The 57,671-nt window shown below is 47.3% G+C and carries 48 protein-coding genes (2 of these 48 cut by a window edge); 27 read left to right on the plus strand and 21 right to left on the minus strand.

Features of this window, described 5'->3' with window-relative positions; genetic code table 11:
• On the plus strand, positions 1-1,246 hold the 3' portion of the coding sequence (locus tag J0M30_15370) for a 1-deoxy-D-xylulose-5-phosphate synthase (GenBank protein ID MBN8668875.1). Its footprint begins 677 nt before the window's first position; only the last 1,246 of its 1,923 coding nucleotides appear in the window; its start codon lies beyond the left edge, outside the window; the stop codon is at positions 1,244-1,246.
• A 159-nt stretch (positions 1,247-1,405) separates the two neighbouring features.
• On the opposite strand, the gene J0M30_15375 is transcribed toward J0M30_15370, so the two are convergent.
• The 6 genes from J0M30_15375 to J0M30_15400 form a co-directional block, all read right to left on the minus strand.
• Positions 1,406-1,816 (minus strand): OsmC family protein, encoded by a 411-nt coding sequence (locus J0M30_15375; GenBank protein ID MBN8668876.1) that lies wholly within the window; start codon positions 1,814-1,816, stop codon positions 1,406-1,408.
• Between the two features lie 28 nt (positions 1,817-1,844).
• A complete protein-coding gene (locus J0M30_15380; GenBank protein MBN8668877.1) occupies positions 1,845-2,648 on the minus strand; it encodes a segregation/condensation protein A in 804 nt (267 codons plus the stop codon).
• Between the two features lie 73 nt (positions 2,649-2,721).
• On the minus strand, positions 2,722-3,663 hold the full coding sequence (locus tag J0M30_15385) for a DUF3078 domain-containing protein (protein MBN8668878.1): 942 nt from the start codon (positions 3,661-3,663) through the stop codon (positions 2,722-2,724).
• A gap of 121 nt (positions 3,664-3,784) precedes the next feature.
• Positions 3,785-4,684, minus strand: a complete 900-nt coding sequence (locus J0M30_15390; protein MBN8668879.1) for a DUF3078 domain-containing protein — start codon at positions 4,682-4,684, stop codon at positions 3,785-3,787.
• 27 nt (positions 4,685-4,711) lie between these two features.
• Complete coding sequence (gene mscL, locus J0M30_15395; GenBank protein MBN8668880.1) at positions 4,712-5,080, minus strand: large conductance mechanosensitive channel protein MscL; 369 nt, start codon at positions 5,078-5,080, stop codon at positions 4,712-4,714.
• Positions 5,081-5,161: 81 nt separating this feature from the next.
• Positions 5,162-5,905 carry a polyphosphate kinase gene (locus J0M30_15400; GenBank protein ID MBN8668881.1) on the minus strand — a complete coding sequence of 248 codons (744 nt, stop codon included), beginning with the start codon at positions 5,903-5,905 and terminating at the stop codon, positions 5,162-5,164.
• Between the two features lie 70 nt (positions 5,906-5,975).
• Between J0M30_15400 and J0M30_15405 the strand changes: the two genes are divergently transcribed.
• The gene (locus tag J0M30_15405) at positions 5,976-6,848 is read left to right on the plus strand and encodes a DMT family transporter (protein ID MBN8668882.1); all 873 of its coding nucleotides are present in this window, start codon (positions 5,976-5,978) and stop codon (positions 6,846-6,848) included.
• Between the two features lie 8 nt (positions 6,849-6,856).
• On the opposite strand, the gene frr is transcribed toward J0M30_15405, so the two are convergent.
• The gene (frr, locus tag J0M30_15410; GenBank protein MBN8668883.1) at positions 6,857-7,420 is read right to left on the minus strand and encodes a ribosome recycling factor; all 564 of its coding nucleotides are present in this window, start codon (positions 7,418-7,420) and stop codon (positions 6,857-6,859) included.
• Between the two features lie 166 nt (positions 7,421-7,586).
• Entirely contained in the window at positions 7,587-8,744 is a 1,158-nt protein-coding gene (locus J0M30_15415; protein MBN8668884.1) for an undecaprenyl/decaprenyl-phosphate alpha-N-acetylglucosaminyl 1-phosphate transferase, read from the minus strand.
• 307 nt (positions 8,745-9,051) lie between these two features.
• On the opposite strand from J0M30_15415, the gene J0M30_15420 reads away from it, so the two are divergent.
• Positions 9,052-9,888, plus strand: a complete 837-nt coding sequence (locus J0M30_15420; protein MBN8668885.1) for a transketolase — start codon at positions 9,052-9,054, stop codon at positions 9,886-9,888.
• Positions 9,889-9,967: 79 nt separating this feature from the next.
• On the opposite strand, the gene J0M30_15425 is transcribed toward J0M30_15420, so the two are convergent.
• Both J0M30_15425 and rbfA read right to left on the minus strand, forming a co-directional pair.
• On the minus strand, positions 9,968-11,188 hold the full coding sequence (locus J0M30_15425; GenBank protein MBN8668886.1) for an ABC transporter permease: 1,221 nt from the start codon (positions 11,186-11,188) through the stop codon (positions 9,968-9,970).
• Positions 11,189-11,199: 11 nt separating this feature from the next.
• Positions 11,200-11,574 (minus strand): 30S ribosome-binding factor RbfA, encoded by a 375-nt coding sequence (rbfA, locus tag J0M30_15430; protein MBN8668887.1) that lies wholly within the window; start codon positions 11,572-11,574, stop codon positions 11,200-11,202.
• 43 nt (positions 11,575-11,617) lie between these two features.
• Here rbfA and J0M30_15435 point away from each other — a divergent pair, with 43 nt between their 5' ends.
• Complete coding sequence (locus J0M30_15435; protein ID MBN8668888.1) at positions 11,618-13,444, plus strand: ABC transporter ATP-binding protein; 1,827 nt, start codon at positions 11,618-11,620, stop codon at positions 13,442-13,444.
• 267 nt (positions 13,445-13,711) lie between these two features.
• Positions 13,712-15,811: a S9 family peptidase gene (locus J0M30_15440; protein MBN8668889.1), complete on the plus strand. Its 2,100-nt coding sequence runs from the start codon at positions 13,712-13,714 to the stop codon at positions 15,809-15,811.
• A 160-nt stretch (positions 15,812-15,971) separates the two neighbouring features.
• Here J0M30_15440 and J0M30_15445 read toward each other — a convergent pair whose 3' ends face one another.
• The 8 genes from J0M30_15445 to J0M30_15480 all read right to left on the minus strand — a co-directional run bounded on the left by J0M30_15445 (position 15,972) and on the right by J0M30_15480 (position 23,265).
• Complete coding sequence (locus J0M30_15445) at positions 15,972-16,616, minus strand: response regulator transcription factor (protein ID MBN8668890.1); 645 nt, start codon at positions 16,614-16,616, stop codon at positions 15,972-15,974.
• A 3-nt stretch (positions 16,617-16,619) separates the two neighbouring features.
• Positions 16,620-17,405, minus strand: a complete 786-nt coding sequence (locus J0M30_15450) for a hypothetical protein (protein MBN8668891.1) — start codon at positions 17,403-17,405, stop codon at positions 16,620-16,622.
• Complete coding sequence (locus J0M30_15455; protein ID MBN8668892.1) at positions 17,378-18,055, minus strand: hypothetical protein; 678 nt, start codon at positions 18,053-18,055, stop codon at positions 17,378-17,380. The genes J0M30_15450 and J0M30_15455 overlap by 28 nt, the downstream gene beginning before the upstream one ends.
• An 18-nt stretch (positions 18,056-18,073) precedes the next feature.
• Positions 18,074-18,745 carry a hypothetical protein gene (locus tag J0M30_15460; GenBank protein ID MBN8668893.1) on the minus strand — a complete coding sequence of 224 codons (672 nt, stop codon included), beginning with the start codon at positions 18,743-18,745 and terminating at the stop codon, positions 18,074-18,076.
• Positions 18,746-18,864: 119 nt separating this feature from the next.
• Complete coding sequence (locus tag J0M30_15465) at positions 18,865-20,004, minus strand: acyl-CoA dehydrogenase family protein (protein MBN8668894.1); 1,140 nt, start codon at positions 20,002-20,004, stop codon at positions 18,865-18,867.
• Between the two features lie 65 nt (positions 20,005-20,069).
• Positions 20,070-20,846 (minus strand): MBL fold metallo-hydrolase, encoded by a 777-nt coding sequence (locus J0M30_15470; GenBank protein MBN8668895.1) that lies wholly within the window; start codon positions 20,844-20,846, stop codon positions 20,070-20,072.
• Between the two features lie 233 nt (positions 20,847-21,079).
• Positions 21,080-21,349: a hypothetical protein gene (locus J0M30_15475; GenBank protein ID MBN8668896.1), complete on the minus strand. Its 270-nt coding sequence runs from the start codon at positions 21,347-21,349 to the stop codon at positions 21,080-21,082.
• Positions 21,350-21,708: 359 nt separating this feature from the next.
• Positions 21,709-23,265, minus strand: coding sequence for a response regulator (locus J0M30_15480; protein ID MBN8668897.1), 1,557 nt, complete (start codon positions 23,263-23,265; stop codon positions 21,709-21,711).
• A 198-nt stretch (positions 23,266-23,463) separates the two neighbouring features.
• Between J0M30_15480 and J0M30_15485 the strand changes: the two genes are divergently transcribed.
• The 6 genes from J0M30_15485 (at position 23,464) to J0M30_15510 (ending at position 30,672) form a co-directional block, all read left to right on the plus strand.
• Complete coding sequence (locus J0M30_15485; protein ID MBN8668898.1) at positions 23,464-24,678, plus strand: HD domain-containing protein; 1,215 nt, start codon at positions 23,464-23,466, stop codon at positions 24,676-24,678.
• An 11-nt stretch (positions 24,679-24,689) separates the two neighbouring features.
• Complete coding sequence (gene lpxD, locus J0M30_15490; GenBank protein ID MBN8668899.1) at positions 24,690-25,739, plus strand: UDP-3-O-(3-hydroxymyristoyl)glucosamine N-acyltransferase; 1,050 nt, start codon at positions 24,690-24,692, stop codon at positions 25,737-25,739.
• A 9-nt stretch (positions 25,740-25,748) separates the two neighbouring features.
• The gene (locus J0M30_15495) at positions 25,749-26,621 is read left to right on the plus strand and encodes a glycosyltransferase family 2 protein (protein MBN8668900.1); all 873 of its coding nucleotides are present in this window, start codon (positions 25,749-25,751) and stop codon (positions 26,619-26,621) included.
• Between the two features lie 248 nt (positions 26,622-26,869).
• Positions 26,870-28,273 carry a bifunctional UDP-3-O-[3-hydroxymyristoyl] N-acetylglucosamine deacetylase/3-hydroxyacyl-ACP dehydratase gene (locus J0M30_15500; GenBank protein ID MBN8668901.1) on the plus strand — a complete coding sequence of 468 codons (1,404 nt, stop codon included), beginning with the start codon at positions 26,870-26,872 and terminating at the stop codon, positions 28,271-28,273.
• Positions 28,274-28,452: 179 nt separating this feature from the next.
• Entirely contained in the window at positions 28,453-30,432 is a 1,980-nt protein-coding gene (gyrB, locus tag J0M30_15505; GenBank protein ID MBN8668902.1) for a DNA topoisomerase (ATP-hydrolyzing) subunit B, read from the plus strand.
• A gap of 36 nt (positions 30,433-30,468) precedes the next feature.
• Complete coding sequence (locus tag J0M30_15510) at positions 30,469-30,672, plus strand: hypothetical protein (GenBank protein MBN8668903.1); 204 nt, start codon at positions 30,469-30,471, stop codon at positions 30,670-30,672.
• An 85-nt stretch (positions 30,673-30,757) separates the two neighbouring features.
• On the opposite strand, the gene J0M30_15515 is transcribed toward J0M30_15510, so the two are convergent.
• The 3 genes from J0M30_15515 to J0M30_15525 all read right to left on the minus strand — a co-directional run bounded on the left by J0M30_15515 (position 30,758) and on the right by J0M30_15525 (position 40,167).
• The gene (locus J0M30_15515) at positions 30,758-36,136 is read right to left on the minus strand and encodes a S8 family serine peptidase (protein ID MBN8668904.1); all 5,379 of its coding nucleotides are present in this window, start codon (positions 36,134-36,136) and stop codon (positions 30,758-30,760) included.
• 63 nt (positions 36,137-36,199) lie between these two features.
• Entirely contained in the window at positions 36,200-39,598 is a 3,399-nt protein-coding gene (mfd, locus tag J0M30_15520) for a transcription-repair coupling factor (protein ID MBN8668905.1), read from the minus strand.
• A 131-nt stretch (positions 39,599-39,729) separates the two neighbouring features.
• Complete coding sequence (locus tag J0M30_15525) at positions 39,730-40,167, minus strand: carboxypeptidase regulatory-like domain-containing protein (GenBank protein MBN8668906.1); 438 nt, start codon at positions 40,165-40,167, stop codon at positions 39,730-39,732.
• Positions 40,168-40,275: 108 nt separating this feature from the next.
• Here J0M30_15525 and J0M30_15530 point away from each other — a divergent pair, with 108 nt between their 5' ends.
• From J0M30_15530 to J0M30_15605, 16 genes are all read left to right on the plus strand, one after another.
• Positions 40,276-44,058 carry a S8 family serine peptidase gene (locus J0M30_15530; protein MBN8668907.1) on the plus strand — a complete coding sequence of 1,261 codons (3,783 nt, stop codon included), beginning with the start codon at positions 40,276-40,278 and terminating at the stop codon, positions 44,056-44,058.
• Positions 44,059-44,195: 137 nt separating this feature from the next.
• Entirely contained in the window at positions 44,196-44,915 is a 720-nt protein-coding gene (locus J0M30_15535; GenBank protein ID MBN8668908.1) for an FAD-dependent oxidoreductase, read from the plus strand.
• Positions 44,916-45,043: 128 nt separating this feature from the next.
• Entirely contained in the window at positions 45,044-45,394 is a 351-nt protein-coding gene (locus J0M30_15540; GenBank protein MBN8668909.1) for an NADH-quinone oxidoreductase subunit A, read from the plus strand.
• On the plus strand, positions 45,385-45,936 hold the full coding sequence (gene nuoB / locus J0M30_15545; GenBank protein ID MBN8668910.1) for an NADH-quinone oxidoreductase subunit NuoB: 552 nt from the start codon (positions 45,385-45,387) through the stop codon (positions 45,934-45,936). The genes J0M30_15540 and nuoB overlap by 10 nt, the downstream gene beginning before the upstream one ends.
• 102 nt (positions 45,937-46,038) lie before the next feature.
• Complete coding sequence (locus tag J0M30_15550; protein MBN8668911.1) at positions 46,039-46,497, plus strand: NADH-quinone oxidoreductase subunit C; 459 nt, start codon at positions 46,039-46,041, stop codon at positions 46,495-46,497.
• A gap of 55 nt (positions 46,498-46,552) precedes the next feature.
• Positions 46,553-47,686 (plus strand): NADH-quinone oxidoreductase subunit D, encoded by a 1,134-nt coding sequence (locus J0M30_15555; GenBank protein MBN8668912.1) that lies wholly within the window; start codon positions 46,553-46,555, stop codon positions 47,684-47,686.
• Positions 47,687-47,756: 70 nt separating this feature from the next.
• Positions 47,757-48,833 carry an NADH-quinone oxidoreductase subunit NuoH gene (gene nuoH / locus J0M30_15560; GenBank protein MBN8668913.1) on the plus strand — a complete coding sequence of 359 codons (1,077 nt, stop codon included), beginning with the start codon at positions 47,757-47,759 and terminating at the stop codon, positions 48,831-48,833.
• Positions 48,821-49,303 (plus strand): 4Fe-4S binding protein, encoded by a 483-nt coding sequence (locus tag J0M30_15565; protein MBN8668914.1) that lies wholly within the window; start codon positions 48,821-48,823, stop codon positions 49,301-49,303. The genes nuoH and J0M30_15565 overlap by 13 nt, the downstream gene beginning before the upstream one ends.
• A gap of 159 nt (positions 49,304-49,462) precedes the next feature.
• Complete coding sequence (locus J0M30_15570; protein ID MBN8668915.1) at positions 49,463-49,978, plus strand: NADH-quinone oxidoreductase subunit J; 516 nt, start codon at positions 49,463-49,465, stop codon at positions 49,976-49,978.
• Positions 49,975-50,289 carry an NADH-quinone oxidoreductase subunit NuoK gene (gene nuoK, locus J0M30_15575; protein ID MBN8668916.1) on the plus strand — a complete coding sequence of 105 codons (315 nt, stop codon included), beginning with the start codon at positions 49,975-49,977 and terminating at the stop codon, positions 50,287-50,289. The genes J0M30_15570 and nuoK overlap by 4 nt, the downstream gene beginning before the upstream one ends.
• 1 nt (position 50,290) lies before the next feature.
• Positions 50,291-52,213 (plus strand): NADH-quinone oxidoreductase subunit L, encoded by a 1,923-nt coding sequence (nuoL, locus tag J0M30_15580; protein MBN8668917.1) that lies wholly within the window; start codon positions 50,291-50,293, stop codon positions 52,211-52,213.
• Positions 52,214-52,230: 17 nt separating this feature from the next.
• Positions 52,231-53,724: an NADH-quinone oxidoreductase subunit M gene (locus J0M30_15585; protein MBN8668918.1), complete on the plus strand. Its 1,494-nt coding sequence runs from the start codon at positions 52,231-52,233 to the stop codon at positions 53,722-53,724.
• A gap of 12 nt (positions 53,725-53,736) precedes the next feature.
• Positions 53,737-55,143: an NADH-quinone oxidoreductase subunit N gene (locus J0M30_15590; GenBank protein MBN8668919.1), complete on the plus strand. Its 1,407-nt coding sequence runs from the start codon at positions 53,737-53,739 to the stop codon at positions 55,141-55,143.
• 6 nt (positions 55,144-55,149) lie between these two features.
• A complete protein-coding gene (locus J0M30_15595) occupies positions 55,150-55,548 on the plus strand; it encodes a hypothetical protein (GenBank protein ID MBN8668920.1) in 399 nt (132 codons plus the stop codon).
• A 50-nt stretch (positions 55,549-55,598) separates the two neighbouring features.
• Complete coding sequence (locus J0M30_15600) at positions 55,599-56,045, plus strand: DUF1569 domain-containing protein (protein ID MBN8668921.1); 447 nt, start codon at positions 55,599-55,601, stop codon at positions 56,043-56,045.
• A gap of 261 nt (positions 56,046-56,306) precedes the next feature.
• Positions 56,307-57,671 carry the 5' portion of a tryptophanase gene (locus J0M30_15605; GenBank protein MBN8668922.1) on the plus strand. Its footprint extends 27 nt past the window's final position, so only the first 1,365 of its 1,392 coding nucleotides appear in the window; its start codon is at positions 56,307-56,309; its stop codon lies off the right edge, out of view.

Consider the following 57,671-nt stretch of genomic DNA (forward strand, 5'->3'; position numbering starts at 1 on the left):
GGAAATGGCCAGCAAGCTCGAAGCCAGTGTAAAAGGAATGGTAAACAAGAGCAGTAACCTCTTTGAATCGCTCAACCTGCGTTATTTCGGGCCGATTGACGGCCATAATATCGCCAAACTGGTGGATACCCTGAAAGACCTCAGGAATATTCCGGGTCCAAAGCTGCTCCATGTGGTGACCGTTAAAGGAAAAGGTTATGCCCTGGCGGAAAAAGACCAGACCAAGTGGCATGCACCCGGTCTGTTTGACAAGATCACCGGTGAGATCCAGAAAAAAACATTTGATCTTCCCCAACCTCCCAAATACCAGGATGTATTTGGGCATACCATGGTGGAACTGGCCGAGAAGAATGACAAAGTGTTTGGTATTACGCCGGCCATGCCTTCGGGCTGCTCGCTAAAGATCATGATGGAGAAAATGCCTGATCGGGCATTTGACGTAGGTATTGCCGAGCAACATGCGGTGACCGTAAGTGCGGGAATGGCTACCCAGGGCCTCCGGGTCTTTTGCAATATTTATTCTTCCTTTATGCAAAGGGCCTATGATATGGTGGTGCATGATGTAGCCATCCAGAAACTGCCGGTTGTGTTCTGTCTCGACAGGGCCGGGCTGGTTGGAGAAGATGGACCCACCCACCATGGAGCCTATGATATAGCCTATATGCGTTGCATCCCCAACCTGGTGATCAGCGCCCCCATGAATGAAAGTGAATTGCGGAACCTGATGTTTACCGCCCAGCTGGAATCCACCCAATTGCCAATGGTGATCCGTTATCCCAGAGGAGAAGGGGTAATGCCGGAGTGGAGAACAGAAATGAAAGAGATAACCATCGGAAAAGGCCGGACATTACGGGAAGGTACCGGTATCGCGATCCTGAGCCTGGGTCACCCGGGCAACTTCGCTGTTAATGCGATCCGTGAATTACGCAATGACGGGCTCAACCCCGGTCATTTTGATATGCGCTTTGTAAAACCCCTTGACGAAGCATTACTCCATCATATATGCCAACACTATCCCAAACTGGTAACCGTGGAAGACGGAACTGTGACCGGAGGTTTTGGCTCTGCCATTCTGGAATTCATGGCTGAAAATGGATACAAAAATGAGGTCCGCATCCTGGGTATCCCCGACCGGATCGTAGAACATGGTACACTTAAGGAACTTTACAGAGAGTGTGGGTATGATGCACTGGCTATCGTAGAGGCCGTGCGCGAAATGATGGGGGAGAAAGTTACCGTGAAATAAACACCTCGCTTTAAATAAAACCACAGAGACACAGAGTTTATAAGTTTCTCGCTGCGTACGCTAAGAGGCAACGATCGCAACGAATGTTTCAACTTTGCGCGCGCCGCGAGAAATAATAAAACGATGTGTCTCTGTGGTTAATCAATAAATCTTGACCTACTACACCAGTCCTGCTTCCATCGTGATCTCCGTCTTCAGCAACAAACTGATCGGGCAATTGGCTTTGGCTTCGGCTGCACACTCCGCAAATTTAGCCGCATCGATCCCGGGCACCGAAGCTTTCACTTCAAGATGACTATTGGTGATGGAGCCACTTTCGAGGGTGATGGTGCATTTCGTATCGATACTGGCGGGTGTAAATCCGGCCGCACCAAGTACAAAACTCAATTTCATGGAGAAACATCCGGCGTGGGCGGCGGCTACCAATTCTTCGGGATTGGTAAATGTGCCATCCTCAAAACGGCTGCGGAAATCATACGATGTATTTTCCAATACTTTGGACTTGGAGGTCAGCGTACCGCTGCCTTCTTTTCCGGATCCTTGCCAGTTGGCGCTTGCGTAACTCTTCATTGGTTATTATATTTTAAAAATGAGGTAATCAGGATTGTGTGGGCCCTTCGGGTAGTCTTTCTGCTTCCAGTTCAGCTATCCGGTTTTCAGGCTCGTTGTATTCAATGATAAAATTATTCATTCCTTCCCCGATCATGATCTTAAGGAATTTCTGCTGCACCAATTCCAGCATCGCCAGGAAGGTGAAGATCGCATGTACGCGATTCTCGCAGTTTGAAAATATTTTTTCAAACGCCATGGTACGTTGCTCTCTGGCCTGCTCGAGCATGTAATCACGGCTTCCTTCCATGGTATAATTGTACCGGGTAACAGTGTGTACCGGTTTATTGTTCCGGTCGTGGAGCTTCTGCATCACCCGCTCAAACACTTTCATCAGCTTGTACAAGGTCACGGTTTGAATCTCCGTTCCCTCTCCTTCTTCTTCCCCGATACCCGTCAATTCGCGGTGGATATTTCCGCGTTTCACCATCAGCATACGAATGGCCTCCATTTCAGCCATCTCAGCGGCAGCTTCTTTGTATTTCTTGTATTCCAGGATTTTGTTTACCAACTCCTGGCGCGGGTCGATCTCATTGCCCTGGTCGTCAATCTCCTTACGGGGCAGGAGCATTTTAGCCTTGATCCGCATCAGGGTGGAGATAAAGAGAATGAACTCACTGGATAATTCGATGTTCAGTTGCTCCTGGCCATGTATATAATCCAGAAACTCATTTGTGATCCGTGTAATGGGAATATTGTAAATATCCAGCTCATCCCTTTCAATAAAGAAAAGGAGCAGGTCAAATGGTCCTTCGAACTGGGGAAGTTTGATCTGGTACGTTTCGTTGTTCACACTGCTCGGTTTGGCATTAAAAATAATATCCCGTTGTTAAGACGGGATATTACGAAGGTATGTAAAGATTTTCTTACAACTTCACGCCTACTCCCACACCCAGCATGGAATGTAACTGAGCAGCGGGTTTATTGCGCAGGGCGCCAAATTGCTTCTGGTCGTCGTCATAGATCATGTCAAAGCTATAGGTTACCATCAGCCAGTTGTTGACTTTCATGGTTACCAGGCTGTTCAGGAAAACATCCATGTTCCAGGGCTCTCTGTCGATATAATCAGAGAATACATCGAGGCGGGCGCGGAAACCAACGTTTTTGAACAATTCTTTTTTAGCATAGGCTGCAGAAACCATGGCACCAATTTCGCCATCTACTTTGCGCTCAGGGTCTACTCCATATTTATCGGCAAGGGAGCGTTCAGTCGATCCATCGGGTTTCAAACCACCCTGATAGTTATAACTATAGGGACGGTTGGTGGTTACTACCAAACGGGCCATGGCCGGAGTAAAGAAGATGGAGAGATCACCCGTTTTGCATGGTTTCCACTCAAAACCGGGGGCAGCCGTGATATAACCTGGCGCCATGATACCGGAGATCCTTCTTTTGGGTGTTTCGGTGTAGTCAAAACCATCGCTGAACTGGGTACGGAGGTTGAACCAACCAGCCAGGTTTACTTTTTTGCTGATGGAATAACCATATTTGGAAACGATATCTATCTTATCCTGTGATTTTCGGACACCAGTTGTAGTAGTATTTTGCATACCGTATGCCAGGTCGGTGTAAGTATCCCAGGCATGACGTCCGTCTTTGAATTCGGACAGAACAAAAACACGGGCGGAACCCTGGAAAGAAAAACGTTCGGCACCCGGAGACCAGTTGCGACTACCACCCTGACCAAAGGCCAAAGAGAGATAGCCACTATGCTTCCAATGTTCATTTTTCTTTTTAGTTGTCTTCGTCTGAGCCAGTAATGAAAAGGAAATAAATAGTACAGAGAACGTAAAAATTAATTTTCTCATACAGTTAGTTGTTTTTGATACGCCGGCTTTCTCAGGCCGAAGCCAAAGATAATGGTTTAATCGTTTCGGTGAATGAAATGCCGAATTTTTCAGAAAGGTATCATTTTCAGCGAGTTATCCGTCACAAACTCAAGGTCAACCCGACCCCTAAAATCTGCTTCAACTGAGTCTTCTGAATCACATCATCATCGTAGATAATATCCACGCTGATATTGGTAGCAAGTGCCTTGCTAAACTTCAGGGTGAGCAGGTTGGTCATCAGCAGGTCCACATTCTGGGGGTTACGCCGGTAATTGCTAAACAAATCCACCCGGCCAGTATATGTAGCCCATTTGGCAAGTGGTGTTGAATAGCGCGCTGTTGCAAACGCACCTAATTCCAAATATGATTTTTCTCCGGCAGCCACTCCAAACAGATCCTGATTCAGAAAATCAGGATCTGTTTTTAATAAGAGACGTGCCGTAGCCGGAGAAATAAAAATGGAAAATTTATCACTGGGCTGGTAGTTGAAGCCAGGCGACAGGAGGATCTTTCCGGGGGAAAACAGATTCGAAATCTTTACTTCCGGAGTTTGATTGTAATTATAACCAGGTATGGCCTGGGTAAACAGATTGGCTAAAAGGCCGTATGACCATTTTCCCTCTCCTATCTTCCGGCCGTATTTACTGGTGATATCGATACGGTCATCGATCTTGCGAAATCTATTAAAGCTGGTGGCATTTTGAAACCCAAGGGCGATCTCAAAAAAATTGTCCCAGGTATATCGATCCGCTTTGTACTGTACGGCATAACTCAATAAACCATTTATGCCAAACGTATTTTGCTCTCCACCCGCGGCCCAGTTGCTCAGGGAGCCCTGGTTGAGGTTTATCAACAGGGTTCCGCCCTTTTTCCAGCCCATGCTGTCCAGGCTTTTTACCTCTTTATTACTGGCTGACTGAAGTTCTTTGACGGTTCCGTCTTGAGCGGTAAGGGTAAACGAACTAATGATAAGGAATAAATAAAGTAGTGTCTTTTTCATATTTTCTGATAATATAAATCGAACGAATTACTTTTTCAATGCATCCCGGATCTCCCGAAGCAAAGTAATTTCTTCCGGAGTTGGAGCCGGAGCTGCCTCTTCCTTTTTCTTCATACTGTTCATGGCTTTCACCACCAGGAAGAGAATAAAGGCGATCACTACAAACTTGATGATAGCGGCCAGAAACTTACCATACTTGACAGCCCCCCAGGTGAGTTGGTCAATGTCTTTCGCATCAAGTTTTTCCAGCGCTGGAGTAAGAAGAAGCGGCGTGATCACATCGTCTACAAGCGAGGAGATGATGGCCCCAAAGGCACCACCGATGATAACGGCAATCGCCAGGTCGAGCATATTGCCTTTTACAGCAAACTCTTTGAATTCTTTAAGCATTCCCATAATGGTTGGTTTTTAAATGTTTGAAATATTAAATAAAGTTAGCATAAGTAGTTTATGAACCATAAAAGGTTGCATGCCCTTTTATTTTTTTAATCCGGGGTATTTCATCTCCAATCCCTGTAAAAGATTGTACAAATGTGAGGCGATCACAAATTCCTTGTACCAGTTCTGGTCAGCCGGTACGATCACCCAGGGTGGCTGATTGCAGTGGGTGAAGCAATCATTGTAAACCTTCATGTAGTCATCCCATTTTTTGGCTTCTTCGAGGTCCCTTTCATTGTATTTCCACATTTTGGCCGGGTCATGAAGTCTTTCCTGTAAGCGTTCATTCTGTTCCTCGGGTGAAACATGGAGGTAGAATTTGAGGATATGAGTTTGATTGTGTTCCTGAAGCTGTTGTTCAAAATCATTGATCGCCTTCATCCTTTTTTTAGCGGTCGTATCATCACACCATCCATGGACACGGGTAACAAGGATATCTTCATAATGAGAGCGATTGAATATCTGTATCATGCCTTTGGGCGGAACATGGCGATGGATACGCCATAGAAAATCGTGGGATAACTCTTCCGGGGTAGGCACTTTAAAGGATTGTACCCGAACGCCCTGAGGGTTCATTTGTCCAAATACATTCCGGATCACTCCGTCTTTTCCACTGGCATCCATGCCCTGAAGGATGATCAATACCGAATGTTTGCCTTCGGCAAAAAGAAGGTTCTGCAGGTCATCCAGCTTATCTAATATCTCCCGGGTCTTTTTCTTGGTATTCTCTTTATCAAAATCCTTTGGAGCGCGTGTGGATAAGGAAGTAAGTTGTTTTGCCATGCCAGGTGTTTATGACCGAAAATAAAAAAGTTTCGTCGCTTTGAGTCTGATTGGTGAATTTTGTCGGCTTATGAATTCCAGCAAAGGGTTTGCCAATTGGGCGATTTTTATCCTGCTCTGTATAATTTGGGGTAGTTCTTTTATCCTGATGAAGTGGAGCCGGGAGGGGTTAAATGCCACCCAGATCGCATCGGTCAGGATCTTTGCTGCGGGATTGGTCTTTCTTCCATTTGGGATACTTTACTTCCGACAGATCCCTCGCAATAAACTTCATCTCGTTCTTCTTTCCGCTCTTTTTGGCAATCTGTTTCCCGCTTACCTTTTTGCCGCGGCCATTGCCAAAAAGGTTGATAGTTCCCTGGCGGGTATCCTCAATTCACTCACCCCCTTGTTTGTCGTAGTGATCGGAGTGCTGGTCTTTCGTACCACGGTGAAGCGCCAACAAATTCTGGGCATCCTGGTTGGATTTGCCGGACTTTGCCTGTTGACCTTGTCACGTGGTGGCATCCGGTTGGATAACCTGGAATATGCGGCCTGGATCGTTTTGGCAACCGCTTTGTATGGCACCAACGTCAATATTGTCAGTAAATATCTGCGGGAAGTGGACCCGGTAAAACTGGCTACTGTTTCGCTCTCTTTTATGGTCATTCCTACTGCCCTTGTACTCTGGCAACAGGATATTCTTTATTTACCATTCGGGGATAAGACCGTGCAGTATTCACTGATTGCCTCGGCCGTTTTGGGAATTGTAGGGAGTGCCATTGCCACCGCCCTGTTCTATGTGTTGGTGAAGAATGCAGGGGCGTTATTTGCCTCCCTGGTCACTTATGGAATACCTTTTATTTCCATCTTCTGGGGACTCCTGGATGGAGAATTGGTGACTTCCATTCAGATCGCCTGTCTGATGGTTATTTTGGCCGGGGTTTATCTGGCCAGAAAATAAAGGTTGTCTTAAACGGCCATTATCTCTTTCTCCTTAGAAGCCAGGTGTTTATCAACAAAGGCGATATACTTGTCAGTCACTTGCTGGACACGCTCTTCGGCGTCTTTGCAGGCATCTTCTGAGAGACCGTTCTTCTGAAGTTTCTTGATGCCTTCGATGGAATCGCGGCGGATATTCCGGATGGCCACTTTGGAGTGTTCTCCTTCGCCATGACAACGTTTAACCAGTTCCTTTCTTCTTTCCTCGGTCAATGGGGGCAGAAAAAGGCGGATCACTGCGCCATCATTTTGGGGGGTGACACCGATATTGGCAGCGATGATCGAGCGTTCGATAGGCTGCAGCATATTCTTTTCCCAGGGTTGGATACTCAGGGTCCTGGCATCCAATACACTGATATTGGCTACCTGATTGAGTGCCGTGGGTGAACCGTAATAATCAACTACCAAACCATCCAACATCTGGGGATTGGCCTTTCCGGCGCGTATTTTAGTGAGTTCTGATTCTAGGTGGGCGATCGCTTTCTTCATGGAGTCTTCGGTAGACTCAATAATGCTGGAAATATCTTCTGCCATAACTGTGGAATTTGGGAAGGCGAATTTAGGGAAAATAGTTGGATGACGGAGAGCAGATGACGGATGACGGATGACAGATGTCGGAGGTTGGATGTCGGAGGTTTGGAGTAGAAAAGCCAGAACCCCGGACAACCGTCATCGGTCATCGGTCATCTGTCATCCAATATCAACTATTAACCGGAATTTTCTCCACCTGATAAGAATAAGAGTCCTTGGTGATCTTCGGAATCGCTCTTTCGGCTTTTTGACGGGCTTTTTGTTTGCGGGCGCCGAGGATATAGAGCCATTGGAAAACCAGGAACAGGGCTACCACATACCCAAGCACACCAATGGAAGCGGCGGCTGTCCAGGCAATGGTATCGGTCATCAGAAGAACGGCGATCGGGAAAGAAAGAAGGCTGGTACCGATCAGTACATAAGCTACCTGACGGTCTTTCAACCCGAGATAGGCCAGGTGGTGTGTAATATGGTCTTTCCCGCCAACAAAGGGGGATTGTTTTTTCATGAGCCGGCGGATGGTTACCGTGGTGGTATCGATCAGGGGAACAATAAAGAACAGGGCAGGAATTACGAAAGGTTTGATCTGGAATACACCCTGATTGCCATCGTTGAACTGCCAGAAGTAAAGAATGCTGGTAGAGGCCAGGAATACCCCCAGGAACTGGCTACCGGTATCTCCCATATAGATACGGGAGGGACTCCAGTTGAAATACAGGAAACCAATGATGGATCCCAGTACACCGACCAGAAGATAGAGATAAAGATTTCCGGATACATTACCTGAAACAAGGGCCACAGTAATAAGTCCGCCGATGATCAGCGAAGAAATGGAACCCGTGATGGCATCCATATTATCCAGCATATTGATCGAATTCATCAGTCCCACAACCCAGGTAATGGTAAAGAGGATGTTGATGATTTCAATATTGGAGATATTGGTCTTGATACCGCAGGCCAACAGTATAACGGCACAGGACACCTGCATCAGGAATTTGATCAGGGGGTTTGTGTTATAGGCATCATCGGCCAGTCCCATAAGAAAACCAAGCGTGGATGCAGCCATGATCCCGACCATCTGCTTATCCATGACAAAATTCTGTGCCTTGGGGATGAGTCCGATGATAGCGATAGAGATCAGGAAAACGATAAAAAAGGAAATACCTCCTACCGAAGGTTTAACGTGAGAAGACCAACGTACCTGCTTAAAAGCGATGTTGTTTCGGGAACCGAGATTGAAGGAAAATTTGAGCAATAGATAGTTGATCAGAAACGATACTGAAGCCGCAATAATAAAATAAAACAGCAGTAAAGTTGTCGTAGTCATAAAGTCCTTTCGTTTGGTCCGTTATTTGGCCGATAGTAGCCGGTGGTTTTTGGATAATTGGATGGTGGCTACAATCAAGAAATAACCGGAATTGGTTGCAAAAATAGGCTTCAACCGCCAAGATCAGGAATCACTGATGAACTTTTTTAATGCACATATGTGATTATCATGCGGATATTGGCAATTTTGACCGGAATTTACTTAGGGCAAATGCGTGGTTCTTTCAAAAAAGTCAGACATTTGCACCGTTTCCAAAAACGATCATTTGAATTGATTTATTATAAAAAGTTTAAAATCTCCCCAAAAAATGGCAGCACTTACTGAAATCTCGTCGCAAATCAGAAGAGATATTGTTAGAATGGTTCATGGATGCGCCAGTGGTCACCCGGGTGGTTCCCTCGGCTGTACAGACTACTTTACCGCACTCTTCTTTCGGGTGATGAAACATGACCCCTCCTTCCATATGGATGGCAAAGGAGAAGACCTGTTTTTCCTCTCCAATGGCCATATTTCCCCTGTGTATTACAGCACATTGGCCCGTTCCGGATATTTTGATATTAAAGAATTGGCCACCTTCCGTAAACTCAATTCCCGGCTGCAGGGACACCCGGCTACGCATGAACATTTGCCCGGTATTCGTATCGCTTCAGGCTCGCTCGGACAAGGAATGAGCGTGGCCATCGGCGCCGCTCTGACCAAAAGATTAAATGGTGAAAATACGACCGTATTTTCCCTGCATGGTGATGGAGAACTGCAGGAAGGACAGAATTGGGAGGCTATTATGTTCGCAGCACACCATAAATTGGACAATCTGGTCTCCACGGTTGACTGGAACGGTCAGCAAATTGACGGTCCAACCAAAAAAGTAATGAATTTGGGGGATCTCGGTGCCAAATTCGAAGCTTTTGGCTGGCAGGTGCTCCACCTCGAAAACGGAAATGACCCCGAAGCCGTTGCTGCAAAACTGGAAGAAGCAAAGACATTTCGTGGAAAAGGTAAGCCCATTGTCATACTCATGAAGACTCAAATGGGAAGCGGTGTTGACTTTATGCAAGGCACCCACGAATGGCATGGCATTGCCCCTAATGATGAGCAACTGGCTAAAGCCCTGGCGCAGTTGCCAGAGACATTGGGAGACTATTAACTACCAGGATAAAAGGATTTATAAGATTGATTAGTCGATAATCAATCTTATAAATCCTTTTATCTTTTAATCCAGGTATTTAGTACCTCAACTCCCCGTCCGTCTCCCCTGCTTTTCTTGCCGGGATCCAGGCGGCTAACAAAGAGATCAGGAAAACCGTAGCACCAACCAGAAGAAAATCGGCCAGGTGTAATTCCACAGGAAAATAGCTGATGAGGAAGGATCCTCCGCCAAGACTCAGCCAGTGAAAATGTTGTTGCCCCAGGGCGATGATGATGGCCAATATCATTCCCAGCCCACCACCTATCAGGGCCAGCAAAAGCCCTTCGGTGATGAATATCCGCTGAATGAATCCAGGTGTGGCCCCAAGTGCATGCAAGACCAATGTATCCTTTCGCTTTTCCAAAACCAGCATAGTCAATGCCCCGATCATATTGAAGGCTGCTACAACCAGTATCAGGCTCAACACAGCATAGATCACCCATTTCTCAGCACGCATTACGGAATACAACCCCTTGTTTTGTTCATACCGGGTCATCACCTTAAAATTATTCCCCAGCAGCGCCTGGATCTGGTCGCGCAATGCATTGGCCTGTCCGGGATCGGTGATTGCGATCTCCAATCCACCGGATTGGTCTTCACGCAAACCCGTCATCTGTCGCAGAAAATCCAGGTTGGTGATCGCATATTTATTATCAAAATCCTTCTGGATTGCAAATACGCCTGAAGCGAGGGCTGTTTGCGAACGAACTGAACGCATGAGATCGGTGGATAACCCCGCCTGTTTATCCGGCAGATAAACCACCAGAGGCAGTAGGGTACGATCGGCCATTACATTTAGCGCATTTTCCACCCCTGACCCGAGTACCAGCGAAGGGTTCTCGGCATTTCCCAGGGTGAATTCGCCCCGCACTACATTACGAGCCACGCCCGACACCCGTGGATACTGGGCATCCACTCCTTTGATAGTTACCATCGATTGGTAGTCACCATTCTGAACAAGGGCCTTTTCCTCCAGTACAAAGGACCAGGCATTGACGCCACTCACTCCTTTGATCTGGTCCAATTGAGATTGGGACAGGGTCAGCACCTTTCCTTCGGCGGGAAATACCTTAAGATCCGTATAAAAAGAAGAGTAAAGGGATTTGACCAATCCCTCAAAGCCATTGAAAACACTTAAAACAAGGATAAGCGCCGCCGTCCCAATCAACATAGCCAGGATACTGATCCAGGCAATGATATTGATGGCATTTGTGGTCTTTTTGGCCTTGAAATAGCGCCAGGCAAATAGAAAATGCAAGGTATTCGCGGTTATTGTTGTTTGTTCCCTTCTTCTTCGTCACGGATCTTCTTAAAGAGGTCTTCCATCTTGAATACATGGTCGAGGGTATCATCGGCAAAATACTTGATCTCAGGTATGCGCCGCAATTGGAGTTTGATACGGTTGGCCAACTCCTTCTTGATCTCCCAGCCCCTGTCTTCGATCCGCTTCAAGGCAGCTGCAGGATCCTCGATCTTGAAAAAACTCAAATAGATCCGGGCCTCCAACAGATCGGGCGTGATCCGAACCGCCGAAACCGATACCATACCCCCATCGATCATGGACAAACCAAGTCGCTGAAGAATATCATTTATCTCCTTATTGATCAGGCTGCCAACCTGTTTCTGTCTTTTACCTTCCTTCATATACACACATTTATTCGTGGTAAAATTAGTTACTTTGCCCCGAATGAAGCAGTACTCCCGGATTTTCAGGTATCTGTCGCCCTACACAGGGAAGATCACCCTCTATTTTCTGTTCATCCTCCTGAGCATCGTGTTCTCCATCGTGTCCATCGGGATGTTGATGCCCTTCTTTGACCTGATCTTCATGAACCCCAAACCGGAATGTGCAGATTGCAGTACCATCACCCAAACTTCCTCCAATCCCCTGATCCAATGGGTCAAGACCTTTCTGCTTGATTCTATTGGGAAAAAAGGAAAGATCCCAACACTGGGGATGATCTGTATCCTGATGGTGATTTTTATCTTCCTCAAAAACCTGACCCTTTATTTATCCTACTATATCCTCAACCCGTTAAAGAACCGGGTAGTGAATAAGTTACGGGAGGACCTGTATGACAAGATCCTTCGGCTACCCATTGGTTTTTTTAATGAAAAAAGAAAAGGCGACCTGATGAGCCGGATGACCACTGATGTGGCCGAAGTGGAAACATCTGTTGTCGGGACCCTCGAAGGCTGGATCCGTGATCCGCTGACCATACTCATTACACTGGGGGTATTGTTTTTTATCAGTCCCCAGCTCACTTCTTTTATCATTGTGCTCCTACCTGTCCTGGGACTCGTGATCGGCCGCATTACCCGGTCACTAAAAAAACACTCCCAACGCGTGGCGGATAAATTTGGTGAAACCCTCTCCACACTCGATGAAACCCTGGGTGGGTTAAGGGTGATCAAGGCATTTAATATTGAAAAGCTGCTGCGAAATAAATTCTTCCGCACCAATGAAGAATTATTGCACTCCAAAAACCAGATCAGTTATCGTCGTGATTTAGCCTCTCCCTTGTCAGAGGTCATGGGGGTGGCTCTGTTTTGCGGAGTTCTTTATTTTGGCGGACGATTGGTATTGAACAAAGAGATCGCCCTGGAAGCTTCTGCTTTCATCGGCTACCTCGGTATTTTTTATAACCTGATCAACCCGGCCAAAACCCTTTCCACCTCCTTTAGCAATATGCGCAAAGGCACGGCTGCCATTGGTCGTATTGAAGAGATATTGGATACACCCGTAACGGTAGATGACAACCCGAATGGAAAGATCATTGATACATTCAAAGACAGGATCGAATTCAGGGGTGTGCGTTTTGCCTATGATGATGCGGTGATCCTGGACGATATCAACCTCGTGATCGAAAAAGGAAAGACGGTTGCCCTGGTAGGTTCTTCCGGTGCAGGTAAATCCACGCTGGCCGATCTGGTTCCCCGTTTTCATGATGTGACCGCCGGAGAAGTACTGATAGACGGAATCAATATTCGGGATTATTCGCTTCATTCGGTCAGACAACTAATGAGTATCGTAACTCAGGAACCGATCCTGTTCAATGACACCATCGCCCATAATATCAAACTGGGTATGTCGGATGCCAGTCAGCAGGAAGTGGAACAGGCGGCGAAAGTGGCCAATGCCCACGACTTTATCATGCAAAAAGAAGCGGGCTACGAAACGAATATCGGAGACAGGGGGAGTAAATTAAGTGGCGGCGAAAGACAACGCATGACGATTGCCCGTGCCGTACTCAAGAACCCTCCTATCCTGATCCTGGATGAAGCCACTTCCTCACTCGATACTGAAAGCGAAAGACTGGTGCAGGATGCCATCAACAATATGATGCAAAACAGAACAAGTATCGTGATCGCCCACCGGCTTTCCACGATCCGGCATGCTGATGAGATCATTGTGCTGCAAAAAGGCCGTATCGTTGAGCGAGGAAATCACGATCAGTTGATGACACTGAATGGATTTTACAGGCGATTGGTGGATATGCAGGAAGTGAGGTGAGGGCGGAGAGGCGGGAGGCGTGAGACGTGAGACGTGAGACGTGAGAGGTGAGAGGTGAGGCGTGAGGCGTGAGGGGTGAATAGTGAATAGTGAATGAAAAGAGTATTATGCTCACGATTCACCATTCACTATTCACCATTCACCATTCACTATTCACTATTCACCCCTCACGTCTCACGTCTCACGATTCACGATTCACTATTCACCATTCACGTCTCACCATTCACGCCTCACGTCTCACAAAACAATCAAAAAACACCCCAAAATATGAAACGACTTCTAACACTTGCCTTCTTCGCTCTATCTCTGGCAGTAATTGGCCAGACGAAAGAAGTAAGTTACCAACAGGCATTTGAGAACGCCCCGATCAAGCTGAGCAAACCATTGCCCCAGGTTAGGGATTGGGTAGATGACAATCATTATATTGAAAACCGCAAGGATGAGGCGGATGGAAAAATGAAATTGTTTTCCGTGGATGTAAAAACCGGAAAAGCAGTTCCGTATGTAACCGCTTCCACCAATATGGCGCAAAAGGATATGGCCTCTCCCAAGGAGGCTAAAAACCTGACCCTCTCCCCGGATGGTAAATGGGCGGCCTATACGCTGAACAATGACCTGTATGTAATGGATGTGGCCACTGAACAATCCACCCGCCTGACCACCGATGGCAGTGAGACCATTAAAAATGGCTATGCTTCATGGGTTTATTTTGAAGAGATACTGGGCCGTCGTTCGAGATACAAAGCTTTTTGGTGGAGCCCCGATAGCAAGAGCATCTGCTTTATGCGTTTTGATGACAGCAAGGTTCCAACCTTTCCGATCTATGTGATCAAAGACCAGCATGGTTTTCTTGAAAATGAAAGATATCCCAAAGCAGGTGACCCCAACCCCGAAGTACGGATGGGGGTAGCAGATATTGCCACCTCCAAAATAACCTGGGCGGATTTCAATGAAAAAGACGACCAGTATTTTGGTACGCCCAGCTGGACACCTGATAACAAACTCTGGGTATCCTGGATGAACCGTGGTCAAGACCATTTGAAGATTTATGATATCGCCCTGAACACCGGCGCAAAATCCCTGGTGTATGAAGAAGAACAGAAAACCTGGATCGATCTGGATCAGGAAGACCGTTTTGAATTTCTTCCTTCCGGAAATGGATTTATTCTTAAAAGCGATAAAAGCGGATGGGCACAACTTTACCTGCATGACAAACAGGGTAAAGAGATCAGCCGTATCACCAATGGTGAATTCACCGTTGGGGCCATTTATCGTATCGATGAAAAAAAGAAAACGGTTTATTTCAGCGCCCGCAAAGAGAATTCAGCACGATTTGATCTTTATTCGGCATCCTTTGATGGCAAGAAACTTATCCGCCACTCCTTTGGTGAATATAGTTTCACCAACATGAACCTATCTCCGAACAACAAATATTTTATCACGACTTATTCCAACCTGACCACACCCAATACCATGGTGCTGATGGATATGAAAGGGAAGGTGATACGTGAATTGGGTAATGCTATTGGCGAGGAATATGGAGATTTTGCCAAGCCCCGGACCGAGATCGTACGGGTAAAGTCGGCAGATGGATTATTTGACCTGCCGGTCAAGATCACCTACCCGCTCAATTTCGATCCCTCTAAAAAATATCCTGTCCTGACCAGCATTTACGGTGGACCCAATGCAGGTACCGTATATGATCAATGGCGTACTTCGGCCCAGGAACTTTGGTGGGCCAAGGAAGGATTGATCCAGGTAGCTTTTGATAACCGCAGCAGTGGTCATTTTGGAAAGAAAGGCCAGGATTTCATCCATCGCCAATTGGGGAAATATGAGATCGAGGATTATATGCAATGTGCCAAATGGCTCCGTGGCCAATCCTTTGTGGACAGTAACCGGATCGGTATTACCGGTGGAAGTTTTGGTGGATATATGACCTGTATGGCGCTGACCTATGGGGCAGATGTGTTTACCCATGGTGTGGCCAATGCCTCGGTAACCGATTGGCAATTTTATGACACCCACTATACCGAACGTTTCATGGATACACCACAGGAGAACCCTGAAGGCTATAAACTTACTTCGGTAATGACCTATGCCGATAAACTCAAAGGCACCTTACGCATCATTCATGGCACATCGGATGACAATGTGCATATGCAAAACAGTCTTGTCCTGATCGATAAATTACAAGACCTGAAGAAGAGGTTTGAGTTCATGGTATATCCCGGACAGCGGCATGGGATCGGCGGACAGAAGGGTATTCACAACCGGACCGAGACTTATACCTTCTTTTATAAATACCTGTTGCAACGCGAGGTGCCGGAGTTTTTTTGGAAAAGCTCGGGGCAGCGGCCGTTTTAGAGGTGGGGGTTGGTGGTTGGATGATGGATGTTGGATGTTGGATGTTGGATGTTGGATGACAAAGGCGGAAAAGGCCGGACTTCGAACTTCTTCCCGATTCTTCGGGACCCGTACCCATCATCCAACATCCAACATCCAACCTCCCCTATTACCAAAAATCTCAAAGCTTGTGCAACCCGATCTTCACTGCATACAAAGCCAGTGCCACCCGGGTTTTAACTCCTAGTTTTTCAAATAAGGTATCCCGGTAGCTTTCGACGGTGCGGGGGCTGCAATACATTTTTTCAGCGATCTCCTTATAGGTAAGCTCGGTACAGGCGTATTGAAGAAATTCTTTTTCCCGGTTACTGAGTTGATTGGTCACCGTATTTTCTTCGTTGGGCGAAAGGCTTTGAAAAATACGGCTGGCGGCCCAATCGGAGTAGTAGAACCCACGGGTGGTGAGTGATTCAAGCGCCTTTTCAAGTTCGGCGGGGTGAATATTTTTTTGAATAAACCCGCGGGCCCCGCATTTGATCATGCGGAGCAGGGTCTGGTCATCCCCTTGCATGGTCAGGGTCATGACCTGTACACCCGGATGATTTTTATAGATCCATTCGGCAGTTTCGAATCCATCCATTTCGGGCATGGAAACATCGAGCAGGACAATATCCGGCACCTGTCCAGTTTGAAGAAATCGTTCCTGGAGGACCCTTCCATTTTCGCATTCGTATAAAACGCGGTATTGAGAAAATTGATCAATGATCGAACTGATGGCTTTCGCGATCAGGATATGATCATCGACAATGACAATGGTTTTTTCCATCGGTTATTCATCAGAAGCGAGGTTCTTACCCGGTATCTTGATCTCAAGATGAGTACCCTTGCCTGGTTCACTCCGCAAATTAAAGAATCCCCCGATGAGATGGACACGGCGTTTCATATTTCCGAGTCCGATCCCACGCGACTGCACATTATCGCTATCAAATCCGATCCCATTATCCGCTGCAGAGAGCAGCAGCCCGTCCGGCATCTCCCGGAGCTGCAGGGTGATCAAATCGCCCTGGGAATGTTTGAGACTGTTTTGAATGAATTCCTGGACGATCCGTAACAGAAAACTTTTGACCAATACACTTACCCTACCCTGGTAATCCGAATGAACGGTCGCCCGGCATACACCTGTATCATTCACACGGCCACATTCAAAGGAAAGCAGCTCGGACAAGGAGGCGTCCTGCATACGATTATCCGTTAGGGTACGAGACAGGTCACGCAACTCTTCCAGCGAATCATTGAGCACGCTACTCACCTTTTTTAGTCGCTCGGTAAGCACCGGGAACTGGTTCTCATACTCCATTTTCTGGGTATAGATCGTGGCTAGGGTCAGTTTCTGGGCCACACTATCGTGAATCTCCCGGCCGATGAACTGCATCGTTTGCTCCTGGGCATTTAACTGGGTATGGAGTATTTCCAGTTTATGCTGTTCTTCCACCAGCAATTTCTCTTTTTCGTACAATACCTTCCTTCGCCGGTATTGAAAAATAAACACCAGGATCCCGACCACAAGGATCAGCATCACAATATTGATCAGTATGAGGAAGAGGGTTGTTTCCATTTTCCCATAATAAATGATAAGGCAAAGAAAGTGTACATCAGGCAGTTCAACACCATTTGCAGGATCCAATAATGGCTAAAGAATTTTATATACTTGGTGGCCAGGGTATTCCATAATCCAAAAAAAGGCAGGGTCATCAGGTAAAAGACCAGTAAACCAAGACAGACCCAGAACATCGGCTCCTGTCGGTAATTCAATATCCGGTCACTGCTTATAAACCCGACAAAGAATTGTAGGATCAATAAAAGCAGGATGATATTTCCCATGGTATAGGAAAAGGACTGAAACGCTAACCGGGTCTGCTGAAGGAAAAGGAATTCGGTCCACCAGGCCAGAATATAGACGCCGGCCCCGATATAGGACCAGCGTCTTTGTTTTTGTTCCGCGTATGACCTGGAGAAAAGCCAGAAAAAAAAAAGAAACTGAAAGGGGATCGCAAAAAAGAAATACATCCGGTACATGGGTTTTACCAAACCAAGCACATGACCCACGTATTCCGCCGTCAATTCTGTCAGGAAGATCACACCCAGATAAAGGGCAAACCATTTCCAGTAATGATGGCGGTACTTCTTCCAGAAGATAATTCCGGTTAAAAAGGCCAGCCCTTCAAAAACATTCAGGGTCACCACCCATTTCAGGTAATCACTCATACTGTGAAAACAATTTTATTAATTTCCGGTCGGAAAGCTTCCATCGCCAAAGGGCGGAGGGATCAATCCACCGTGATTCAATGCCCCGGCTCCTTCATCGCCTCCTCCTTTCATCACCATGCCCTCACCCTTGTTCGCAGCCTGGGCCATATAAGACTTTAGCGGAGTCGGCTTACATTTCTGGCTTCCGACATAGTAAGGATCAAAATCGATATTGGTCTTGCCATCTTTATAGGTTGCCGTAATCACCAGGGTCTGGTGGTGGGCGTAAGAGGAATCAACTCCCATGGCCACACATTGCTTGGCATCCGGGTACTTGGCCATATAGAAATGAAGCCCAAGCCCCAGGCTGTCCAGGTTACAACCTTGTTTACATAAGGTATCCTCGATGGCCCAAATATATTTCTTCAATGTTTCCAGGCTATACCAGATATTTCTTGTGTCCTCATCTTTGGTCACCTTCCCATCCACTCCGATATGTGATTTATTATAATCCTGATAATAAAGTTGGGTAATCTCCGTGGCCTGAGCAAGGGAGATCATTCCTTCGGCTTTCTGTCCCGAATAATCACGGGCATGTACGGATGTGCAGGGATTCATTTCGTCGGTGCCTGCCGTCCTTTGCTTACAGGCGTAAATACCAATAAATACCAATGCGATGGCATTTAGGGCCACTAATGTTTTTTTCATAAAAGATCAGTTTTAAGATGATGAATGGATGCGTGTCCGCAAATCTATCGTCATTTTTCTTAATCTGACCTCCGTTGAATGAACAGTAATCACTCCGTTTTTTAACGGTATTTCATTACTTATTTGAGAACTTCCCGGGAGATAACGAGTTTTTGTATCTCGCTGGTGCCTTCACCAATGGTGCAAAGTTTGGCATCCCGGTAATGCTTTTCTACGGGGAAATCCTTGGTATAGCCATACCCGCCAAATATCTGGACGGCGTCGGTAGCCACGCGTACCGCCACTTCACTGGCATAATACTTGGCCATGGCGCTCACTTTGGTCATTGGTTCCCCACGTTGTTTCAGGTCACAGGCCTGAAGGATGAGCAGTTCAGCCGCAGTGATCTCCGTGGCCATGTCGGCAAGTTTAAAGGAAATAGCCTGAAAATTTGATATGGGTTGGTCGAACTGATATCGTTCTTTGGAGTATTGAACGGAAGCCTCATATGCGCCTTTAGCTATACCCAGGGCCAGTGAGGCAATGGAGATACGCCCTCCATCCAACACCTTAAGGGACTGTTTAAACCCCTCTCCCACTTCTCCCAGTCGCTGACTATCGGGTATTCTGCACTGATCGAAGATCATTTCAGCAGTTTCGCTGGCGCGCATCCCCAGTTTATTTTCCTTTTTACCCCCACTAAAGCCAGTGGTTCCACGCTCAACCACAAAGGCAGTGGCATTGTTCCTGGCGCGAGGCTCGCCTGTTCTGGCAATCACTACGGCTATATCTCCACTCCGGCCATGGGTGATCCAACTCTTGGTGCCATTCAGTATCCAGTGGTCACCTTCACGAACGGCTGTGGTCCTCATGTTACCGGCATCGCTCCCGGTATTGGGTTCGGTAAGCCCCCAGGCTCCGATCCACTCGGCAGTGGCCAGTTTGGGAAGGTATTTCTGTTTCTGTTCTTCATTACCAAAGGCCAGGATATGACCGGTGCACAAAGAATTATGGGCAGCCAGGCTCAGGCCGATGGAGCCACAAACCTTAGCGATTTCTTCAATGATCGATTTATACTCATAATACCCCAAGCCGGCTCCACCATATTTCTCGGGTACCAAAACCCCCATCATTCCGAGTTTTCCCAACTCTTTAAATACCTCCACGGGGAACTCCTGGCTCTCATCCCATTTCATGACGTGGGGAAGGATATGCTGTCGGGCAAAATCGCGTGCTGTTTGAGCTACCTGATCGGTCAATTCTGATTGTCTAAAATCCATATTTAAAGAATTATGGGTACGCAATATACTAACAATTGTTAGTTTTTTGATACACTGCGGGAATCTCAAACTTCCAAACTCAGGCCATCATACGCGAGATGGATATGTTGGGGCAGTTCGGATTCTACTTCGTCATGCAAACCCAACTGGTGGGAAATATGGGTAAAATAAGCTAAGGGTACACTCAATTCCATGACTGTGTCTATCGCCTCCGATAAACTGAAATGGGAGATATGTTTCTGTTTACGAAGCGCGTTTAACACCAGCACTTTACTCCCCCTGATCTTATTTTTTTCCTCTTCTTCAATCCGGTTGGCATCGGTAATATAGGTAAAGTCTCCGATCCGGAATCCCATAACGGGCATCTTCATATGCCAAACCTGTACAGGAATGATGGGAATATCGCCAATATAAAATGGCTCATTTGTAAAAGTGTGCAGGTCAAGTTCGGGAATACCCGGGTAGCGGGTGTCAGAAAAAGCATAATAAAAATCACGCCGCAGGGCCTCTTCGGTAAGTGAATCGGCATACACTTCCATGGGCTTTTTGGAAAAAAAATTAAACGCCCGTATATCATCCAATCCTGCCAGATGGTCTTTATGCGGATGGGTAAAAAGAACAGCATCCAGTTTCTTTACCTGCTGCCGGAGCATCTGGTACCTGAAATCGGGACCAGTATCGATGACGAGTGATGTTCTTTCAGAACGGATCCATACGCTGGAACGAAGCCTTTTATCTTTTTTATTGGTAGAGAGGCAAACCTCACAATCGCAGGCGATCATGGGAACCCCGCTGCTGGTACCGGTGCCAAGAAAAGTTATGGATAACGGAGGACAGGTCACTGGACGAAGGTACGATGTTTGGGGGTTGGATGTTGGATGTTGGATGACAGATGACTGAGGACAGATGACTGAGGATGGATGTGCGAGACCTCTGGTCTCGCACGTGTCTTCCGTCGCCTCTGGCGACATAAGCTAATAATATTATTAAAAGATGTGCCCTTCAACTCCCTTCCAACATCCAACATCCGTCATCTGTCATCCGTCATCTGTCATCCAACATCTGTCATCCCTCCTCAAACCGTCCCTACCCGCTCCAGCACTTCCGCGTACAGCTTCTGTGATTCGGGGGTCAGGTTTTCGGCTTCGATGCGTAATTGGGGAAGAAGGTCAACCATGGTATTGATGCGACCTTCCATTTGAAGAAATTTATTTAACACGATCACTTTTCGTTGCTCCAGAATGCAATATCCGGATTGAAAAGTGCCACGTTCGTAGCGAATGATGTAACCGGCTTCCTGCGCGATGCCTTCAAGTTTATCCAGGGTCGTTTGATTGTACTTCATGTATTCGTTTCTTCTTCAGTTCATACAAATTTAGGCGGATTGAAGGGGGTTGGAGAGAGGAGTTTTCCACAGGGGAGTGGGGGGGGGGCGGAGGATAGATGACAGATGTTGGATGTTGGATGTTGGTTGGCGGAGGGTGCCTGTGCGAGACCGGAGGTATGGCATGTGTCTCCTGTCGCCTCTGGCGAAATCTCTTATTATACTGTCAAATTCAATTTATCTTAATTCGAGTCGCCAGAGGCGACAAGATAATGGTGCGAGACCTCCGGTCTCGCACAGCAAACCCCCACCAACCAACATCCAACATCTGTCATCTGTCCTCCGTCATCTGTCATCTGTCATCTGTCATCAGTCCTCCGTCACTTCCCTCCCATCCGTATCACCGGCACGATCATTTCTTCCAGACTGATACCTCCATGTTGGAAGGTGTTCCGATAGTAATTCGCGTAATAATTATAGTTATTGGGATAGCAGAGATACCCGTCTTCACGGGCAAAGATGAAAGAAGAATTCACGGTAGGTACTGGAAGTCCGGCTTCGCGGGGATCACGAAAAGCAAGCACTTCTTTGGCTTCGTAGTTCAGGTTGCGACCATGTTTATAACGAAGGTTCGCCGTGGTCTGTTTGTCACCAACCACCTTATACGGTGTTTTTACCCGCACCGAACCATGATCGGTGGCCAGGATCAGTTTCAGGTTTTTATCCGCGATCTTTTTCAGGGCCTGGTGTAGTGGAGAATGCTCGAACCAGCTTTGCGTAATGCTCCGGTAACTAACTTCATCCCCGGCCAGTTCCTTTAACACTTCCATTTCCGTGCGGGCATGACTGAGCATATCGACAAAATTATAGACGATCACATTCAGGTCATTGTTCATCAGGTTATGGATATTGTTCACGAGATCAAGTCCCGCCTGATTATTTACCACTTTGGTATAGGATACGCGAAGGCCATCCATTTTTAACCGTTTCAACTGTGCTTTCAGGAATAACTCTTCATGCAGGTTTTTGCCTCCTTCCTCATCATCATTCTTCCATTCTGACGGAAATTGCTTTTCAATTTCCATCGGTAGCAGTCCCGAAAAAATAGCATTGCGGGCATATTGGGTGGCCGTGGGGAGAATGCTGTAGAAGGTTTCCTCTTCCAGTACCCGAAAGCTTTCGGAAAAGATCGGCTGAATCGCTTTCCACTGATCAAAGCGCAGGTTATCCAATAAGACAAAAAACAAAGGTGTCCCCTTTTCCAGATGAGGAAGCACTTTGAATTTCATCAACTGGTGGCTCATAATGGGACTGGATTCGGCCTTGCCACTGATCCAGGATGCATAGTTCCGGGAAATGAATTTAAAGAACTCCGTATTGGCCTCATTCTTCTGGGTTTGGAGTACTTCACGCATTTCCGGACTATCCGACTTACCCATTTCCAATTCCCAATACACAAGTTTTCTATAAATATCCATCCACTCATTGTGGTCGGGATTGCTGTTCAGGGCCATGAACAGGTTGCGAAACTGCTGCTGATAGGCCGTAGTTGTTTTCTCCGATACCAGTCTTTTATTATCCAGGATCTTCTTTAAACTGAGCAACACCTGGTTGGGGTTGACTGGTTTGATCAGGTAATCGCTGATCTGGGAACCAATGGCATCATCCATCAGGTTCTCTGTTTCATTCTTGGTGATCAACACGACAGGGATCTGCTGGTTTACCTCCTTGATCTTGGACAGGGTTTCCAACCCGGTTATACCCGGCATACTCTCATCCATTAATACCACATCCACGGGATTTTCCTTTACATAATCGATCGCATCAAAGCCATTGGTCAGGGCATGCACCTCATATCCCTTGCTTTCCAGGAAGAGTTTTTGGGATTGCAGGCTTTCGATTTCATCATCTACCCAGAGTATTTTTGCTAAGGCCATTTAATATTTATTTTAAATAATCTTTGCAGTTCAATTGTTATTATCACGAATTTTAATGAATTAACATGAATTGCATGAATTATATGGAAGAAAGGATTTACATCAATACCACAAGTTGGCATTAAATTCGTGTAATTAGTGTTAATTCGTTAAAATTCGTGTTTAAAAATTCGTGTCATTAAGTTTGGATCTTTAACTATGCCATCCATTCGCAAGATCATAAACGACCCGGTCTACGGTTTTATTACCATCGATCATCCCTTATTGCTTGATATTATTGCCCATCCTTATTATCAGCGGCTTCGCCGCATTTACCAGATGGCTTTTGCCCACCTGGTCTATCCGGGGGCGGTTCATTCCCGGTTACACCATTCCCTGGGTGCATACCACCTGATGTGTAATGCCCTGCAGGAACTTAAAGGCAAGGGTGTGGACATTACTCCCGAAGAGGAATTAGGCGCCAAGATCGCGATCCTGCTTCATGATATCGGACATGGGCCTTATTCGCATACACTCGAGCACGAATTGATCAGGGATGTACATCACGAGACCATTTCCCTCCAGATCATGCAATTATTGAACAAGGAGTTTGGTGGACAGCTGGAAACGGCCATCGCCATTTTTACCAACCAATATACAAAGCCCTTTCTCCATCAGTTGGTATCGGGTCAATTGGATGTGGACCGGATGGATTACCTGAGCCGTGACAGCTTTTTTACCGGTGTTTCGGAGGGTGTTATCGCGTATGACCGTATACTCAAAATGCTGGCTGTTCACAATGGGAACCTGGTAGTGGAGGAAAAAGCCATTTATTCCATAGAAAAATTCCTGGTCTCCCGCCGGTTGATGTACTGGCAGGTCTATTTACATAAGACCGTGGTCTGCGCCGAAATGATGTTGGTACACATCATTCGCCGAGCAAAAGAACTGATCGAAAACGGGACGCCGGTAAAGGCTGCCACCCCCGCCCTTGATTTCTTTTTGCAGAAAACCGGAGCCGGGGCTTTTGACAGTACCCACCTGGATATCTTTTGTAGTCTGGATGACTATGACGTAATGGCCACGGTGAAAACCTGGATGGGGCATCCGGACAAGATCCTGTCAACTCTATGCAGGCAATTGGTGGACCGCCGATTGCTCAAGATCAGGCTTCAGGCCGAGCCTTTCCCAGTGGAAATGCTGGCCGGGAAACAGCAGGAAGCAGTGGAAAAACTGGGTATCTCCACAAACGAAACACATTATTTTGCCTTTACCGGGGCCGCTACCATCACCACCTACAATGTGCGGGATGAGAAGATCAATATCCTGTTCAAGGATGGCACCCTCAGGGATATCTCGGAGGTGGATAATGCCCTTATCCATACCCAGGTATCTGCCCCTGTTAAAAAGCACTACATTTGCTATTTACGCTGACTTCAATTCTTATGACATTTACTGCTGCACAAATCGCCTTGATGATCCAGGGAAAAGTGGAAGGAGATCCGGGAATAGCGGTTGGATCATTTGGCAAGATCGAGGAGGCCCGCGAGGGCCAATTGGCATTTCTGGCCAATCCTAAATACGAAGATTACTTATATACAACAGGCGCAAGTATCATTATCATCAATGAGTCGCTGCCTTTAAAAAAAACCGTATCGGCCACCCTGATCCGGGTACCCGATGCCTATTCAGCCTTTGCGGCTTTATTGGGAAAATACCAGGAATTGAGGACCCAGCAACTGACGGGTATCCAGCAACCCTCCTTCCTGGCACAAAGTGCCAGTATTGGAGAGCAGGTTTTTGTCGGGGCATTTGCGTATATCAGTGATGGCGTTGTTGTTGGTAAAGGCACCAAATTATTTCCCGGTGTATTCCTGGGCAACCAGGTAAAAGTGGGTGAAAATTGTATCCTTCATCCGGGTGTGGTGATCTACCATGATTGTGTGATCGGAAATAATGTGATCATTCATAGTGGCACTGTGGTGGGAAGTGATGGGTTTGGATTTGCCCCCCAGGCGGACGGTAGCTTCAAGAAAGTACCCCAGATTGGAAATGTGGTTGTAGAGGACCATGTAGAGATAGGTTCCAATTCCACGATCGACCGGGCCACCATCGGCTCTACGATCATTCGAAGTGGCGCCAAATTGGATAACCTGATACAGATCGCCCATAACGTGGAGATCGGTCATAGCAGTGTGATCGCGGCCCAGGCCGGTGTGAGCGGCAGTACCAAAATTGGAAAAGGTGTAATGATCGGCGGACAAGCGGGTATTGTTGGTCATATCACTATTGGGGATGGCGCCAAGATCAACGCGCAGAGTGGTGTGAGTAAATCCATCGAACCCGGAAAGGCCGTAACAGGTTCCCCGGCCCATGATTATACGGCCGCCCTGCGCAGTCAGGCGGTTAGCCGAAAACTTCCTGAACTGGAAAAAAGGGTAAAGGACCTGGAAGCCATCATCAGGAAACTCCTCGAAAAAGAAAACTCCTTTTAAATCACCGGCATGAAGGTCACCGGCTTTACCATCGTACGTAATGCAGTATTGTATGATTACCCGGTGGTGGAATCGATCCTGTCCATCCTTCCCCTGGTGGATGAATTTGTGGTGAGTGTCGGACAGAGCGAAGATGGCACGCTCGAACTCATCCGCTCGATCCAATCGGAGAAGATCCGGATTGTACAATCCCATTGGGATGATAAACTTAGGTCGGGCGGCAGTATCCTTGCCATTGAAACCGATAAAGCCTTTCAGGCCATTTCCCCGGATACGGACTGGGCCTTTTATTTGCAGGCCGATGAAGTGGTACACGAAAAATATCACCCGGCTATTCGGGCGGCCATGGAGCAGTATTGTTCCGATCAGCATATTGAAGGTCTGCTCTTCAAATACCTCCATTTTTATGGAAACTATGACCATGTGGGAGACTCCCGCCGGTGGTACGACCGGGAGATCCGGATCATTCGGAATGACCCGGCAATAAAATCCTACCGCGATGCCCAGGGTTTTCGGAAAAACGGCGAGAAACTTCGTGTTAAACCCATTGAAGCTTATATCTATCATTATGGCTGGGTAAAACATCCGGAAAAGCAAAAACTGAAACGCGAAAACTTTGGCATTTTCTGGAGTGAAGACCAGGAGAAAGAGTTTCAAAAAGAAGTAAAGGATATTTTTGATTACACTGGTGATTTTGATTCCCTCGACCGGTTTACCGGCACCCATCCCCACGTAATGAAAGAGCGCATTGCCCAAAAGAACTGGGATGTGCAATTAGACATTTCCCGAAAGAACATGCCATTCAAATACCGCGTCCTGCATTTCATTGAAAAGAAATTTGGGAAGCGGTTGTTTGCGTATAGGAATTACAGGGTGGTGTGAGGGTGGAGGACGGATGTTGGATGATAGATGACGGAGGACAGATGACTGATGACGGATGTTGGATGTTGGATGTTGGATGACCTAGGGTGGCTGTCATCCGCCATCTGTCATCTGTCATCCGTCATCTGTCATCCGTCATCAGTCATCTGTCCTCCGTCATCCAACATCCAACATCCAACCTGCGCCATCCAACCTGCGCCATCCAACCTCCCCGATTTCCTCCTATCTTTGCCCTCCAAATACTTGTCATGAGTCAACCCTTTAACCCTGATAAGCAACACACTATCTCCGGAGAAGCAAATATCTCGGGAACCGGTTTACATACTGGTGTCATGGTGGATATGCGGATCAAGCCAGCAAATCCCGGTTATGGCATCCAGTTTAAGCGTATCGATCTGCCGGGTGAACCCGTGATCAAAGCCGATTGTGACCTGGTGACCGATACCAGCCGGGGCACCACCCTGGAAGCAAATGGGGGCAAAGTGAGTACGGTGGAACATTTGCTGGCGGCCCTGACCGGAATGGGGGTAGATAATGCACTGGTTGAATTAAATGGGCCTGAGATCCCCATTATTGATGGAAGTTCCCAGCCTTTTATCGAGATCATAGAAAAGGCAGGGGTACTGGAACAGGATGCAACCAAACACTGGTACAGCATTGACGAAAACCTGAATTATTACGACGATAAAAAGCGGGTGGAAATGGTGGCCCTTCCTGCCACCGATTATTCCGTAACCACCCTCATTGATTTTAATTCGCCCGTTCTTGGTACCCAACATGCGGTACTGAAAAAGATGGGGGATTTTAAATCCGAGATCGCACCCTGCCGCACTTTTTGCTTTTTACATGAATTGGAAATGCTGTTGGAGCATAACCTGATCAAAGGCGGGGATGTAAACAATGCGATCGTTGTGGTAGACAAACCGGTAGATGAAAAGGAACTGGCCCGTCTGCAAAAAATATTCAAGAAAGAGAAGATCGAGGTTAAAAGCGAAGGCTATTTGAATAACCTTGAACTTCGTTTTCCCAATGAACCTGCCCGGCATAAATTATTGGATGTGGTAGGCGACCTGAGTCTTGTAGGTTACCCCATCAAGGCCCGGATCATTGCCAACAGACCGGGACATAGCACCAATGTTGAATTTGCCAAAGTGATCAAACAGTATATCAAGAAGAACCGGCATATCCGGGATATACCAAACTATGATCCCAATCAGCCACCGATCTATGACCAGAGCTATATTGAAAAAACATTGCCTCATCGTTTTCCATTTGCGTTGGTCGACAAGGTCATTGACCTGAGTGATAACCATATCGTAGGGGTAAAGAATGTGACTTTCAACGAGTGGTTTTTTCAAGGCCATTTTCCGGGTAATCCAGTGATGCCCGGGGTGCTTCAGATCGAGGCCCTGGCCCAATGTGGTGGTATCCTGGCGATTAACCTGAGTGGTGAGGGCCAATATGATACTTATTTCCTGAAGATCGATAATTGCAAATTCAAGCAAAAAGTGGTTCCCGGAGATACCCTGATCCTGAAAATGGAACTGGCGGCCCCTATCCGCCGGGGAATCTGCGAAATGAAAGGCACCACATATGTGGGTAATAAGGTATGTTGCGAAGCCGATCTGGTGGCGCAGATTGTGAAGAGATAGTGAAACGTGAGTCGTGAGGGGTGAGTCGTGAGTCCAGTCTCACTCCTCACGATTCACGTCTCACGACTCCCTGATTGTCAATCTCCAAAATCCATAATTAAAAGCCTGGATTCGACCCTGTTTTCGTACATTTGCAGACCTGCGTTTTCTGAAAAAAAACAGGCTATTTTCCCCTCTATATGAGCACAGAAACTACTGAAATCAAAGGCACTTCTCAAGGGAGCTACGGAGCAGATAGTATCCAGGTCCTGGAAGGGCTGGAAGCGGTCCGGAAACGACCCGCGATGTACATCGGCGATATCAGCGAAAAGGGATTGCACCATCTTGTTTATGAGGTGGTAGACAACTCGATTGACGAGGCCCTCGCAGGATATTGCAAGAACATTACGGTAACGATTAACGCCGACAATTCCATCACCGTAGAGGATGATGGAAGGGGTATCCCCACAGCGATCCATACAAAGGAGAAAAAGAGCGCGCTGGAAGTCGTAATGACCGTGCTCCACGCCGGGGGTAAATTTGATAAGGGATCCTATAAGGTTTCCGGGGGTTTGCACGGGGTGGGTGTAAGTTGCGTAAACGCGTTAAGTAGCAAACTGCAGGTCACCGTTCAACGGGAGGGAAAGATCTTCGAACAGGAGTACCATATTGGTGTTCCCCAATACCCCGTTCGCGAGATCGGTGTATCTGACCAAACAGGTACGCGGGTTCAATTCTGGCCCGATGCCAGCATTTTTACCACTACCATTTACAAAAAAGATATACTGGAAGGACGTTTGCGCGAATTATCCTACCTCAACAAAGGGGTTCGGATCATTCTGAATGACCTTCGGGAAACGGAAAACGGGGATGGAACTTATACCAAGACCTTCTATAGCGAAGGCGGTATCATTGAGTTTGTGGAAATGCTGGATACCAATGCCGGTCGCCAGCCCCTGATCCCGAACGTGCTTTTTGTTGAAGGCCGGGATGAAAATACCAATGTAACAGTGGAGGTCGCCCTCCGCTACAACAGCGGTTATAACGAACATATCTATTCGTACGTCAATAACATCAACACCATTGAAGGAGGTACCCATGTATCCGGTTTCCGCCGGGCCATTACCCGGGTATTCAAATCCTATGGTGACCGCGAAGGGCTTTTTGAAAGGGCCAAGATCGAGATCGAAGGAGACGATTTCCGCGAAGGATTAAGCGCGATCGTTTCGGTAAAAGTACCCGAGCCTCAATTTGAGGGACAAACCAAGACCAAACTCGGCAACAGCGAAGTGATGGGTGTGGTGGATACCACGGTTTCCAAAGTATTGGAGGCTTACCTCGAAGAGAACCCACGCGATGCGAAGAATATCATCAGCAAAGTGATCATGGCCGCCCAGGCCCGCGTTGCAGCACGCAAAGCACGCGAACTGGTGCAACGTAAATCTGTATTGAGCGGGGGCGGATTGCCCGGCAAACTGGCAGACTGCTCAGACCGTGACCCCGAAAAATGTGAACTCTTCCTCGTTGAGGGTGACTCGGCCGGTGGTACTGCCAAACAAGGTCGTAACCGGAACTATCAGGCTATCCTGCCTCTAAGGGGTAAGATCCTGAACGTAGAAAAGGCAATGGAACATAAGATCTACGAAAACGAAGAGATCCGCAATATGTTTACCGCCCTGGGGGTAACCGTAGGCACTGCTGAAGACCCCAAGGCCCTGAACCTAGCCAAACTACGCTATCACAAACTGATCATCATGACCGATGCCGATGTGGATGGAAGCCATATCGCCACCCTGATATTGACCTTTATTTACCGGTATATGAAGGAAATGGTCGAACATGGATACGTCTATATCGCCCAGCCCCCTCTCTACCTCGTTAAGAAAGGAAAAGAACAGGCCTATGCCTGGAATGAAGAACAGCGAAAAACACAGGTGGAACGCATCGGTGGTGGAAAGGATGACAGTGTGAATGTGCAACGTTATAAAGGTTTGGGAGAAATGAACGCCGAACAATTGTGGATCACCACGATGAACCCCGATTCACGCACACTGAAAAAAGTGACCATCGAAAGCGCCGCCGAAGCGGACCGTATCTTTAGCATGCTCATGGGTGATGAAGTGGCCCCGCGTCGCGAATTCATCGAAAGCCATGCAAAATATGCCCGTATCGACGTCTGATAAATAAAAACGAATTATTCATTAAAACCGAAAATCATGTCCAACGTAGTATTGACCGCGTATAATGTGAAGACCAAAGAAAAGAACGTACCCATCATGGATGCTGTGATCACTAAAACCTCCAAAGGTGCGTACATGGCCCAGGGTCATGATGGCAAAGGAAATAAGCTGACCACCCTGCTGGGAGAAGCGAAAGCCCTCGCCGCCATTGAAGCTGGTGTAGCAAAGCAAGGCTGGTAAAAATCCTGGCGCCCCTTAGCGCCCTTGCGTCATGGCGGTCATGATTTACCGCAAAGACACTAGGACCCTAAGGGGCGCTGAGTTTTTATTGCTTCAATAGTCTGAATACCTGAGTTTCGCCACCTCCGCTTAATTCCACCAGATACATCCCCGCCGGATATTTTGCTTCACTGAGTTCGATCACCCATTTCTCTACAAAACCTGTTCCTTTACGGGCCATCTGCATCACGGTTCTACCTGTAGCATCCACTACCCTTCCCTGTACCTGTTCACCATCTTCCACCTGGAATACCAACTGGAATATCCCCGATGATGGATTGGGATATACTTCCCACCGAAGGTCATTGTTGAAACGAACCGGACGTACCGCTGAATAGGTCGAACTTCCATCGCGTTCAACGATCCGAAGCCGGTAATATCGGGTGCCCGTTTTACCCGGTTCTGCATCCGTATAGGAATAGTTATGACCGCCCGGAGCATTGCCGAGGCTGTTTACCCGACCGGCTTCCAAAAATCTTCCTGTCTGGAAATCAGCCAGTGTTCGAGCCACTTCAACAACATAATAGGATATCTGGAATTCATTCTCCGTTCTCCATTGCACGAACACATCATTAGTTCCCTGTCTTTGCGCCGAGAAACCGGTAATACTGACGGGCAATGTGGTCAGGTTATCCAAACCACCATTGCTTAACCAGAATTCAGAAAAATCTTTTACCCTGAACTCAGCATAGTACCCTTTGTCAAAAGGTACTTTCTGTACATTGTCACTATTGATAAAGAGCCAGTCACCACCATTATTATCAGCTATTGTTCCATTCTCTTTTGTATCATCTGTATTTCCATATTTTGAAACCCCCAATTGATAGGCCATGGAAGGTTTGGTACAGGTAGCACAACCCGTGGCATTGATCAGGGCCTCTGTTTCAGTATCCAGGAAATAAAAACGGACCAGCGCCGAATCACCCAGGGCTGTCGTTGCAGGTTTGATGGTGATATTCCGATCGTGATAATATTGATTGCCATCATTTCGTACGCCTCCGGTAAAGATATAAGCCTGTACATCCGTTGACCCCATGTTCTGGTTATTGGGTTGAATTGAAGCAACAAGTTTACCACCGGAGGTGAAATCGATCCAGCTTGTGCCCCCTGAAATGGTTTGGTTGACGGGTGCACCCATGGTAGCGCCATCATAAATGCCATTCAGGTTGTCATAGATATGAATATCATCGATGGCCATTCCTTCCCTTGTTACAAAAGGATCGGAGGTCACCACAAAGCGTAAACGCAGGTTGGATATACCTGTTGGTAATGCGATCGTAGCCACATGCCAGCGGGTATAATTCTCTATGCTCCACAGATGGTTGGAAGGATAGCTCTTGTTATACCAATTGGTACCTGAACCGAAGGCTCCCAGGCGTGTCCAGGTCAACCCATCAGCAGAATATTCAATATAGGCCCCATCACAAAGTGAACTGCCACAATCTTCAAAATCAAGAGCCGTACTAAAGCTCAGGGTTGGCGTGGTCATGCTGCTGATATTGAAACAGGGCGAATAGAGATATGAAAGTTCACGGGTATTGTAATTTCCTACCAGCCTTGTTTTCCAGGCCTTGGTTCCATTGGCAGCCCGGTTGATCTGTGAGGAGGCCGGGGTTCCATATTCCCAGGAATCATTCTTCCCGCGACTGTACCAGTTACCGTTGTTTGATTCAAAGGTTTCCAGATAGGGGTAACTGGTGACGACGGCTGAGTTTATGAGATCCACTTCGAGGGTATCATTCTCCGGAAAATCGTCTGTGGGGTATTGAACGATCACTTGCACCGTATGCGCGCCGGTGGCCAGCAAATTAGCCGTTGCCGTAAAAGTGTAGGTGACCGTAGCATCCGGTCCGATACTCGGGATATTTTCGATCACCGGAGCCCCGCCATCCACGGAGAACTGCACCGGAATATTATTGACGGTATTGGAGGATGAGTTGCGTACCTGAATACGAACCGGCGTAGTGGCCGTCAACGCGCAACTATTGGTAATCGGTGTATCGATCGCGATCATCTGGATATCATCGGTGACCGCATATAAACGAATATCATCAAAACTGTTTCCCTGGAAGGCATCGTTGTCAATGATACGCACATACCCGAATTGTCCGAAACGTACCTGAAAACTCGTTGAAAAATTTTGTCCATTGGCACTTAGCAGGTCCGAGACCTCAATACTTGGGGTACGTACAAAGGACCCGGGATCATTTCCATTGGCAGAGAGTGTAAAGGCCGGTATCCAGGATTGCGTATCATCGCCCCTTACCCAGATCGTATTATTCGCATGTGGTACACTATCGCCATGTTGTTTATACTCTACATCCAGTCGTACATCCGTGACTGCGGCATTGATGCCATTCAGGTTAAAGGTTCCGGTGACGAGGTTGGTATTTCCCGCACCGTCAAAACCATCGAGGTCAAGCAATAAAGAGCGTGATCCTGAATTGGCCATACCAGCGATAAGATATGTGCTGGCCCTGCCAAAGGTGGATGTGCGGGTATAGTCATACCGTTCGATCCCTTCCATACCAAAATAGTTCCGGTAATACTTAGCACTGTCGGCTGTTTCCAGGTCATCGGTAAAGGGAAGGGTGATCAGGGTATTGGCGATCTGTTTGATCGTATCGATCCGCGCGTTATTGCCGGCAACGGGGTCTGCAGCACCCTGGTTTATAACTTCTATTTCCACCTCATAATTTCCGGCAGCGGAAAAATCATAGGTCGTGGCAAAGCTATGGGTAAAGGTAGCTCCTGCTGCCACGGTAGTGCCGGGGTTTTCAGTAACCCAGGCGCCGCCATTGACACGATAACGCAGATCAAAATTGTTGACCGCCGCGTCATCCAGGTTTCGGATTCGCGCCTGTATGGTCGTGGTTGCCGTCAAAGCGGTTGAGGTGGCGATACGTCCGGATATGGGAGCCACCAGTGCTTCAATGGCCAGATCATTGTCGGATATCGTTCCAGCGCAGGTACCGGTGGAGGGCAGGCGGCTGATGGCCTGGGCTCTTTTCCCGGGAACCCCATTGAGGCGGGCCCGAACCGATACCCAGTAGGTAGTGCTTTGTGATAATCCGGAGAAAATATAGTTAGTGGCTGTGGTGGTACCAACAGCGGTCATTTCATTTCCGGTAAGCATAAATACTTTATAGTCGGTGGCTCCTGTAACGGCCGTCCAGTTTAATGAAATATAACCCGGACATTGGGTTGCGGCCAATGAAGCAGTGGGAACACCCAGGATGGTAAACGGATTGCTGGTACTTACCATCGCCGTTCCATTTCGGGTGATACGGATCAGTGCCTGTTCTGTCGGGGTATTGGGAACGGTCCAATCCAGCTGACGAAGATTGGCCGCAACAGCCGCATTGATGGTTGTCCAGCTTCCGCCATTATTGGTTGAATATTCTACCAGATATGTATTGGCCGGGTCACCAAAAGCATCCCATTGAATAGTCATGGTTTCGGCGGGGGCCACCCCTTCGCCACCAACGGGATAGGTGAGTGTGGTAGAAACAGGAACAAAATCATAAACGACAAAATACTCCTGCGGAGGGCTTTGGGTAACAGATGTCCCTTTGATGGTAATGGTATAACCACCTGCTGCGGGATTCGTGATCACCACCTGCTCCATATTGTTGATGTGATCGGCCCCGGTGGTAGCAGCATTGTTTACATTGGCCGCTACTGTATCCAGTAACCAGGGAAAATGGATCACCGCGGAAGGATCAGTGAGTTCAAGGTCAAGATCGTTCACCAGCGTATGTGCCGAAAGAGGTGTGGCCGCCGGGTCATTCCAGTACAACATCACTTTCAATTGGGCTGTATTGGCAGGAACCGTGATATTGTGGGTGGAAGTGCCGGTATGGTTAACCGACGAAATAAAATAGCGGGAATTGTTCAACATGTCTATTGAACGAAGCAGGTTCAATGAGCCATAGCCATAGGTAAAATCGGCACCTGTATTTCCAAGGTCCACTCCGCCATTACAAACAAGTGCTTTCATTAACCCGCTTTTCGGATCGGCATTGCCATTCAGTTGGCGGTAACGTTCATACAGAAGAGCCAGTCCTCCCGAAACGGCAGGTGCTGCCATACTGGTCCCGGAACTGAAACCATACGCGTTATTGGGATAGGTGGAGATCAAAAACCGGCCGTAAGACATGATCTCCGGTTTTGTCCGTCCATCCTTTACAGGTCCGCGACTGGAAAAACTACTGATGGAGAAGTTCTTTTCGGTTGATCCTACCACCAGCACATTCTTGGAGGATTGATAAGCACCTAATACGGTTTTAAAACTGGCAGGATAAGGTGAACAATTGAGAACGGCGCCATCATTACCCGATGCAAACACATGTTGCAAATGGGGTAGCTGTATAGCCTGCAGGTCCATGATCCGGCTGATCAGGTCATAGGTTCCTGCATAATCGCAATCGCCTGTTACATCGCCATAGGAGTTATTGGCCACCACCATATTGTGATCGGCCACATAGTTGGGGGCATTGACCACAATGCCGGAGAAATATTGTGAGATCAGGGTGGACCGGGGTGCATAACCCTGATAATCTTGCAAGATATTTCCGGCTCCACCCACTGTACCATTCACATGGGTTCCGTGATTGGCTGCCACCACGGATCCATGGTTGATCAATCGGCCCCTGAAATCGATATGGTACTGTGGATCTGAGTCATCTCCCACTCCTACCACAACATTTTGTCCTTTCAGGTCAAACCCGCCAACGGCGGTGGCTGCATTTAATACATTTCCTTTGGCATTGGTGCGACTGATCAGATTGAGCGACTGGTCGCCATGCGGAGCAAATTGGATATATTCTACAAAAGGTTCCGCAGCGAGTTGTTCAGCCAGGTCTGCATTGAGTTCTACTCCCAGGATCGAATAGGATTCAAAATCGGTAAAGGTCACGGGGATATTCAGGCGGGTAAGGCCGGCCCTTACTTCTTCTTTGGAAAATGTTTTAAAAAAACTGATCCAGCATTTCCAGTTACCTGAACTGGCCCGGGCATAACTCGGAAATTCCCCCTTACCCAACGGGACCGACATTTTTTGTTTACCACCAATGGTAACCAGGGCAATGGCCTGGTTGCGTTGTAACACCGAAAGTTCAGGTTGTTTGGAGAAACTAACCACATAACTGTTCCGGGGGATATAATCCAATAATTCCATTCCCGCTGCGGAGAGTTCACGACGTTGTGACAAAGAAGGTATCGCGGCAAATTGAATAATGGCGGTGGTCTTTCCTCCTACCCAACGGGCCGTTTGGGAAAAATCATTGACTGATTGGGGATTGATATTCCGTACAGGGGTGGATGCTCCGCTTCGGAGATAAAGCCGAAGATCGTTTTCAACCTGGGCCATTATAACGGAAGAAACAGCCAGGCATAGGGTGAGCAGGGCAGAGCGTATTTTCATATACTGGATTCTTGGTACAAATTAGGGAAAATTATGGTGGAAGGGAAGTGATTGCACGAAATCTTATCCTACCGTAAGCCTCATTTGCTTTAAAAACCTATGCATTTCTTCCATGGACTTAACAGGTTCGGCAATAAGGATGAACAACCGACCGGTTTGTTTAAGCCGGGCTTTGTTGGTGCCGGTCTGGATATAGGCCAGTATCCGATGGAAGGTATCCGATTCAAAATAGGGAGAATCGGGCCGGTTGATAAAGAAACACCGCAGGGTGGTATCTTTCAAACTCATTTTTTCAAATCCCAGTTCCACCGCCAGCTTACGGCAACGCACAGTCGTGAACAGATCTTCCACCGGGCGGGGAATAGGACCAAACCGGTCGGTCATTTCCCGGTGCATTTCCATCAATTCCTCTTCGGTTTCGCAGTTATCCAAACGCTGATACAGGGAGAGACGCTCGGTGATGCTCTCTACATAATCGTCGGGGATCAATACTTCCTGGTCGGTATCAATGGTACAATCCTGTACAAAATCATCCTGTTTGGAAATCTCTTCGCTAAACAATTCTTTGAAAGATGTTCGTTTCAGTTCACGGATAGATTCCTCCAATATTTTTTGATAGGTTTCAAACCCGATCTCTGCCATAAACCCACTTTGCTCGCCTCCCAACAGGTTGCCTGCTCCGCGAATATCCAGGTCACGCATGGCGATCTGGAAACCACTTCCCAATTCACTGTGTTGTTCCAGGGTTTGTAATCTTTTGCGCGAATCGGCAGGCAGGGTACTCATGGGTGGTGCCAGAAGATAGCAGAATGCCTTTTTGTTACTTCGCCCTACCCTTCCTCTTAACTGGTGCAGGTCACTCAACCCAAACTGATGGGCGTTGTTGACGATGATCGTATTTACATTGGGTATATCCACTCCGCTTTCAACGATATTCGTACTGATCAGCACATCATATTTGCGGTCAATAAAATCGAGGATACGCTCTTCGAGCAAATGACCTTCCATTTGCCCATGGGCATACCCTATGCTCAGGTCTGGACAAAGAGCCTTGATGATGGCCGCCATTTCGGAAAGACCCTGGATGCGGTTGTAAATAAAAAAGACCTGCCCTCCCCTTTCTGTTTCGTAATAGATCGCATCGCGAATGGCATCTTCATTGTACACCAACACTTCGGTTTGAATGGGTTGGCGATTGGGAGGCGGGGTATTGATGATACTCAGGTCACGGGCGCCCATCAAACTAAACTGCAGCGTACGGGGAATGGGTGTGGCGGTCAGCGTAAGACAATCTACGGTGGTCTTGAGGGTCTTGATCTTCTCCTTATGCCCTACTCCAAATTTTTGTTCTTCATCAATTACCAACAGACCCAGGTCTTTGTATTTAACTTCTTTGCCCAGTAAAGCATGGGTGCCGATAACGATATCGATCTTGCCTTCCTCCAGTTTTTTCAGGGTTTCCTTTTTCTCCTTGGCTGATTTGAAACGATTGACATAATCCACCGTCACAGGAAAATCCTGTAACCGGTCTTTGAACGTTTTATAATGCTGAAAGGCCAGGATGGTAGTAGGTACAAGAATGGCGGCCTGTTTGCCATCAATACAGGTTTTGAATGCGGCACGTACCGCGATCTCCGTTTTACCAAACCCTACATCACCGCAAACCAATCGGTCCATGGGGGAAGTGGATTCCATATCCTTTTTTACATCCGCCGTAGCCTTGGCCTGATCGGGTGTGTCCTCATAGATAAAGGATGCCTCCAATTCGGTCTGCATATAGTTATCGGGTGTATGCGAGAAACCTTGCTGTGCTTTACGTTTGGCGTATAATTTTATCAGGTCAAAAGCGATCTCTTTGACCCTTGTCTTGGTCTTTTCTTTAAGCCGGCTCCACGCATCACTTCCCAGTTTATTCACCTTGGGTACAGTTCCCTCCTTGCCGGTAAATTTGGCAATCTTATGAAGCGAGTTGATATTGACGTAGAGAATATCGCTGTCTTTGTAAATGATGCGTACAGCCTCCTGCATCTTTCCATTGGCTTCGATCTTCTGCAAACCACTGAAGACACCTACCCCATGATCGATATGGGTAATGTAGTCGCCTGGTTGTAATTCACGCAGGGTACGCAGGGTCAGGGCCTTATTTTTATTATATGCCTGTTTGACCTTGTATTTATGATACCGTTGAAATACCTGGTGGTCAGTATAACAGACGATCTTCTGGTCCTCGTCCACAAACCCTTCATGGATTGAACGGGCAATGGGATTAAAGGGGATATCCGCTTTAAGGTCTTCAAAAATGATCTGCAGGCGCTCGAGTTGCTTCGCGTTCTCGGCAAAAATATACAGGTCAAATCCCTTGTTTTTCCATCCCTGAAGATCACGTATGAGCAGATCGAATTGCCGGTTAAAAGAAGGCTGTTCGCGTGTATGAAACCCGATCACAAAACCCGGGGGTAGTAGCGTAGATGCCTGATGGCCAAACCCGATCGTATGTCTTTTTCCGAGGGAAATCATGGCCTCATCGGCTGAAATAAAATCAGTGGGCTTGCTTTCTTTTATCAGACTGCGATCGTCCTGGTTCTCCGGTGCACGTTGATAGCCCGGGCTGTCCATGAACAATTGGAATTCATCGGCACAATCGAGTAACCGGTCGTGCAGTATCTCTACATCCTGTACCCAGATAACTGTATTCTCCGGCAGGAAATCAAACAGAGAGACCTTGTCTTCTTCTTCATACCGGATATCAATATTGGGGATGATGCTGACCTGAAGAAGTTTTCGCTCACTCAATTGGGTTTCCGGGTCAATAATGCGGATGGAATCCACTTCATTTCCAAAAAGCTCGATCCGGTAGGGTTTTTCATTCCCATACGAATAGATATCAAGGATACCTCCGCGAATGGCAAACTGACCCGGCTGATAAACAAAATCCGTGCGTTCAAACCCCAGGTCTGCCAGTTTTAACAAAGTACCCTCCACATCCAGGGTATCTCCTGTTTTTATCAGCAGTATGCCTGCGCTGATCACATTGGGGACCACCACTTTTTCAAATAAAGCCTCCGGGTAGGTTACGATCACTTTTTTATTCACGTCCTGTCCGGTAGCCGCTTGTCCGGCAATCCGGGTAAGGGCTTCTGTCCGGAGCATGACATGGCTGCTGTTGAGCAGGGAATAGTTCTTTCTGTTTTTAAAAGAAGAAGGGAAATAGAAGATATCCAGCGCTTCCGTCAGGTTTTCCAGGCTATTGTGAAAATAGGCGGCATCCTCTGACTCGTTCAATACGATAAGATGATTGAGACCGGAGCAGGAAGCGTGCTTGAAAACGGCGGCCACCACAAAGGGGGCAGAGCTACCACGCAGATTTTCAAGATGTATGTGTTGAGTAGAGGCAAAAGATAACCTGTCCGTCAACTGAAAAAGACGGGGGGATTGCTGATACGATCCGAGAAGCGCTTCCAAACTGGTTTCCACTCGAGGGAGGGGATTATGAATTGTTAATGATCGATTACTGATTATCTAAAAGATTCCGGGTCAAAGGTAAACACAAGCCTGCACCTAATAATCAACAATCAATAATTAATAATCCCCGCTTAATAAGCGGCATCATAATCCACCCGCACATCGATCTCGGTAAAAACACCGGCTGTTACGGTCACCGGAGCGATATTGTTGAACTGATCAAAGGTATTCGCGTAAAAAAGTTCACCTTTCCGGGTAAAAATGGAGTAAGTACCCGGAGCCAGCTTGATCTTGAATCTGCCATCGGCATCGCTACGTACCTCTTTGATAAGCTTGGTGGAAATGGAAGAATAGAAAGGACCTCCGTCAACCGATTTTACCTGGTCACGGTTGGTGCTTTCATATATATAGAGAATTGTTTTCATGGGTTTTGGAGCCGGTGGAGGTATATCAGGTGAAGGCATTTGATTGCCACTCAGCCAGTAAACCTTTCCTTTGATTCCCTGTTTTTTACAAAAAGGGGCCTGGAGGAAGGAACTCATGAATATCAGGCTGGTTATCAGGGCCATTAAACGTATGGACAATTTAACCATCTTAACAAGTGTTTATTTATATTTATAGCTGATTTCAGATTAAACTTATCACTTATTTTTCATAATCATACACCTATAAAACGTATGCGCCGGATTTCTGTCTATTTGGCCTTGTGTCTCCAATTCCTGGCCTTTACCTCCGTGTCCTTTTCCCAGCAAACCACTCGTACGGATATCCTGCTTCAGGCGTCCAGGGAACAAGCGGCTTCTGAAAAGAAGACGTCAGAGGAATTGGTACGGTTGTCTCTTCAAAAGGGCTGGCCACTTACGTTGACTGGTCCCAACGGAAAATATGCCTTGCTGACCGGAGTAGACATGCTGGGGTATCCCATTTATACCACCACCGATAATAATATTCGCGCCGCGGCTACCATTCGTACAAACGAATTGTGGAATGGAGGAAGTACCGGTTTAAATCTGAGTGGATCCGATGCCAGTGTAAAAGGGAAACTTGGAATTTGGGATGGGGGCCGTCTTCGGAATACGCATCAGGAATTGACTGGTCGCATTACCCAGCGTGATAACCCTGCTTCAACCAGCGACCATGCCACTCACGTAGCGGGAACCCTGATTGCAGGCGGTGTCAATCCGCTGGCAAAAGGAATGTCGTATGGCATGCAGGAACTGATCGCTTATGATTTCAGCAGTCATATTTCCGAAATGCTTACAGAAGCTCCTAATCTGCTCGTATCAAACCACTCCTATGGCGCCATTGCTGGTTGGAGGTATAATGATGATCAAAGCCGTTGGGAATTCTGGGGCCAATGGAACACCAATGAGGATTATAAATTCGGGTATTATTCATCCGAGACCCAGCTTTTTGATTCGATCGCCTACAACGCTCCCTTTTACCTGATCGTTAAATCATCTGGAAATAATAGAAATGAAAATGGGCCTGCCGTTGGTGCCAACTACTGGCGCTATGATGCCAGCAATACAATGATCAATGCAGGTACACGTCCGGCGGGTATCAGCAGTAACGATGGATACGACATCATTTCCACCTATGGTACGGCAAAAAATATTCTTACAGTTGGCGCAGTCAATCCCATTGAGAATGGGTATGGCCGTCCCGAAGATGTAGTCATGTCCTCCTTTAGCAGTTGGGGTCCTACCGATGATGGCCGTATCAAACCTGATGTAATGGCCAACGGGGTCAACCTGGTATCTTCCATTGCTACGGCAGATAATGCCTATGCCAATTACAGTGGTACATCGATGTCCTCCCCCAATGCAGCTGGTTCTGTGTTGTTATTGCAGGAATATTACAAAAGATTACATCCGGCAAGTCCCTTTTTGCGGGCCTCTTCCCTGAAAGGATTGGTGATCCATACCGCCGATGAGGCGGGTCCCTCTGCCGGACCGGATTATCAAAATGGCTGGGGTCTGATGAATATGGAAAAAGCCGCCGCCGTATTGACCTCCAATAACACCAAGCAATTATTACAGGAGAATACGCTGAACAATGGCGCTACTTTCACCCTTCCCGTCATTGCTTCCGGTGAAGGCGTGTTAAAAGCTACATTATGCTGGACCGACCCCAAGGGATCGGTGGAAACAGTAAATATTTTAAATAATACCACACCCAAACTGGTGCATGACCTTGATCTGCGGATCAAATCAGGTCCTACCACTTATTTGCCCTGGATACTCGAACCCGCATCTCCTGCCTCCTCGGCTACAACGGGAGATAATTTCCGTGATAACGTTGAAAAAATTGAAGTGACCGGGGCTGTACCTGGTCAGGCATATACCATTGAAGTAACCCATAAAGGCACGTTAGAAAGAAGCAGCCAGGTCTATTCACTTATCGTAAGTGGTGTGGGTGGTACGGCCTACTGTGCTTCTGCCCCTTCCAGTACTTCAGGTGCGCGGATCGACTCTGTTTCATTTGGCAGCATGCAAAAATTAAATCCTGCGGGATGTACAGGCTATAACAACTTTACCAATTCAACAGCGGCGATCGAATCCAACACCTCTGTTCCCTATTATGTAAAAGTATCCAGTTGTGATGCCACCAGTACGGGTAAGATCGTAAAAGCCTTTATTGATTTCAATAACGATGGCGACTTTACCGATGCCGGTGAAAACATAGCTACCAGCGGAGTGATCAATGGAAATGGTTTCTTCTCCGGCAATGCGACTATTCCGGCTTTGACTTCGGGCAACTATACCATTATGCGTGTCATTGTTCAGGAAACCACGGATCCGGCCAATGTGAACCCCTGCGGTACCTATGCCAATGGAGAGACACAGGATTTCAGAATTCTGGTCAATACCGCTTCGAAGGATGTTGGTGTAGCCGGTATTGAATCTCCCACCAGTGGCAACTGTGCCGATGGTGTACAATATGTGTCGGTTAAACTTCAAAACTTTGGTCGTGTTGCACAATCTTCCATCCCCGTGGTGGTAACGATAAAAGAAGGATCAACCACCATTGCCAACCTGAGCGCTACCTACCCGGCCAGTATTGCGGCCTATGGTAGTGTGGTATATACCATGCAAACGCCTTTTGTTGCTGAGGCGGGTAAGACCTATACCATCACCGGCACCACTTCGCTATCCGGTGACCAGAACAGTGGCAATAACCAAAAAGAATCAACTGTAACCATTGCTTCCGCAGGCGCAGGGCCGGCAGGTCAGGCAGAGATCTGTGGCACAAGCACCGTTTTCCTGAAGGTAACCAGCCCGGTAGCTACCGATGTTTATACCTGGTATAGCAGTGCGGGGGCGACTACTCCGATCGCCACAGGGGCTAATACCAATTCAAGTGTGATCACAGGCAACTCCACCTATTATGTTTCCAAAAACGAACAAAGTAACCGGGTTGGCCCGGCCAATAAATCTGTATTCACCGATGGTGGTTACAATGCCTTTAGTGGAAACTTTGTCCGGTTTACCAATGATGTACCGGTGGTGATCAAAACAGCCCGGCTTTATATCGGAAACCCCGGAAAGATCACTTTCATTGTAGCGGATATTTCCAATTTCAATGAAACAACGGGTTCGTATAGTTACCTGCCGCTGGCGAGTAAGACGATCGATGTGTATGCCACCGATCCCACGCCGCAAGCGGGGGTACAAACCGGAAATGACCCTGCCGACCTGGGGGCTGTTTTCCAGCTCGATCTGCCCGTTACTGAAACCGGCAGCCATGCGATCATTGTACAATGTTCGGATGGGGCTACCATCTTCCGCAATAATAATATCGTATCGAACCCCTATCCATACAGCATTCCGGGAGTATTCTCCATTACGGGGAACAGTGCTGTGCAGGCCGGAGATGCGAATTTCTACCAGAAATTCTATTATTTCTTCTATGATGTGAAGATCGATGCCGGGTCCTGCCCCAGTGCCCGGACCGCGGTAGTGGCTACCAACGGGACCGCCCCAACGATCACAGCCAATGGCAATGACCTGACCACAGCATCTCCTGCGGTAAGTTATCAGTGGTACCTGGGCAGCACCCCTATTCCCGGAGCAAATCTGGCCATTTATTCCGCCACACAGAGTGGGTTATATAAGGTACAGACCACCGATGCTTTTGGTTGTCAGTTGTTCTCCAATGAGATCAACCTCACGGTAACATCCATTCCCGAATTGAATGCCGGGGAAATTGGCCTTCGTGCCTTGCCCAACCCGAACAATGGCAGCTTTGTGGTGGAGTTTAAAATGGATAAAAAGTCCGATATGTCCATTAGCCTTCAAAATATGCTGGGCCAGGATGTTTACCGTCAATTCTACCCTGATTTTATCGGCACCTTTAACCAGCAGCTCAATCCGGGCAAACTGGGGTCGGGTGTCTATTTATTAAGAGTGGACCATGGCGGGAAGGTCTATTTGAAAAGGATCATAATTTCTGAATAAGCTATTAGCTGTTAGCTATAAGCTAACAGCTTGTTTAAAAATATTTGGAAGTTTAAATAATTTATCTATTTTCAAGTGTTCGATTGCTTGCTACAAATGAAGGCGGTGCTTCGGTGCCGCTTTTTTATTTTTGTATTATGGCATTACTACCCTGGCAAAAAGGCATTATCACCCGTATAGAGGAAGAAACAGAAAGCACCCGGCGGTTTTGGATCACTGTCCCGGAATTAGACTCTTTTTCCTTCAAGCCTGGTCAATTTGTGACCCTCGACCTCCCCATTCATGAAAAGCCAAACAAGCGTTGGCGGAGTTATTCCATTGCCAGCTGGCCCGATTGCAGCAATACCTTTGAATTGGTAATAGTAAAACTCGAAGGCGGAGCGGGCTCCAGTTGGATATTTGAACAAGGTCAGGTAGGCCAGGAGGTGGTATTCCGGGGACCGCAAGGCGTGTTTGTCTTACCTGAAACCATTGAAACTGACCTGGTATTTATATGTACAGGTACAGGTATTGCCCCTTTCCGGAGTATGGTTCACCACATATTTAATCAGCATATACCCCATCGTAAATTATACCTCGTCTTTGGAACACGCAAGCGCGCGGACCTGCTCTATTTTGATGAATTGAATGCGCTCCAAAAGGCCCATCCCAGTTTTGAGTACCATCCTGTGTTGAGCCGCGAGGATTGGGAGGGGCATACCGGTTATGTACACACGGTTTATGAACAAATCTGTGCAGATCGTCAACCCACTGGTTTCTTTCTTTGTGGCTGGCGGAATATGATCGATGAGGCCAAAAAGCGAATTACCGAGATGGGATACGACCGAAAAGCCATTCACCAGGAGCTGTATGGATAACGACCCTTCCCTGTAGCCATCATTGAATCAATTCGTTCTGCCCCTGATTTTTTACATCTTTCACGCTGACATCTCTCATATTGTGTTTTAACCCATAGTTCCTATATTCGTGGGAAACCAAGTTGATTATGGGTGCAGGATCACTCATCGCCTTAATGATTGCCGCCATTGGTTTTTCCGGTGCGGCGATCCTGATTTCAAAATTCGTACTGAAGGCAACAACCAACCCTCAAAAAGCCGAGCCTTACGAATGCGGAATACCTACGCAGGGCCCCAGCTGGGTACAATTCAATGTGGGCTACTACTTATTCGCCCTTATCTTCCTCATTTTTGATGTTGAACTGATTTTTTTGTTTCCCTGGGCCGTCGTGGTAAAACAAGTTGGCTGGGTAGCATTCATTGAAATATTGATATTCTTTTTTATTCTCTTTATGGGGTTATTATATGCCCATAAGAAAGGATCATTGAAATGGAAATAAAACCAACGAATACAACAGAACCATTTCCCGGTATCGTACACCAAACCGCCGGAGGCGGTATTGTGGTCAGTAAAATGGATCAGGTGATCAACTGGGCCCGTAGCAACAGCCTTTGGCCACTTGTATTTGGTACGAGTTGCTGCGCCATTGAAATGATGAGTGCCGCTTCCGCGAAATATGACTGGTCGCGATTCGGATTTGAAGTGGCCCGGGCCACTCCCCGTCAGGCCGATGTGATCATTATTGCCGGGACCATCGTCAACAAGATGGCACCCGTTCTCAAACGCTTATATGACCAAATGGCCGATCCCAAATTTGTGATCGCCATGGGCGCCTGTGCCACCAGCGGAGGGCCCTTTTTCTATAATACATATTCGGTGATCAAAGGTGCAGACCATGTGATACCTGTAGATGTTTATATCGCCGGATGCCCCCCACGACCCGAAGCCCTGATCCATTCGCTGATCACTTTACAGGAAAAGATCAAAGGCGGAATGACAAGGGAACAGATTCGGGAAGAGATGAAAGAGACGGGGGCGTGAGAGGCGTGAGGCGTGAAGCGTGAGGCGTTAGGCGTGAGACTCAACTGACGACTCACGATTCACGACTCACGAAAAAATTAAATAAAAGACATTAAAGAACCTATGCTTCCAGAAGAACTCAAATCCTCCCTCACCACCCTCTCCCCTTCTGTAACTTTTGAAGAAGGAGGCGAGTGGTTGAATGTGGTGGTGGAGAATGGTGATTGGGCCAGATTGGCTCCGTTATTAAAAAATACGCCGGAGCTGGGTTTGGATTATTTGTTTTGCCTGACCTGTGTAGATTGGAAGACCCATTTAACCATGGTTTATCATTTAAGCTCTACCACGCACCGGCATTCGATCGTGGTGAAAATAAAGCTGGACAGAAATAACCCTGAAACAGAGACTGTATGCCAGATCTGGCGTACCGCTGAGTTTCACGAAAGAGAGGTATATGAAATGTTTGGGGTGAATTTTCGCAACCACCCTGATCTTCGCCTCCTGATATTGCCCGAAGGTTGGGAGGGAAAGAACCCAATGCGTAAGGATTTTGAAGATCCGGTGAATATGATCAAACTCTGATGAAAGCTATTAGCTGTTTGCTCTTTGCCAATAGCTACTTGTAATATGAAAAAGGATGTACACTGAAAAGACCATACAAAACGCCCCTGGTGATCTCGAAGGCAACAACCTCGTGATCAATATGGGCCCCCAACACCCGGCCACCCACGGCGTATTGCGCCTGGTGATTCATGTGAATGGGGAAACAATTCAAAAAGTAGAGCCACACCTGGGGTATATCCATCGTTCCATTGAAAAAATGAGCGAAAGCCTGACCTACCGGCAATTCATCTATGTGACCAGCCGGATGGACTATCTCTCCTCTCATATAAATAACCATGCCTGTGCCCTGGCAGTAGAAAAAGGGCTACAGATCGAAGTGCCTGCCCGGGCTCAATATATCCGGGTGATCATGGATGAACTGACCCGCATAGCCTCCCACGTTCTTTGGTGGGGAGCCATGGCCATGGATGTGGGTGCCTTAACCCCCTTCTTCCTGGCCTTCCGGGAAAGAGAAATGATCAATGATATCATGGAAGAGACCTGTGGCGCCCGGTTGACCATGAACTATATGGTGCCCGGCGGCGTGATGTATGATATCCATCCCAATTTTCAACAGAAGGTAAAAGAATTCCTGAAGCATTTCTATTCCCGAATTGACGAATATGACCAACTGGTCACGGGTAATGTCATCTTCCAGAACCGGATGAAAGGAATCGGGTATATCTCTAAAGAAGATGCCATCTCTTACGGCTGCTCAGGCCCTACTGCCCGTGGCAGTGGCGTTTCCTGTGATATCCGCAAGCTTTATCCGTATGAAATATATGATAAGGTGGATTTCAAAGAGGAGATCGAAACAGCCGGCGACAGCTTTGCCCGTTATCTGGTTCGTCTCCGCGAATTGCGCCAGTCTATGTCCATTGTAGAGCAATTGATCGATCAGATACCCGAAGGAGATTTTCAGGCCAAAACCAAAGCCGTATTGAAACTTCCCAAAGGGGAATTCTATACACGTGTGGAAACAGCCCGTGGTGAATTGGGTGTATATATTGTGAGTGAGGGCGGAACCACTCCTTACCGGATCAAGTACCGCTCACCTGGTTATTCCAATCTTTCTGCACTTGACCATATGGCCAGAGGTGCAAAGATCGGCGACCTGGTAGCGATGATGGGAACCCTGGATCTGGTAATACCGGATATAGATCGTTGATACAACGAGGAATTGTTTACTGGAAGCTAAAGGCCAATAGCAATTAGCTTTTAGCTTAATGAAAAATAAAATGCCAACATTAGAAAGCATATCCCAGAACGTACACGACTGGCTCTATCTCCAGTTTCATCCCACATTGGCTTTGATCATTGAGTTTGCGATCATCGGGGTATTGATCATTGCCCTTTTTTCCATGTTGGGTTTGGTATTGATCATGATGGAAAGAAAAGTATCTGCCTGGATGCAACTGCGCCTTGGTCCAAACCGTGTTGGCCCAAAAGGGATGTTCCAAACCGTGGCCGATACCCTCAAACTGATTGTCAAGGAAGGTATGACCCCGGCCAGTGTCGATAAATTACTCTTTAACCTGGCTCCTTTTATCGTTATGATCGTGGCCATGGTGATCATGGCGCCACTGGCCTTCTCCAAAGGTTTTCAGATCTGGGATATCAATATAGGTATCTTCTTTATTACGGCCGTATCCTCGCTTTCTGTGATCGGTATTCTGATGGCCGGCTGGTCAAGTAATAATAAATATTCGCTCCTGGGTGCCATGCGCAGCGGCGCACAGATCGTGAGTTATGAATTATCTGCCGGTTTCGCCATCCTCGTGATCGTGATCCTGACCGGCGACCTGCGTATAACAGAGATCGTGAATGCACAGGCCAACGGATGGTGGATCTTTAAAGGACATATACCTGTATGGATCGCCTTTGTGATCTTTATGATCGCAGTGACTGCGGAAACCAACCGGGCACCTTTTGACCTCGCTGAAGCAGAATCTGAATTGACCGGTGGTTTTCACACCGAATACTCCGGGATGAAATTCGCACTCTTCTTCCTGGCTGAATATGTAAACATATTTGTGGTTTGCGCCGTTGGAGCTACCATCTTCCTGGGTGGTTGGATGCCGCTTCATTTTGGCACCAACACCACTTTCAATATGGTCATGGATTATATACCGGGGATTGTATGGTTCTTTGGCAAGACCTTCTTCCTCATTTTTGTGATCATGTGGTTTCGCTGGACCTTCCCCCGTTTGCGGATCGACCAGTTACTGAACCTGGAATGGAAATACCTGCTGCCGATCAGCATGTTCAACCTGCTCTTAGTCACCCTAATCTCAATCCTGCAATGGCATTTTTAATAAAATATATTAAAGAAGTAGCATCCGCCGTTGGCTCTCTCTGGGCGGGCATGAGGCTGACCGGGAAATATGCCCTGCGGCATGGGAAGGAAAAACTGACCCAACAATACCCCGACAACCGGGTGGAACTTGTATTACCCGAACGATTCCGGGGAGAAGTGGTCATGACACACGATACCAACAACGAACACGCCTGTACCGGTTGTACCGCCTGTGAACTGGCTTGTCCCAATGGCACCATCAAGATCATTACCAAATTCGATATAAGCCCAGAAGGAAAAAAGAAAAAGGCACTCGACACCTTTATCTACCACCTCGAGCTTTGTACCATGTGTAATCTCTGCATCGAAGCCTGCCCGACCAATGCGATCAAGATGGCCCAAACTTTTGAACACAGTGTATTTGACAGAAATAAACTGACCAAGAAATTAAACCTGCCCGGATCGAAGATCAGGGAGGGAGTGGAGTGAGGGGAGGCGTGGGACGTGAGGCGTGAGGCGTGAGGCGTGAGACGTGAATGGTGAATAGTGAATAGTGAATGGTGAATATTATTGTAATAATAAAAAACTTGTATTAAAGCTAACAGCTAATAGCTATCAGCTATCAGCCTCTCTTCAAAAGCCAACTCAATGACAGCTTCGCAAATCATATTCTACCTTATTTCCGCCTTTATACTGGGTTCGGGCCTTTTGGCCATGACCACGCGGAAAATATTTCGTTCGGCGATCTGGTTGCTTTTTAGTTTGATCGGTGTAGCCGCTTTATATTTTTGGCTGGAGGTAGAATTCATCGCTGCCGTCCAGATCGTGGTGTATGTAGGCGGTATCGTGGTACTGATCATTTTCTCCATTTTTCTTACCCAGCAATCGGGTGTATTGATGGCTAAAGCGCCACGGATGCGGGTCATCTTCTCCACGCTGGCGGTGGTATTTGGTTTTGCACTTACTTACCTTTTGATATATAGAAACAGCTTCCCGGGTTCTGGCCGGCCATTTGAATGGTCCATGCAGAAGATCGGAACCCAGATGCTGAATACAGGCCCCCAGGGGTATGCCCTCCCTTTTGAAGTGGTGAGCATGCTCCTGCTGGCGGCCATGATCGGGTGTATTGTCATTGCCCTCAAATCAAAACCTGAACAAAAATGAACGAGATACCGGTAAGCCATATACTCTTTGTCAGTACCGCTCTCTTCTTTATAGGGATGTACGGGCTGTTTACCCGCCGGAATATGATCACCATGCTTATGGCGGTAGAGCTGATCCTGAATAGCGTGAACATCAATTTTGTGGTGTTCAATAAATACTTGTACCCCGAACAATTGGACGGCTTGTTCTTTACCATCTTTATCATTACGATCGCTGCTGCTGAAGCCGCCGTAGCCATCGCCATCATCATCAATCTATACCGCAGCCACAAATCGATCGATGTGGAAGAAGCGACTGAAATGAAATATTAAAATGAACTACGCATCCTATATCGCCTTGATCCCCCTGCTGCCCCTGGTCAGTTTTCTGGTGCTGGGTATTGGTGGCCGGGGACGGTTCAAACAATCTGCCGGATGGATCGCCACCCTTTTATTGGCTGTCTCTGCCGGTCTTGCCCTGTTTACCGCCTACCAGTATTTTCTGGTGGATGGAAAAATAGACGGGGTCTATCCAACCCTTACCGTATTACAGCATGACTGGCTGCGTTTTTCTCCCAGCGTCACCATCAATATGGGTATGGTCATCGACCCACTTTCCGTAATGATGCTGGTGGTGGTGACCATGGTTTCATTCATGGTCCATCTTTTCAGTCTGGGTTATATGCATGGAGAAGAAAGGTTTAGCACCTACTATGCTTTCCTGGGTCTCTTTACTTTCTCAATGCTGGGTCTCGTTGTTTCTTCCAATATCTTTCAGATCTACATCTTTTGGGAACTGGTGGGTGTTTCTTCCTACCTGCTCATTGGATTTTATTATCAGAAAGCATCGGCCGTGGCCGCTGCAAAAAAAGCATTTATCGTTACCCGTTTTGCCGACCTGGGTTTCCTGGTCGGTATCCTGATCCTGGGGTTCAATGGAAACACCCTTGATTTCAATACCCTGATCCAACGGCTGACCGATCCGCAATCCCCTTATCTGATCGGAATGACCACCTCCTCCTTCCTGGGTATATCTATGATCAGTTGGGCATTGGTACTGGTATTTGTCGGTGGTGCTGGTAAATCTGCCATGTTCCCACTGCATATCTGGCTGCCCGATGCCATGGAAGGTCCTACACCCGTCTCCGCCCTTATACACGCCGCTACGATGGTGGTAGCTGGTGTGTTCCTGGTGGCCAGAATGTTCCCGCTGTTTTATGTCAATCATCTGTCCCTGCAGGTAGTAACATGGGTCGGTGCCGCATCAGCGCTGTTTGCCGCCTTAATTGCCTGTACCCAAACAGATATCAAACGGGTACTGGCCTACTCTACCATGTCCCAGATCGGGTATATGATGTTTGCATTAGGTGTTTCAGGATATGGCGGTGAGGCTGGATTGGGTTATACCGGATCGCTCTTCCATCTCTTTACCCATGCGTTCTTTAAATCGCTTTTGTTCCTGGGTGCTGGCGCTATCATTCATCTGGTACACAGCAATGAAATGAAGGACATGGGCGGTTTGCGAAAATACATGCCTATCACCCATATTACTTTTCTGGTAGCCTGTCTGGCCATTGCCGGGGTACCTCCCTTTGCCGGATTCTTTAGCAAAGAAGAGATCCTGCTGGCTGCCTACGAACACAACCCGGCTGTTTACTATCTCGGGTTGATCACCTCGGGTATCACGGCCTTTTATATGTTCCGGCTTTATTTCAACATTTTTTGGAACAAACCAACCGAAGTACATGCCCATGGCGAAGGAACTTTAAGCATGAAAATACCTTTGATCGTTCTGGCCCTGGCTACGATCATTGTGGGCTTTGTTCCATTCTCCCACTATCTGTCCTCCGACAACCGGGGATTTGAAAGTCATCTGCATCTTGGATTCTCGATAGCTCCCGTATTGATCGGACTGGCCGGTATCGGGCTTGCCTTTCTATTTTATTTTAAACAAAACGACCGCGCGGCGAAGGTCTCCGGTAGCCTGGGTGCTTTATATAAAGCAGCCTATCATAAATTTTATATTGACGAGATCTATCTCTTTGTCACCAAAAAAATATTATTCAACCTGGTTGGCCGACCCGCCGCCTGGATCGATCGGAATATCATTGACGGATTAATGAATGGCATTGCCGTTACCACTGCTGAATTGTCAAATGCCATCAAAGGCATTCAATCCGGCCGGGTACAGCAATATGCGCTCTACTTCTTTGGTGGGGTACTGGCGCTGGCCGTGTTATTCATTTTTTTCTGGTAAAAAATAGTTGAACCAACATGAACTTATTACTCTTACTCCTCGTTCCCCTCGCTACGCTGCTGGCACTTTTGCCGGTGCGCGGATTGAAGCAGGTCAGGGCCGTATCCCTGGCAGGTACCACCGCTCAGTTGGGAATTTCGCTTTACCTGCTCTGGAAATACCTGCAGGTACGTACCCCCGGAGGAGAGAACATGTATTTTCAACAACAATACTCCTGGTTTGGCCCCCTGCGGATCGATTTTCATATCGGAGTGGATGGCATATCCGTAGGTATGATCCTGCTGACCGCCGTTGTAGTGATGGCCGGCGTACTGGTTTCCTGGAAACAGGAAAAATGGAAAAAAGAGTTCTTCTTCCTGCTCATCTTACTGAGCATGGGAGCCTATGGTTTCTTTATCTCACTTGACCTCTTTACCCTTTTCTTCTTCCTGGAAGTAGCGGTTATACCCAAGTTCATGTTGATCGGTATTTGGGGGAGTGGCAAGAAAGAATACAGTGCCATGAAACTAGCCCTCATGTTAATGGGAGGATCAGCCCTGGTGTTTGTTGGTCTGGTAGGCCTATATTTCAATACCAATATCAATGGTCATCATAGTTTCAGTTTTCTGGAGATCGTGAATCTGAACATTCCGATAGCCACCCAACGGATCTTCTTTCCCTTCCTATTTATTGGCTTTGGCGTATTCACGGCCTTGTTTCCGTTTCATACCTGGGTACCCGATGGTCACTCCTCAGCGCCAACCGCCGCTTCGATGTTCCTTGCCGGTATTTCCATGAAATTAGGCGGGTATGGATGTTTGCGCGTAGCCACCTTATTAATGCCTGAAGGAGCCAAAGAATATTCCTGGATCATCATTGTTTTATCCACCATTGCCATCATCTATGGCGCCTTTGCTACGATGATGCAGAAGGACCTTAAGTATATCAATGCTTATTCCTCCATCAGCCACGTAGGGTTTGTGTTATTGGGAATTGGGATGCTGACGCGTACGGCCCTTGCCGGAGCGGTAATGCAAATGATCTCACATGGATTGATCACTGCCCTCTTCTTCGCAGCCATAGGCATGATCTATGAAAGGACTCATACCCGGGACATGGCCAAGCTTGGCGGGTTGCTGAAAGTGATGCCATTTATCTCCACCATATTTGTATTGGCCGGACTTGCCTCCCTGGGACTGCCCGGGTTTAGCGGGTTTGTGGCGGAGATGACGGTATTTATGGGTGCCTGGGAAAAAACCGATACGCTTTACCGCATTGCCACCATCCTGGCCTGTGCCTCGATCGTGGTGACAGCTGTTTATATACTTCGGGCGGTTGGCAAAGCTATCATGGGACCGCTGGAATCTGGCGACCATGCTACACTGGCTGATGCCCAATGGAATGAAAAATTGGCTGCGGCCCTCCTGATCGCTGGTATTGTGATCATTGGGGTAGCGCCATTCTGGTTGAATGAATTGATCGGACCGGGTATGGATGTTATGATCCAAAAACTGTCCGTCATACCAAAATAATTAAGAGCGATCATGTACAATGAGTTACTCCTTTTAATGAAACAGGAATGGTTGGTGGCGCTGATCATCTTCCTGCTCCTGTTTATCAAACTCGGCTCCAGGGAATGGAACCCGGGTATGTTATTGAATGTGATCAATGTGCTGCTGGTGACCAACCTGGCTGCCGGGTTTATCTATCCGGGAGAAGGGAACCTGTTTGGCAATATGTTCCGCACCAATTCCCTGATCACCTTTGAAAAGAATCTGTTGAACCTGGGTACCCTGATCATTTCGCTTCAATCCTACGAATGGTTGAAAACCCATAAACACCTCATTGAATTCTATCTGTTGCTGCTGTCTACCTTGTTGGGTATGTTCTTTATGCTTTCCAGCAACAACATGCTAATGTTCTACCTGGGCCTTGAGCTCTCGACAATCCCCCTTTCGGCACTTGCTAATTTTGACCTGGAGAAAAAGAAGTCCTCTGAAGCGGCCTTTAAAATGATCATCTCTTCTGCTTTTAGTTCAGGACTTCTTCTTTTTGGTATCTCCCTGACCTATGGGGCAACTGGCACGCTTGATTTCGACCTGCTGGCAGGCAGCTTTACCGATGCTCCACTCAGCCTGTATGCCTTTGTTTTGATCATGGCCGGACTGGCCTTTAAGATCTCGGCGGTTCCTTTCCATTTATGGACCGCCGATGTGTATGAAGGGGCGCCGGTAGCAGTTACCTCCTATCTCTCCGTCATTTCCAAAGGAGCTGTTGTTTTTGTGATGGTGTCGGTGCTTTATCGTTTATTCTCGGGGATCCCATATATACTTTACTATACCCTCTTTATACTTTCGGTAGCATCCATGGTAATTGGTAACCTGTTTGCCCTGCGCCAACAGAACCTGAAACGATTCCTTGCTTTTTCCTCGATTGCGCAGATCGGTTTTATTCTGATCGGTCTGGCCGGCGATTTTGGGGCAGGAAGGGTATCGGTCATCTATTTTATTTTGATCTATATCTTTTCCAACCTCGGCGCTTTCGCGGTGATCTCACTCGTGAGTGCAACAACAGGAAAAGAGAATATCGATGATTATAAAGGTTTTTACAAAACCAATCCCGGTTTAAGCTGGGTACTGGCCATATCACTATTTTCACTGGCTGGCATACCGCCAACGGCCGGTTTCTTTGGTAAATTCTTTTTGCTTATCTCCGGCGCGGGAACCGGTAATTATGTATGGATCACGATAGCCGCCCTCAATATGGTTATCTCCCTCTACTATTACCTTAAAGTGATTAGGGCCATTTTCATGGATGCCAATGAAAATCCCATCGAGGCCGTACGAACAAGTTGGTCACCGAAAATCGCCATGGTATTGTGCCTGGCAGGTATCCTTGTAACGGGATTGTACAGTGGTGGCTACCAATATATCTTTTCATTATTGAAATAAAAGACCATGGCGATCAATAAGAATCATGAATTCGAAGACCTGGATGGCATCAAATGTGCCATTGTGGAAAAGAATGCTTCCCCGGAAAGAGTGGCCTTCCTTAAATCGCTGTTGGAATTCAATAAATATACGGTAGTGGTGGTCGCTTCTCCCCCACCCAAAGCGGCTCCGGCACCCAAACCTGTTGAAGGCGAAACACCGGCTGAACCTGTTGCTGCAGCACCAGCCTCTGCAACATTTACCGTTGGCGTTACCGATGTTACATTCAATCCTACCAATGCGGTATTTGGTCGCTTGTTACATACTCCGGACGGACATGTTGTTACCCTGGCTTACTGGCATCAAAAAGAAAAAATCAGCCACGACGAGATCCCCTACTACGAAAGGAAGTTTCCCTCTCTCTGATAACTACTAATAGCTATTAGCTTCTTTAAAAGATTTATTAACTTTCCTATATGGAAATTAAAAGCCTTTTCGACCCGGTTGCCAAGCAGCAAATACTCGATCGAATAGAATTATTGACTCCGGAAACCCAACGCGTTTGGGGAAAGATGGACGTAGCCCAGATGTTGACCCATCTGCAAAAACCAATAGGCGTGGCCCTGGGAACCCATGAAGTAAAAGGCAACCTCATGATGCGGCTTATCATGCCCTTCTTTAAAAAAATGCTGTATGATGAGAAACCTTACAAAAGGAGTTTACCTACGGACAAGACCTTTATCATCACCGATCACCGGATATTTGAACAGGAGAAAAAAATACTGATGGATATGATCCATCAATTCACCCCGCAAAATATGGCCACGGAAGTACATCCTGTCTTCGGCCGTATGACAAAAGAGAACTGGAGCAAGGCCATGTGGAAGCATGCGGATCATCATTTAAAGCAATTCGGGGTTTAATTCTCCCAACGTTGTGTTCTTCGTGTCTCCTTTGTGTCCTTCGTGTCCTCCTACGCCAGACTTGCGTAGGAGGACACGAAGGACACAAAGGAGGCACAAAGGACACGAAGAAAAGCATTACCTGACCAAGGTCATTCTCCCAGCGCACCCCGCTTGCTACCTTTACTCCGTACATGAACATCTGGAAAAATATCATTCGCAAGCCTACCTGACCGGCCATCTTCCCCGCCGAAATCCATTTGTTCACGCATTTCATTTTCCATGAAAACGATCATTGAGCCGTTCCGCATCAAATCAGTGGAACCGATTCAGTTTACCACCAAAGCTGAACGTGAAAACATTTTAAAAGAAGCCTTCTTCAATCCCTTCCTCATCCATGCCGATCAGGTGCTGATTGACCTGCTGACTGATAGTGGCACCTCCGCCATGAGCAGTGATCAATGGGCGGGGATCATGAAGGGAGATGAATCCTATGCCGGAAGCCCAAGTTATTATCGCTTTAAAAACGCGGTGCAGGATATTACCCAAATGGAGGAGGTCATTCCCACCCACCAGGGCCGCGCAGCCGAAAAGATCCTCTTTAGTATCCTGGGTGGAAAGGGCAAGACCTTTATCAGCAATACATTTTTTGACACCACCCGGGCGAATATTGAATTTACCGGCGCTGAGGCGATCGATCTGCTCTGTGAAGAAGGCAAACACCCATCTGTTCCTGCTCCTTTCAAAGGGAATATGGATACCGATGCCTTGCGAAAAATGATCCGGGAAACAGGAGCGTCCCATATACCGCTTTGTATGCTTACCATCACCAATAATTCAGGTGGTGGGCAACCCGTAAGTCTGGAGAATATAAGGGCTGTAAAAAAGATATGTGAAGAAAACAAGATTCCCCTTTATATCGATGCCTGCCGGTTTGCCGAGAACAGTTATTTTATTCAACAGCGGGAGTCGGGTTATCAGGAAAAATCGGTGAAAGCCATTGCCCGGGAGATCTTCTCCTATGCGGATGGTTGTACCATGAGCGCCAAAAAAGATGCGTTTGCCAATATCGGAGGTTTCCTGGCCATGCGTGATCCTCAACTCGCCCGTCAGTGCCGCAACCTGCTGGTCATTACTGAGGGGTTCCCTACCTATGGCGGACTTGCCGGTCGTGACCTGGAAGCCATCACCATCGGACTGGAAGAAGTATTGGATGAACATTATCTCCAATACCGTATCCGAAGCATTGAATACCTCGCCAACAAACTCATATCCGCGGGAGTCCCGGTAATGCAGCCTGCCGGTGGCCATGCGGTCTATCTGGATGCCAAAGCCTTCCTGCCCCATGTACCTGTTGAGCAATATCCGGGTCAGGCGCTGGTAGGTGCGCTTTATGTGGAAGGGGGGATCCGTGGCGTAGAGATCGGTTCCTTGATGTTTGGGAAATATGATGCGGATAAAAAATTGATCCCCGCCGCGCTGGAACTTGTCCGTTTGGCCATTCCACGAAGAGTGTATACCCAAAGCCATATTGACTATGTGGCCGAAGTGATCATCGAAGTGTTTGAAAAAAGAGGGGCGATAAAGGGATTAAAGATCATAGAGGAATCTGAACTGTTAAGACATTTTACGGCAAAACTTAGTCAT

This window comes from Chitinophagales bacterium, assembly GCA_017303415.1.
In the GTDB taxonomy this organism is placed as follows: Bacteria; Bacteroidota; Bacteroidia; order Chitinophagales; family Chitinophagaceae; genus SpSt-398.

Bases quoted from the DNA above. Each gene is read 5' to 3' on its own strand.
- J0M30_15375 (MBN8668876.1), bottom strand. From the start codon at position 1,816: ATGAAGAGTTACGCAAGCGCCAACTGGCAAGGATCCGGAAAAGAAGGC.
- J0M30_15385 (MBN8668878.1), bottom strand. From the start codon at position 3,663: ATGAGAAAATTAATTTTTACGTTCTCTGTACTATTTATTTCCTTTTCA.
- J0M30_15390 (MBN8668879.1), bottom strand. From the start codon at position 4,684: ATGAAAAAGACACTACTTTATTTATTCCTTATCATTAGTTCGTTTACC.
- mscL (MBN8668880.1), bottom strand. From the start codon at position 5,080: ATGGGAATGCTTAAAGAATTCAAAGAGTTTGCTGTAAAAGGCAATATG.
- J0M30_15400 (MBN8668881.1), bottom strand. From the start codon at position 5,905: ATGGCAAAACAACTTACTTCCTTATCCACACGCGCTCCAAAGGATTTT.
- J0M30_15405 (MBN8668882.1), top strand. From the start codon at position 5,976: ATGAATTCCAGCAAAGGGTTTGCCAATTGGGCGATTTTTATCCTGCTC.
- frr (MBN8668883.1), bottom strand. From the start codon at position 7,420: ATGGCAGAAGATATTTCCAGCATTATTGAGTCTACCGAAGACTCCATG.
- J0M30_15415 (MBN8668884.1), bottom strand. From the start codon at position 8,744: ATGACTACGACAACTTTACTGCTGTTTTATTTTATTATTGCGGCTTCA.
- J0M30_15420 (MBN8668885.1), top strand. From the start codon at position 9,052: ATGGCAGCACTTACTGAAATCTCGTCGCAAATCAGAAGAGATATTGTT.
- rbfA (MBN8668887.1), bottom strand. From the start codon at position 11,574: ATGAAGGAAGGTAAAAGACAGAAACAGGTTGGCAGCCTGATCAATAAG.
- J0M30_15435 (MBN8668888.1), top strand. From the start codon at position 11,618: ATGAAGCAGTACTCCCGGATTTTCAGGTATCTGTCGCCCTACACAGGG.
- J0M30_15440 (MBN8668889.1), top strand. From the start codon at position 13,712: ATGAAACGACTTCTAACACTTGCCTTCTTCGCTCTATCTCTGGCAGTA.
- J0M30_15445 (MBN8668890.1), bottom strand. From the start codon at position 16,616: ATGGAAAAAACCATTGTCATTGTCGATGATCATATCCTGATCGCGAAA.
- J0M30_15450 (MBN8668891.1), bottom strand. From the start codon at position 17,405: ATGGAAACAACCCTCTTCCTCATACTGATCAATATTGTGATGCTGATC.
- J0M30_15455 (MBN8668892.1), bottom strand. From the start codon at position 18,055: ATGAGTGATTACCTGAAATGGGTGGTGACCCTGAATGTTTTTGAAGGG.
- J0M30_15460 (MBN8668893.1), bottom strand. From the start codon at position 18,745: ATGAAAAAAACATTAGTGGCCCTAAATGCCATCGCATTGGTATTTATT.
- J0M30_15465 (MBN8668894.1), bottom strand. From the start codon at position 20,004: ATGGATTTTAGACAATCAGAATTGACCGATCAGGTAGCTCAAACAGCA.
- J0M30_15475 (MBN8668896.1), bottom strand. From the start codon at position 21,349: ATGAAGTACAATCAAACGACCCTGGATAAACTTGAAGGCATCGCGCAG.
- J0M30_15480 (MBN8668897.1), bottom strand. From the start codon at position 23,265: ATGGCCTTAGCAAAAATACTCTGGGTAGATGATGAAATCGAAAGCCTG.
- J0M30_15485 (MBN8668898.1), top strand. From the start codon at position 23,464: ATGCCATCCATTCGCAAGATCATAAACGACCCGGTCTACGGTTTTATT.
- lpxD (MBN8668899.1), top strand. From the start codon at position 24,690: ATGACATTTACTGCTGCACAAATCGCCTTGATGATCCAGGGAAAAGTG.
- J0M30_15495 (MBN8668900.1), top strand. From the start codon at position 25,749: ATGAAGGTCACCGGCTTTACCATCGTACGTAATGCAGTATTGTATGAT.
- J0M30_15500 (MBN8668901.1), top strand. From the start codon at position 26,870: ATGAGTCAACCCTTTAACCCTGATAAGCAACACACTATCTCCGGAGAA.
- gyrB (MBN8668902.1), top strand. From the start codon at position 28,453: ATGAGCACAGAAACTACTGAAATCAAAGGCACTTCTCAAGGGAGCTAC.
- J0M30_15510 (MBN8668903.1), top strand. From the start codon at position 30,469: ATGTCCAACGTAGTATTGACCGCGTATAATGTGAAGACCAAAGAAAAG.
- J0M30_15515 (MBN8668904.1), bottom strand. From the start codon at position 36,136: ATGAAAATACGCTCTGCCCTGCTCACCCTATGCCTGGCTGTTTCTTCC.
- J0M30_15525 (MBN8668906.1), bottom strand. From the start codon at position 40,167: ATGGCCCTGATAACCAGCCTGATATTCATGAGTTCCTTCCTCCAGGCC.
- J0M30_15530 (MBN8668907.1), top strand. From the start codon at position 40,276: ATGCGCCGGATTTCTGTCTATTTGGCCTTGTGTCTCCAATTCCTGGCC.
- J0M30_15535 (MBN8668908.1), top strand. From the start codon at position 44,196: ATGGCATTACTACCCTGGCAAAAAGGCATTATCACCCGTATAGAGGAA.
- J0M30_15540 (MBN8668909.1), top strand. From the start codon at position 45,044: ATGGGTGCAGGATCACTCATCGCCTTAATGATTGCCGCCATTGGTTTT.
- nuoB (MBN8668910.1), top strand. From the start codon at position 45,385: ATGGAAATAAAACCAACGAATACAACAGAACCATTTCCCGGTATCGTA.
- J0M30_15550 (MBN8668911.1), top strand. From the start codon at position 46,039: ATGCTTCCAGAAGAACTCAAATCCTCCCTCACCACCCTCTCCCCTTCT.
- J0M30_15555 (MBN8668912.1), top strand. From the start codon at position 46,553: ATGTACACTGAAAAGACCATACAAAACGCCCCTGGTGATCTCGAAGGC.
- nuoH (MBN8668913.1), top strand. From the start codon at position 47,757: ATGCCAACATTAGAAAGCATATCCCAGAACGTACACGACTGGCTCTAT.
- J0M30_15565 (MBN8668914.1), top strand. From the start codon at position 48,821: ATGGCATTTTTAATAAAATATATTAAAGAAGTAGCATCCGCCGTTGGC.
- J0M30_15570 (MBN8668915.1), top strand. From the start codon at position 49,463: ATGACAGCTTCGCAAATCATATTCTACCTTATTTCCGCCTTTATACTG.
- nuoK (MBN8668916.1), top strand. From the start codon at position 49,975: ATGAACGAGATACCGGTAAGCCATATACTCTTTGTCAGTACCGCTCTC.
- nuoL (MBN8668917.1), top strand. From the start codon at position 50,291: ATGAACTACGCATCCTATATCGCCTTGATCCCCCTGCTGCCCCTGGTC.
- J0M30_15585 (MBN8668918.1), top strand. From the start codon at position 52,231: ATGAACTTATTACTCTTACTCCTCGTTCCCCTCGCTACGCTGCTGGCA.
- J0M30_15590 (MBN8668919.1), top strand. From the start codon at position 53,737: ATGTACAATGAGTTACTCCTTTTAATGAAACAGGAATGGTTGGTGGCG.
- J0M30_15595 (MBN8668920.1), top strand. From the start codon at position 55,150: ATGGCGATCAATAAGAATCATGAATTCGAAGACCTGGATGGCATCAAA.
- J0M30_15600 (MBN8668921.1), top strand. From the start codon at position 55,599: ATGGAAATTAAAAGCCTTTTCGACCCGGTTGCCAAGCAGCAAATACTC.